This is a genomic window from Methylobacterium sp. WL119 (assembly GCF_008039875.1).
Classification (GTDB): domain Bacteria; phylum Pseudomonadota; class Alphaproteobacteria; order Rhizobiales; family Beijerinckiaceae; genus Methylobacterium.
Genome location: NZ_VRUU01000044.1, coordinates 1 through 41747 on the forward strand (window position 1 = coordinate 1; position 41747 = coordinate 41747).

The 41747-nt window shown below is 66.8% G+C and carries 39 protein-coding genes and 5 pseudogenes; 28 read left to right on the forward strand and 16 right to left on the reverse strand.

Features of this window, described 5'->3' with window-relative positions; genetic code table 11:
- A pseudogene (locus FV227_RS29885) lies at positions 1-179 on the forward strand (chemotaxis protein); the annotation flags it as partial.
- A 594-nt stretch (positions 180-773) separates the two neighbouring features.
- Complete coding sequence (locus FV227_RS16055; protein WP_246688366.1) at positions 774-1520, forward strand: FAD-dependent oxidoreductase; 747 nt, start codon at positions 774-776, stop codon at positions 1518-1520.
- A gap of 453 nt (positions 1521-1973) precedes the next feature.
- Here FV227_RS16055 and FV227_RS16060 read toward each other — a convergent pair whose 3' ends face one another.
- Complete coding sequence (locus FV227_RS16060; RefSeq protein WP_147727619.1) at positions 1974-2717, reverse strand: SDR family oxidoreductase; 744 nt, start codon at positions 2715-2717, stop codon at positions 1974-1976.
- Positions 2718-2817: 100 nt separating this feature from the next.
- Between FV227_RS16060 and FV227_RS16065 the strand changes: the two genes are divergently transcribed.
- The 3 genes and pseudogenes from FV227_RS16065 to FV227_RS16075 all read left to right on the forward strand — a co-directional run.
- A complete protein-coding gene (locus FV227_RS16065; protein WP_147727623.1) occupies positions 2818-3798 on the forward strand; it encodes a LysR family transcriptional regulator in 981 nt (326 codons plus the stop codon).
- A gap of 105 nt (positions 3799-3903) precedes the next feature.
- Positions 3904-4206: a class II aldolase/adducin family protein gene (locus tag FV227_RS16070; protein ID WP_279603949.1), complete on the forward strand. Its 303-nt coding sequence runs from the start codon at positions 3904-3906 to the stop codon at positions 4204-4206.
- 66 nt (positions 4207-4272) lie between these two features.
- Positions 4273-5421 (forward strand): annotated as a pseudogene (locus FV227_RS16075) (M20 family metallopeptidase); the annotation flags it as partial.
- Between the two features lie 47 nt (positions 5422-5468).
- Here FV227_RS16075 and FV227_RS16080 read toward each other — a convergent pair.
- Positions 5469-5990: a MarR family transcriptional regulator gene (locus tag FV227_RS16080; RefSeq protein ID WP_147727621.1), complete on the reverse strand. Its 522-nt coding sequence runs from the start codon at positions 5988-5990 to the stop codon at positions 5469-5471.
- Between the two features lie 122 nt (positions 5991-6112).
- Here FV227_RS16080 and FV227_RS16085 point away from each other — a divergent pair, with 122 nt between their 5' ends.
- The 10 genes from FV227_RS16085 to FV227_RS16130 all read left to right on the forward strand — a co-directional run bounded on the left by FV227_RS16085 (position 6113) and on the right by FV227_RS16130 (position 16857).
- Complete coding sequence (locus FV227_RS16085) at positions 6113-7387, forward strand: amidohydrolase/deacetylase family metallohydrolase (protein ID WP_147727622.1); 1275 nt, start codon at positions 6113-6115, stop codon at positions 7385-7387.
- 65 nt (positions 7388-7452) lie between these two features.
- On the forward strand, positions 7453-9756 hold the full coding sequence (locus FV227_RS16090) for a xanthine dehydrogenase family protein molybdopterin-binding subunit (RefSeq protein ID WP_147859443.1): 2304 nt from the start codon (positions 7453-7455) through the stop codon (positions 9754-9756).
- Positions 9753-10619 (forward strand): FAD binding domain-containing protein, encoded by an 867-nt coding sequence (locus FV227_RS16095; protein WP_147725169.1) that lies wholly within the window; start codon positions 9753-9755, stop codon positions 10617-10619. The genes FV227_RS16090 and FV227_RS16095 overlap by 4 nt, the downstream gene beginning before the upstream one ends.
- On the forward strand, positions 10616-11839 hold the full coding sequence (locus FV227_RS16100) for a 2Fe-2S iron-sulfur cluster-binding protein (protein ID WP_147859437.1): 1224 nt from the start codon (positions 10616-10618) through the stop codon (positions 11837-11839). Before FV227_RS16095 ends, FV227_RS16100 begins: the two co-directional genes overlap by 4 nt.
- A gap of 37 nt (positions 11840-11876) precedes the next feature.
- Positions 11877-13040: an ABC transporter substrate-binding protein gene (locus FV227_RS16105; protein ID WP_147725166.1), complete on the forward strand. Its 1164-nt coding sequence runs from the start codon at positions 11877-11879 to the stop codon at positions 13038-13040.
- Between the two features lie 73 nt (positions 13041-13113).
- The gene (locus FV227_RS16110; protein WP_147725164.1) at positions 13114-13986 is read left to right on the forward strand and encodes a branched-chain amino acid ABC transporter permease; all 873 of its coding nucleotides are present in this window, start codon (positions 13114-13116) and stop codon (positions 13984-13986) included.
- Positions 13983-15011: a branched-chain amino acid ABC transporter permease gene (locus FV227_RS16115; RefSeq protein WP_147859438.1), complete on the forward strand. Its 1029-nt coding sequence runs from the start codon at positions 13983-13985 to the stop codon at positions 15009-15011. The genes FV227_RS16110 and FV227_RS16115 overlap by 4 nt, the downstream gene beginning before the upstream one ends.
- Positions 15008-15835 carry an ABC transporter ATP-binding protein gene (locus FV227_RS16120; RefSeq protein WP_147725160.1) on the forward strand — a complete coding sequence of 276 codons (828 nt, stop codon included), beginning with the start codon at positions 15008-15010 and terminating at the stop codon, positions 15833-15835. Before FV227_RS16115 ends, FV227_RS16120 begins: the two co-directional genes overlap by 4 nt.
- On the forward strand, positions 15828-16532 hold the full coding sequence (locus FV227_RS16125; protein WP_147725158.1) for an ABC transporter ATP-binding protein: 705 nt from the start codon (positions 15828-15830) through the stop codon (positions 16530-16532). The genes FV227_RS16120 and FV227_RS16125 overlap by 8 nt, the downstream gene beginning before the upstream one ends.
- A gap of 13 nt (positions 16533-16545) precedes the next feature.
- Positions 16546-16857, forward strand: coding sequence for a Rieske (2Fe-2S) protein (locus FV227_RS16130; RefSeq protein ID WP_281406246.1), 312 nt, complete (start codon positions 16546-16548; stop codon positions 16855-16857).
- A 68-nt stretch (positions 16858-16925) separates the two neighbouring features.
- On the opposite strand, the gene FV227_RS16135 is transcribed toward FV227_RS16130, so the two are convergent.
- Positions 16926-17237, reverse strand: a complete 312-nt coding sequence (locus FV227_RS16135; RefSeq protein ID WP_147725154.1) for a hypothetical protein — start codon at positions 17235-17237, stop codon at positions 16926-16928.
- A gap of 37 nt (positions 17238-17274) precedes the next feature.
- Between FV227_RS16135 and FV227_RS16140 the strand changes: the two genes are divergently transcribed.
- Together FV227_RS16140 and FV227_RS16145 are read left to right on the forward strand one after the other, a co-directional pair.
- Entirely contained in the window at positions 17275-18297 is a 1023-nt protein-coding gene (locus tag FV227_RS16140; protein ID WP_147725152.1) for a zinc-binding alcohol dehydrogenase family protein, read from the forward strand.
- A gap of 52 nt (positions 18298-18349) precedes the next feature.
- Positions 18350-18472: pseudogene (locus FV227_RS16145) on the forward strand (IS3 family transposase); the annotation flags it as partial.
- A gap of 490 nt (positions 18473-18962) precedes the next feature.
- Here FV227_RS16145 and FV227_RS16150 read toward each other — a convergent pair.
- The 3 genes from FV227_RS16150 to ligD all read right to left on the reverse strand — a co-directional run bounded on the left by FV227_RS16150 (position 18963) and on the right by ligD (position 24925).
- Complete coding sequence (locus FV227_RS16150; protein ID WP_187274839.1) at positions 18963-21599, reverse strand: EAL domain-containing protein; 2637 nt, start codon at positions 21597-21599, stop codon at positions 18963-18965.
- A 464-nt stretch (positions 21600-22063) separates the two neighbouring features.
- Positions 22064-22237, reverse strand: a complete 174-nt coding sequence (locus FV227_RS29085; RefSeq protein WP_187274840.1) for a hypothetical protein — start codon at positions 22235-22237, stop codon at positions 22064-22066.
- Positions 22238-22417: 180 nt separating this feature from the next.
- Positions 22418-24925, reverse strand: coding sequence for a DNA ligase D (ligD, locus tag FV227_RS16155; protein WP_147725148.1), 2508 nt, complete (start codon positions 24923-24925; stop codon positions 22418-22420).
- A 205-nt stretch (positions 24926-25130) separates the two neighbouring features.
- On the opposite strand from ligD, the gene FV227_RS16160 reads away from it, so the two are divergent.
- From FV227_RS16160 to uvsE, 3 genes are all read left to right on the forward strand, one after another.
- Positions 25131-26039 (forward strand): Ku protein, encoded by a 909-nt coding sequence (locus FV227_RS16160; RefSeq protein ID WP_147725147.1) that lies wholly within the window; start codon positions 25131-25133, stop codon positions 26037-26039.
- A 650-nt stretch (positions 26040-26689) separates the two neighbouring features.
- The gene (locus tag FV227_RS16165; protein ID WP_210246725.1) at positions 26690-27706 is read left to right on the forward strand and encodes a DHH family phosphoesterase; all 1017 of its coding nucleotides are present in this window, start codon (positions 26690-26692) and stop codon (positions 27704-27706) included.
- Entirely contained in the window at positions 27703-28857 is a 1155-nt protein-coding gene (uvsE, locus tag FV227_RS16170; protein WP_187274841.1) for a UV DNA damage repair endonuclease UvsE, read from the forward strand. The genes FV227_RS16165 and uvsE overlap by 4 nt, the downstream gene beginning before the upstream one ends.
- A gap of 86 nt (positions 28858-28943) precedes the next feature.
- Here uvsE and FV227_RS16175 read toward each other — a convergent pair.
- A pseudogene (locus tag FV227_RS16175) lies at positions 28944-29135 on the reverse strand (DUF4113 domain-containing protein); the annotation flags it as partial.
- Between the two features lie 245 nt (positions 29136-29380).
- Here FV227_RS16175 and FV227_RS16180 point away from each other — a divergent pair.
- Positions 29381-29869: a hypothetical protein gene (locus tag FV227_RS16180; RefSeq protein ID WP_147725145.1), complete on the forward strand. Its 489-nt coding sequence runs from the start codon at positions 29381-29383 to the stop codon at positions 29867-29869.
- Between the two features lie 79 nt (positions 29870-29948).
- On the opposite strand, the gene FV227_RS16185 is transcribed toward FV227_RS16180, so the two are convergent.
- The 3 genes from FV227_RS16185 to FV227_RS16195 all read right to left on the reverse strand — a co-directional run bounded on the left by FV227_RS16185 (position 29949) and on the right by FV227_RS16195 (position 32540).
- Entirely contained in the window at positions 29949-30395 is a 447-nt protein-coding gene (locus tag FV227_RS16185) for a hypothetical protein (protein WP_147725144.1), read from the reverse strand.
- A gap of 72 nt (positions 30396-30467) precedes the next feature.
- Positions 30468-30962 (reverse strand): hypothetical protein, encoded by a 495-nt coding sequence (locus FV227_RS16190; RefSeq protein WP_147725143.1) that lies wholly within the window; start codon positions 30960-30962, stop codon positions 30468-30470.
- Positions 30963-30995: 33 nt separating this feature from the next.
- Positions 30996-32540 (reverse strand): chromosome partitioning protein ParA, encoded by a 1545-nt coding sequence (locus FV227_RS16195; RefSeq protein ID WP_147725142.1) that lies wholly within the window; start codon positions 32538-32540, stop codon positions 30996-30998.
- A gap of 809 nt (positions 32541-33349) precedes the next feature.
- Between FV227_RS16195 and FV227_RS16200 the strand changes: the two genes are divergently transcribed.
- From FV227_RS16200 to FV227_RS29090, 3 genes are all read left to right on the forward strand, one after another.
- Positions 33350-33838, forward strand: a complete 489-nt coding sequence (locus tag FV227_RS16200; protein WP_147859441.1) for a hypothetical protein — start codon at positions 33350-33352, stop codon at positions 33836-33838.
- On the forward strand, positions 33838-34377 hold the full coding sequence (locus tag FV227_RS16205; protein WP_147725139.1) for a hypothetical protein: 540 nt from the start codon (positions 33838-33840) through the stop codon (positions 34375-34377). Before FV227_RS16200 ends, FV227_RS16205 begins: the two co-directional genes overlap by 1 nt.
- 253 nt (positions 34378-34630) lie before the next feature.
- Positions 34631-35095 (forward strand): hypothetical protein, encoded by a 465-nt coding sequence (locus FV227_RS29090; RefSeq protein WP_187274842.1) that lies wholly within the window; start codon positions 34631-34633, stop codon positions 35093-35095.
- Here FV227_RS29090 and FV227_RS16220 read toward each other — a convergent pair.
- From FV227_RS16220 to FV227_RS16230, 3 genes are read right to left on the reverse strand one after another with little or no spacing between them, the layout of a single operon-like run.
- Entirely contained in the window at positions 35092-36423 is a 1332-nt protein-coding gene (locus tag FV227_RS16220; protein WP_147725134.1) for a Y-family DNA polymerase, read from the reverse strand. The genes FV227_RS29090 and FV227_RS16220 overlap by 4 nt on opposite strands.
- Positions 36420-36872, reverse strand: a complete 453-nt coding sequence (locus FV227_RS16225; protein WP_147725132.1) for a S24 family peptidase — start codon at positions 36870-36872, stop codon at positions 36420-36422. The genes FV227_RS16220 and FV227_RS16225 overlap by 4 nt, the downstream gene beginning before the upstream one ends.
- Positions 36869-37108, reverse strand: coding sequence for a hypothetical protein (locus FV227_RS16230; protein WP_147725130.1), 240 nt, complete (start codon positions 37106-37108; stop codon positions 36869-36871). Before FV227_RS16230 ends, FV227_RS16225 begins: the two co-directional genes overlap by 4 nt.
- Before the next feature lie 123 nt (positions 37109-37231).
- Between FV227_RS16230 and FV227_RS16235 the strand changes: the two genes are divergently transcribed.
- Together FV227_RS16235 and FV227_RS16240 are read left to right on the forward strand one after the other, a co-directional pair.
- Positions 37232-37483, forward strand: a complete 252-nt coding sequence (locus FV227_RS16235) for a hypothetical protein (RefSeq protein ID WP_147725128.1) — start codon at positions 37232-37234, stop codon at positions 37481-37483.
- Between the two features lie 11 nt (positions 37484-37494).
- Positions 37495-37737, forward strand: a complete 243-nt coding sequence (locus FV227_RS16240; protein WP_147859442.1) for a hypothetical protein — start codon at positions 37495-37497, stop codon at positions 37735-37737.
- Between the two features lie 423 nt (positions 37738-38160).
- Here FV227_RS16240 and FV227_RS16245 read toward each other — a convergent pair whose 3' ends face one another.
- Entirely contained in the window at positions 38161-38727 is a 567-nt protein-coding gene (locus tag FV227_RS16245) for a MucR family transcriptional regulator (RefSeq protein WP_147725124.1), read from the reverse strand.
- 413 nt (positions 38728-39140) lie between these two features.
- Between FV227_RS16245 and FV227_RS29095 the strand changes: the two genes are divergently transcribed.
- Both FV227_RS29095 and FV227_RS16255 read left to right on the forward strand, forming a co-directional pair.
- A complete protein-coding gene (locus FV227_RS29095; protein ID WP_187274843.1) occupies positions 39141-39557 on the forward strand; it encodes a hypothetical protein in 417 nt (138 codons plus the stop codon).
- A gap of 373 nt (positions 39558-39930) precedes the next feature.
- Entirely contained in the window at positions 39931-40326 is a 396-nt protein-coding gene (locus FV227_RS16255) for a MucR family transcriptional regulator (RefSeq protein ID WP_147840978.1), read from the forward strand.
- A gap of 48 nt (positions 40327-40374) precedes the next feature.
- Here FV227_RS16255 and FV227_RS16260 read toward each other — a convergent pair whose 3' ends face one another.
- On the reverse strand, positions 40375-40767 hold the full coding sequence (locus FV227_RS16260) for a response regulator (RefSeq protein ID WP_147725122.1): 393 nt from the start codon (positions 40765-40767) through the stop codon (positions 40375-40377).
- 813 nt (positions 40768-41580) lie between these two features.
- Positions 41581-41747, reverse strand: a pseudogene (locus FV227_RS29890) (amidase); the annotation flags it as partial.

Sequence of the window (41747 nt, forward strand, 5' to 3'; positions counted from 1 at the left end):
CCATCGCCGCTGCTGTGGAGGAACAGTCCGCCGTGACCCGGGAGATGTCGGGAAGCATGCATACGGCCGCCCACGGGGTGACGACGATCGCCGGAAGCATGGAGGACATCGCCCGGGCAAGCGAGCAGGTCGATCAAGCCACCCGAAAGGTTCGCCAGGCATCACGAGCGGCTGTCTAGAGACGTCGTCCCAGGCGCGGACGAGATGAGCGCTGAGTTCGCTTCTCTTGTCCGATGGTCCGAGCCGACGCGGTCGGTCGTCGGCTCAAGCGCACGGGATACGATCGTGGATGCCGATCAGGAAAACGGATCCACCAACGCAGTGCGGGTTCGCTTGCCGCTCCAAGGCCTACGCGCTCGACGAGAGACATTACGATCGGGCATCGAAAGATTTTGGACGTCTTCGTTGCAGATGCACCCGAGCTTTGGTCGCTCCACCGACGACCTGAAAGACATCTCCGTGCGAGCCCTAGCGGAAGTCGAGCTCCTGATCCGACACGGCAAAACTCTGCTCGGTCCACACCCAAAGGCGCAACCATAAAAAGGCGCGAGTAAAGCCATCGCAGCCAGGTGCGATGGCCACCTCTGATCACCGGACACTTCTGACTCTGATATCACCAGTGAAGTCGACATGCATTAGATCGTGACTTGCGTTCGAGACTTCCACGACGAGCAACTGTTGCTGTTGGCCGCAGTCGTATGCAGCGTCGGCATCTACGCCTCATCCGCCATCGCCGCTCATGCGGCGCGTTCGGAAGGCGTAGCTCGGCGCAAATGGGGCATCGTCAGTATCGTCGCCGCCGGCTGTCCGTAACCGTGCTGGCGCGCGAGGAGGTGCCCTTCGCCAAGCGCTTCGGCGAGGCGGTGGGCGCAGCGCTGAAGCAGTACCATGCCGACAACGGCGTCACGTTCGAGACCGGCTCCGTCGTCAGGATCACTGGCATCAGTCGTGTCGAAGCTGTCGAGACGAAGGACGGACGGCGCCTCCCGGCCGACATCGTTCTCGTCGGCGCAGGTGCAGATCCGGAAAGCAGCCTGATCGCGGACGTCGACCCCGGCGAGGGCGGCGGTCTCGAGGTCGGCGGGGACCTCAAGCTCGCGGACGGCGTCTGGATCGCAGGCGATATCTCCGCTTTCCCGGAGAGGGCGAGCGGCGAGACCGCACGGATCGAGCATTGGCGTCTCGCGCAGCAGCACGGCACCCATGTGGCCCATGCCATCCTCGACCGAAGCGGCGTGTTCGCAGGTGCTCCATTCTTCTGGAGCAACCAGGGCGACAAGCGGCTCGATTACGGTGGATACGCCAAAGGTTTCGACCGGATCATCGTTCAGGGCGACCCCTCCGCCCTCGACTTCATCGCCTATTACGTCACCGGCGACAGAGTGACCGCCGCCTGCAGCATCGGCCGCAACAGTGCCTTCACCGCCTTCCTGCACTTGCTCGGCCTCGGAAGTCTTCCCTCGGCGGCCGAGATCGAGGCCGGGGCGGACCTGCCCACCCTTGCGCGCGAGGCTGCCTAGCGGCTGTCCGGCAACCGATCGCGAACCGCGGCAAGGTCAGGCGCTAGGTTCAGGGATCAAGCCGCCGGGTCGGCGTGGCGCCGGCCCTCCGTTCTTTCGTGCCGCGCGGACCGCCGCGCCCCCAGGGCATCGGCGGTCGGATGCCCTCCGGCGTTCACGACCGATCGGAATGGGCGAATAGCCGACATGCGTTGCATTCCGCGCTCACGTCCAGTTTCTCGGGTCTGCGTTCCAAGAGTAGACTTGCGGAAACCTAGCCGCCTCGGACGTTCCGCTCTCGACCCTTCCGGACCCTGGGGAGGTCCGCTTCTCGGTAGCTTGGTGGAGGATGACCTACGTCCAGGTCGAAAGGATTGGGGGTTGATCCGCTTCGGGGAACCCAAGCCATGAAGCGGACCTTCGTTCGGGCAACGACTTTCGGCAGGTAGACTTCGGCGAGGTTTGGCCGGGCGGTCAGACCAGCCGTGCGCCGCCGTCGATGTGGAGGGTCTCGCCGTTCATGAAGCCGTTGCTCATGAGGAAGACGACCGCTGCACCAGCCTCCTCCGCCGTGCCGAGACGACGCTGGGGGAGCTTCTCGGTGAGGGCGGCGACGTAGGCGTCGCGATGCGTGCCCAGCGTACGGGAGAGAAGCGGCGTGTCCGTGGTGCCGGGTGAGAGCGTATTCACGCGTATCGGCGCGAGTTCCAGCGCCAGACCCCGGGCAAAAGCCTCCATCGCGGCCGAGGCGGCGGCGAGCACTGCCGTTCCCTGGGCGCTCGGGCGATCCGCCAGCGCTCCCGAGATGAAGGTCACGGAGCCATCGGAAGCGAGGCGTTCACCGAGCGTCCGTAGGGTATGGACGGCCGCCCAGATCCGCTCGTCGAAGGCGCGCTTCAGGTACTCGACCTCGGCATCCAGGACCTTGCCGGCGACGAAGGTGCCGGCGAGGAGGACGAGGTGGTCCACGTGCGGGATGTCCGCGAGGGCCTGTGCGATGGTCTCGGGCTTGGTCACGTCGGCCGCACGCCAGCCATTGAAGCCGTTCTCCGTCGCGACCCGCTCCGCGCCCTCAGGGTTGAACCCGACGACGATGACCTTGGCGCCCGCGGCCTTGGCCTGGATCGCGGAGGCCAAACCGATGCCGGAGGTGCCACCGAAGATGACGACGGTGCGATCTTGAAGGGTGGAAGCCGCAAGCGAGCTGATGTCGTTCATGGTCCTGATCCTCGTGCTCGGGGCGTCGATCGCCGGGGACCAAAACCTAGATCTTCGCTTTGGGCTTGATAATTCTGCCGCGTGGCGGTTCAGTTACGCCATGACGGCACAAATTGGGCTCGACCGGCTCACCGGCCTCATCGCATTCGCTCGTGCCGGCTCGCTGGGGAGCTATACCGCGGCAGCGCGCGCGCTCTCGATCTCGCCCTCCGCGGTGAGCAAAAGCGTCCAGCGCCTAGAGCAGCATCTTGGTCTGCGCCTCTTCCACCGAACCACCCGGTCGCTCACGCTCACTTCGGAAGGACGCGACCTGCACGAGCGGGCGCTTCGCCTGCTACGCGATGCCGAGGAGATCGAGCAGATGGCGGTGGCGGCCCGCTCGGAACCAGCCGGGACCCTGAAGGTCACGGCGCCGTTGCCGGTAGGCCTGCACCTGATTGCTCCGGCACTGCCCCGTTTCCGTGAGCGCTACCCGAAGCTGATGGTGGACCTGCGCCTCGGCGATGGCTTTGCCGACCTGATCGCGGACGGCATCGACGTCGCCATCCGCGTCGGGGATCTCGGAGACAGCCGACTGATCGCTCGAACGCTGGCGCCACACCGTGTCTGCGCATTCGCATCCCCGGCCTATCTGGTCCGGCGCGGAACCCCACGGCATCCGGACGAACTCGTGGACCACGACTGCGTGAACTTCCGCTTTCAAAGCACTGGCCAAGCGCTACGCTGGCCTTTTCGAGTCGGGGATCGCATCCTGGAGATCGTACCCAACGCCGGCATCGTCACCGACAACAGCGACGCCGTTGCATCCGCTCTCGTCGCGGGTGGCGGCATCGGCATCTCGCCGACCTATCTGGCGGCTCCCTTGGTCGAACGCGGCGAACTCATCCCGATCCTGCATGAGTATTCCGTGGACCGCCACGCAATGATCGCCCTGTGGCCGGAGAGCCGCCGGGGCAATCCAAACGTGAAGGCGTTCCTGACCTTCCTCGGCGAAATCTTTCGAACCCCGGCGCCCTGGGACGTGACAGTGGCGGCTCATGTGGGCCGCATGTCCCAGGATCATGTTGGTAAGCCCGTCTAAGCTCGATGGCGACCGAGCTCGAAGGCTGACGGCAAGGCCATCGCGCTCGATAGCGATCCACTTGCGGGGAGCCTTCGCCGGACACGAAGCGACCGGCTCGAATCGCTGACGGAACGTCTTCTTCCGGAAGCAAGATCAAGGTTCGGTTGCCTCTTCATGAAGCATCACGGGGTGATGGTCCTGGGGCCGACCATCGCGGAAGCCTGGGACGACCTCTACGATCTCGAGCGGGCTGCCGAGGTGCAGACCCTGGCGCTCTCGACCGGGCGCCAGGTCATCCCCGTGGATCCCGCGATCGCCGAAGCCACGGCCCGCCAGATGCGCGCCGGCGATCCCGAATCCGCCCGCCTGCCCCTGTCCGCGATCCGGAGAATCCTGGATCGCGAGGAGCCGGCGTACCGGGACTGACGCGGCGGAAGGAACGAAGGCGCGGCCGGCGGCGGATCCATCCGTCCCAAGTGCCGGGGCAGCCCGATGGGAGTTGCGCTGTCCGACAGAGGCGCCGACACGGTCCGCTGGCTCGAAGCACGGGAGGCCGCGATGCTGGCCCTGCTCGCGGTTCTCGTGAACATCGATTCCAATTCCTACGAGGAGGCCGGCGTCGATGCCGTCGCTGCCCGGATCGGTGGGTTCTCGCCGAGCATGGTGTGTCCGTCGCCACGATCCCGATCGCAGGATACGGCGATGCGCTGAAGGCCCACGTGGCCGGGCGCGGAGCCGCCTATCGGCCGGCGGTGCTGATGGGGCACCGCGACACGGTGTTCTCGACCGGCGAGGCCGCGCGGCGGCCGTTCCGGGTCTCGGATGGTCGCGCCTACGGCCCGGGCGTCGCCGACATGAAGGCCTGGCTCGTGATGAACGCCTTCCGCCTCGCCGCCTTCCAACGGGTGGGCGGGGCACCGTCCCCGCTCGTCGGCCTGTTCACCAGCGACGAGGAGACCGCGTCGCCGGCCTGCCGCCCGATCATCGAGGAGACGACGCGCGGCGCGCGCGGTGCTGAATTCGGAGCCGGGGCGCCCGTCGGGCGATGTGGTGACGGGCCGCAAGGGCGGCGTGTTCATGGCGTCGACGGTGCATGGCAAGGCTGCCCATTCCGGCGCCAACCCCGCGGACGGGACCAGCGCCATCGGCGAACTCGCCCACAAGACGATCGCGCTGCATGCGATCACCGACCTCGAACGCGGCACCACCGTGAACGTCGGCCTCGTCTCGGGCGGCCAGTCGGTCAACACGGTCGCGCCGCTCGCCACCTGCGCGATCGACCTGCGCTACGTCCGCCCGGAGGATCGCGAAGCAGCCATGGCACGCATCGCGGCGATCGTAACCGAGGCCATGCTTCCCGGCACCTCGGCCGCTTTGACGATCCGGGGGGAATTCCTGCCGCTGCAGGATGCGGCCTCGCGCGCCCTGTTCGAGGCCTATGCCGGAGCGAGCGCGCGCTACGGCGCGACGGTCTCGGGCGCGTTCACGGGCGGCTGCGCCGATTCCGATTTCACCGCCAGCGTCGGCTGCCCGAGTCACTGTGCGGTCGGCCCCGTCGGCGGCCGGGCCCATTCCCCGGAGGAGTACCGGGAGGTGGAGAGCCTCGTCCCGCGTGCCCGCGCGCTGGCCGTGACGATCATGGGAGTTTACCGGCCGCGCCTGTCGGGCCGGCGATCGGCCGGCCTGGACTACCCAAGATCGAGGTGGCCGCGCCGATGATCGTGGCCCGCCACGGCGCGCCTCAGGAGTCCGACCAGAAGGTCCTGATCCTTAGGGGCGAGCGCCGAGATCGTCAGGGCATGGGCCTCGTGGGCGGCGTGCTCCATCGCCGCGTGGAGCGCTTTGCCCTCCGCGGTGATGCGACAGACCTGCGCCCGGCGATCCGCCAAGGAGGTCGACCGGCTGACCAGCCCGCGGGTGGCGAGCCGCTTCAACGCGCCCGTCGTGGTCGTGCGGTCAAGCGCAACGGCGTTGGCCAGCGTCGTCTGGTCGGCCTCCTCGAGGTCCCGCAGAAGCGACAGCAGGCTGTATTGCAGCGGTGTGATCCGAAACGCAGCGCAGCGCTCGGAAAACAGGCTTACGTGGATCTGGTGGAGGCGCCGCGCGAGGAAGCCGGGGCGCTCGGTCAGCGGCCAGGTGCGTGCGGCGGCCGCCGCGGCATCCGTCTCCTCGCGGTCGCCGGCCCTGTCGTCGGCAATCCTGTCGTCCATCGCAATCCATCCTCCGAACCAGTCTGGCACGCGGACTGCATACCGACAATTACGAAGCACACTTCGCTTTTCGATACACCAGAGCGTCGGCCTGACCGGCGCTCCGACGATAAGGCAGTCCCATGGACGATCCCCGTTTCGATCTGCTCCTGCGCGGCGGACGCGTGATCTGCCCGGTCTCCGGCATCGACGGCATCCGAGACGTGGCGATCCGAGACGGGCGCATCGCGGCGGTCGCCGAGTCCGTCGTCCCGTCGGCAGCGACCGAGGTGATCGACGTCTCCGGCAAGTTGGTGCTGCCGGGCATGATCGACACCCACGGCCACGTCTACCAGTACGTCACCGGCCGCTTCGGTTTGCCGCCCGACATGGTCGGCGTGCGCTCCGGCGTGACCACGGTGATCGATCAGGGCGGCCCCTCCTGCATGACACTGCCGGGCTTCCGCCACTTCGTCGCGGAGAAAGCCGAGACGCGGGTCTACGCCTTCCTCTCCGCCTACCTCGTGGGCGGCCTCGAAGGGCACTTCTACCCGAACCTCTACAGCCCCGACGGCGTCGACATCGAGGCGACGGTCAAGTCGGCCACCGAGAACCGCGACCTCGTGCGCGGCATCAAGGGCCATGCGGAGATCGGGGGGTTCGCCCGCTGGGGCATCAAGGTCATGGAGATGGCCGCCGAGATCAGCCGCCGCTCCGACCTGCCGCTCTACGTGCATTTCGGTCAGCTCTGGGGCCTGCCCGAGAGCGGCTCCAATGGCGAGGATGCCAATACCATCATGGAGCGGGTGATCCCGCTGCTGCGCCCCGGCGACTTTCTCGCCCACCCCTTCACCCGGCATCCGGGCGGCTTCATCAACGAGGACGGCGTCGTCCACCCGATCATCCGTGCGGCAATGGATGCGGGCCTGCGGGTCGACGTCGGCCACGGCAGCCACTTCTCCTACCGGGTCGCCCGCGCCTCCCTGCCGGCGGGCGTGATGCCCTACACCCTCGGTGCCGACATGCACGGCTACAACACCGAGGTGCCGAAGCCCGCCGGCACCCCCGACGAGCACCACGACGACGAGAACCATCCCTTCCTCGGTCAGGCGCGCTTCAGCCTGACCCAAGCGATGAGCTCAATGATGGCGCTCGGCCTCTCCCTGGAGCAGGTCGTGCCGATGGTGACCTCGCACCCGGCGGAGATGCTGGGCCTGTCCGACCGGATCGGCGCGCTGACACCGGGATTCGCCGCCGACGTGTCGGTGCTCCACGACCATCGCGGCCGCTTTCTCCTGCGCGACAACGAGGACACGCAGGTCATCGCACAGCGCTTGCTCCAGCCGGCCTTCTGCCTGCGCGCGGGCAAGCGCTTCGAGGCGGATTCACCGATCCTGCCGCAGGCAATCGCGGCGTGACGGCGCGCCCGATCCTCGGTGAGGGCGTCGGCGCCCGCCTGCCGCGCAAGGAGGACGACCGCCTGATGCGCGGGCGTGGCCAGTATGTCGGCGACATCCGCATGCCGAAGATGCAGGACGTGGCCTTCGTACGAAGCCCCCTGGCGCATGCCCGCATCCGGGCGATCCACGTGCCGGAGGGCTATCGCGACCGGGTGTTCACCGCGGCCGATCTCGACGGCGTGCAGCCGATCCGCGCGGTCTCGGGGCTGCCGGGCTTCAAGGTCTCGGAGCAGCCGGTGCTGGCCACGGGCAAGGTGCGGCAAGTCGGCGAGCTGCTGGCGTTCTGCGTCGCGCCGACGCGGGCCGAGGCCGAGGACATCGCCGCCTCGGTCGTCCTCGACCTGGAGGAGCTTCCGGCCGTCCATGACATGCTCGCCGCCCGCGAACCGGCTTCGGCGCTCGTCCACGAGCACTGGGGCGACAACGTCTTCCTGGAGACGCAGGTCGACGTGAACTTCGCCGCTGCGCTCGATGCGCCGATCCAAGTCTCGCGCACGATCTCCACCGCCCGCCAGTGCATGGCTCCGCTCGAGGGGCGCGGCGCCGTGGTGCATCTCGATCATCGCATGGACCAGCTCGTCGTCCACTCCGCCAGCCAGATGCCGCACATCGTGCGCAACGGCCTCAGCGAGTGCCTCGGGATCGAGCAGGGCCGCATCCGCATCGTCGCGCCCGATGTCGGCGGCGGCTTCGGCTACAAGGGCATTCTACTCGCGGAGGAGATCTGCCTCGCATGGCTCGCCTTGCGCTGCGGCCATCCTGTGCGCTGGCTGGAGGACCGGCGCGAGCACCTCACCGCCAACGCCAATTGCCGCGAGCACCATTACCGCATCACCGCCTATGCCGACCGCGACGGAACGCTTCGCGGCATCGACTGCGAGGCCACCGTCGATTCCGGCGCGTACTCCGCCTATCCGTTCTCGGCCTGCCTGGAGGCGGCGCAGGTCGCGAGCATCCTGCCCGGCCCCTACGACTTCCCGAGCTACCGCTGCCGCACGTGGTCGGTGGCGACGAACAAGTGCCCGATCCTGCCCTATCGCGGGGTGGCGCGCACCGGCGTCTGCTTCGCGCTGGAACTCGTGCTTGACGCGGTGGCCCGCGAAGCCGGCATCGAGCCGTGGGTGGTGCGCGCGAAGAACCTCGTGCGGCCCGAGCAGATGCCTTTCGACAACATCACGAACAAGCACTTCGACAGCGGCGACTATCCGCAGGCGCTCGCCCGCGCGCTCGACGCCGTCGATCTGCCGGCCCTGCGCGCCCGGCAGGCCGCGGGCGAGGCGGACGGGCGCCGGGTCGGCCTCGGCCTGTCGATCTACTGCGAGCAGGCGGCGCACGGCACCTCGGTCTATTCGGGCTGGGGCATTCCGATGGTGCCGGGCCACGAGCAAGCCGGCGCCCGACTGACCCCGGACGGGGGCCTCGAACTGCGCATCGGCGCCCATTCCCACGGCCAGGGCCTCGAGACGACGCTAGCCCAGGTCGCCCACGAGATCCTGGGCGTGCCCGTCGCGAGAACCCGTCTCGTCCACGGCGACACCGCGATGACGCCCTATTCCACCGGCTCCTGGGGTTCGCGGGTGATGGTGATGGCTGGCGGCGCGGTGGCCACCGCCTGCCGTGAACTGGCCGACCGGGCGCTCGCCATCGGCGCGCACCTGCTCCAGGCCGAGCCTGTGAATTGTCGGTTCGCGGCCGGACGGGTGATCGGCCCGACGGGCGACGTGTCGCTCGAAGAGATCGCCCGCACCTGGTACCGGCGGCCGCAGGATCTCGCGCCCGACGTGAACCCGGGCGGCCTCGAGGTTACCGCCGGCTACAAGCCGCAGCGCGATTCCGGCACCTTCTCCTACGCCGCGCACGCGGTGGTGGTCGCCGTCGATCCAGACCTCGGCGCGGTCGAGATCTTGGACTATGTCATCGTCGAGGATGGCGGCGTGCTGGTGAACCCGCTGGTGGTCGACGGCCAGATCTGCGGCGGGCTCGCGCAAGGCATCGGCACGGCGCTCTACGAGGAGATGGCCTTCGACGACCGCGGTCAGCCCCTCGCCACGACCTTCGCGGACTATCTCCTGCCCGGCGCCGCCGAGGTGCCCGATCCCCGGATCGACCACATGGAGACGCCCTCCCCCTACACGCAGTTCGGCGTGAAAGGCATCGGCGAGGGCGGCGCCATCGCGCCGCCTGCGGCCCTCGCCAACGCGATCAACGATGCGCTCGGGCCGCTGGGCGTCGAGATGCTGCGGTCGCCGATGAGCCAGCGCCGCATCGTCGAAGCCGTGCTCGCCGCCCGCCATCGGACGGCCGTCGGCGCAAGGGCCGCCGCATGAAGGCCGCCCGCTTCGCCTACGAACGTCCCGCAGACCTCGCTGCGCTCCTCGAGCGGCTCGCCGAGGCCGACGGCTCGGTCAAGCTGATCGCCGGCGGCCAGTCTCTCGGGCCGATGCTGAACCTGCGGCTCGTCGAGCCCGACCGGGTCTTCGACGTGACCGGTGTTCCCGAGTTGCGGCGGGCGAACCTCGACGGCACGACCCTGGTGCTTGGCGCGTGCGTCACGCACGCCGACATCGAGGACGGACGGGTGCCGGACGTGACCGGCGGCGCCATGGCGCGCGTCGCCTCTGCCATCGCCTATCGTCCCGTGCGCAACCGCGGCACCGTCGGCGGCAGCCTCGTCCACGCCGACCCCGCCGCCGACTGGGTCACGGCGCTGATCGCGCTTCGGGCCGAGGTCGAGCTGGTCTCGCGGTCCGGGCGCAGGCGCCTCGCCCTCGACGCCTTCGTCCGCGGCGCCCTCGACGTGGCTCTGGAGCCCGGCGAGATGCTGGTCGCCGTGCGGATCCCCGCGATCCCGCAAGGCTCCGCCTGGGGCTACGTCAAGCACTGTTCGAAGATCGGCGAGTTCGCCCACGCCATCGGCGCCGTCCTGATCGACCGACAAGCCGGACATGGACGGGTGGTGATCGGCGCGATCGAGCGGGCGCCGCTCCTGCTGGCCGACGCCCGCCCGCTCTTCGGCGGCCGCATCGGCGCGGATTTCTCGGACCGCTTCGATGCGAGGGCGGCCGACGACGCCCTGCGAGAGGCGGGTATGTCCGAGGCGATCGACCGCCACGTCCACGTCACCGTGCTCGCCCGCGCCGTGGCGCAGGCGGCACGTCCCGCACCCCTACGCCTGACGGAGGCCGCATGAGCACGGCGGCACTTGCCCGCGACGACCGGATGCCGCTGGCGCTCACGGTGAACGGCCGTGCCGTTCGCACCGAGGCCGAGCCGCGCACGCACCTGGCCGATCTACTGCGCGACACCCTCGACCTCACCGGTACCCATCTCGGCTGCGAGCACGGCGTTTGCGGCGCCTGCACGGTGCTGCTCGACGGCGAGCCGGCCCGCGCTTGCCTGACCCTCGGCGGCGCCTGCGAAGGCAGCGTCGTCACCACCATCGAGGGCCTCGACGACGATCCGATCGCCGCCGAACTGCGCGCCGCGTTCAACCGCGAACACGCGCTTCAGTGCGGCTACTGCACCCCCGGGATGCTGGTCGCCGCCCGCGACCTCGTCATCCGCCTGCCCGAGCCCGACGAGCGGCGCATCCGCGCCGGGCTTTCGGGCAACCTCTGCCGCTGCACCGGCTACGCCGGCATCGTCCGGGCCGTGCGCGCGGTGATCGCTGAGCGCCGGGCGAGGGGCATTCCCGCCGCGGCGCATGGCGGGGCGGATGCCGTGCGCGCGCTCGGGCCTGTCGGCGCCAGGACCGGGACGACCGCCGCCGCAGGGTCGACGACCGCCGCCGCCCGCCCATCGGTCGCGGCACCCGCCGCGATCCTCGATGTCGCGGACGACTTCGAGCCCGCGCATGGCTTCGCGCAGACCTTCGCAGCCGCCCATGCCCCCGAGGCTGTGTTCGCCCTGTTCGGGGATGTGGAGGCCGTCGCCGCCTGCTTGCCGGGCGCCATACTGTTGGGCACGCCGCGGCCGGATGCGGTGGAGGGCGCGCTTCAAGTACGGATCGGGCCGATCACAGCGCGCTTCGCGGGTCGGGCGCGGATCTGGCGCGACGTGCCCGCCCGCACCGGCCGGATCCTGGGGGCGGGCAGCGACGCGGGCGGACGCTCCGCCACCGAGGGCGAGATCCGGTATCGGGTGGAACCCGGCGAGGCCCCCGGCACGGCGCGGGTGGTGCTCGCTGTCGGCTACACCCTGAAGGGGCCGCTGGCGCAGTTTGGCCGCCCCGGGCTCGTGCGCGACCTTGCGGGGCGGCTCACGGCCGACTTCGCGAATAACCTTGAGGCCCGGCTGTCCGGCGCGGCGCCCGCACCGCCGGCCGACCTCCATCCGATCCGCCTGATCCTCGGCCTGCTGCTCGATCCGCTGCGCCGTCGGTTCGCCGCGTGGCGCCGGCCGCGGCCCTGACCTTCGCCAATCGCCCCATGACGTCCCGGAGATCGACATGACCCGCAAGACCCTCGCGCCCGCCCTGACACACGCCCTGGCCCTGTCGCTGGTCCTCGCATCGAGCACGGCCTACGCGCAGGCGATCCGCATCGGTGTCAACGAGCCGCTCACCGGAGCGTTCGCGGCGTCCGGCACCTACGTGGTCAACGGCGCGAAGATCGCAGCAGATGAGATCAACGCCAAGGGCGGCGTGCTCGGGCGCAAGATCGAACTCGTGATCGAGGACAACAAGAGCAACCCCACCGAGGCCGCGGCAGTGGCCGAGAAGCTGATCACCAGCGACAAGACCCCGGTGCTGATGGGCGCTTGGGGCTCCAGCCTGACGCTGGCCGTGATGCCCAAGCTCGCCGACTACGAGACGGCGATGCTGGTGGAGACCTCTTCGTCCGGCAAGATCACCACGTCCGGCAACCCGTACGTCTTTCGCATCTCGCCGCCCTCGTCCCTGGAGGCCGAGACGTTCGCGCCGATGGTCGCCAAGCTCGGGCTGAAGAAGGTCGACTTCCTCATCCTGAACAACGATTTCGGCCGTGGGGCCGCAGCCGATTTCGGCACGATGCTCAAGGGCAAGGGCGTCGCCGTCGGACTCGTCGAGACCATGGACCAGGGGGCGCAGGACATGAGTGCCCAGCTGTCCAAGCTGAAGGCCTCCGACAGCGATACCATCATGATCACCAGCGCCGTCGACCAGTTGGTGCTGATCTTCAAGCAGATGGCTGCGCTCGGCCTCAAGAAGCGGGTCATCACCACCGGCGGATCGCAGAACCCGGACCAGATCATCGCACAGGCCGGCAGCGCCGCCGAAGGCACGATGCACCTGACGACCTTCCTGCCCTGGTTCCCCGAGAAGACCCCGAACCCGCAGGCCACCGCCTACTTCATCGGCGAATGGAACAATCGCGGCTTCCAGTTCGCCGGCGTCACCGAGAGTTTTCGCGGGTACGACGGCATCCGGGCGATCGCGCAGGCGATCGAGAAGGCGGGGTCCGCCGAGCCCGCCGCGATCACCAAGGCGTTCTGGTCGGTCGACTTCACCGGGCTCAACGGCCCGATCCGCTTCATCAAGGCCGGCCCCGCCGGCAAGGAGAGCGGGCAGAGCAAGCCCGACGTCTACCTGATCGAGATCCGGGACGGGAAGGTCGCGGTTCCGACCCTCTGACGCCGCCAGCCCGATCGATCCCGGCCGGCACCGAGCCCGGCCGGGACCGCCCGCGACGGACAGGGATTGCCCGATGGCAGAATTCTACCAGCACCTCCTCAACACCCTGGTCCTCGGGGGCACCTATGCGCTCCTCGGGATCGGGCTGACGCTGATCTTCGGGATCATGAACGTCGTGAACTTCACCCACGGGGCGCTCTACACGGTGGGGGCCTACCTCACCTACCTCGCGGTGGCCGCGCTCGGACTGAACTTCTTCCTGGCGCTGCCGGCGGCGATCCTCGGGGGCCTCGTCCTCGGGGCCGCGATCGAGCTCGTGCTGCTGCGGCCGTTGCGCGGCTCCGACATCGACACGACGATGCTAGTGATGATCGGGGCCGGCATCGTGCTGCAATCGGGAACGCTCTGGCTGTTCGGCGGCGTCGCCAAGGCGATCCCGACGCCGTTTCCAGAGGCACCGCTTCAGATCGGGCCGGTTTCCGTCTCGTGGCTCCGCCTGTTCGTCCTCGGCGCGGCGCTGACGCTGATCGTGCTCACCTACGTCCTGATCAACCGCACCCGGCTCGGCCTCGCCATGCGAGCGGCCTTCCAGGACCACGACACCGCCGCCCTGATGGGGGTCAACGTGCGGCTGATCTACACCGCAACCTTCGCCATAGGGTCGAGCCTCGCCGCCGCCGCGGGCGCGCTCCTCGGCCCCGTCTACGTGGTGTTTCCGCAGATGGGCGGGATGGCCGAGCTGAAGGCCTTCGCCATCGTCATCCTCGGCGGCCTCGGCAACATCACCGGCGCCGCGATCGGCGGCTTCATCCTGGCGCTCGCCGAGGAACTCGGCGCCGGCTACATCTCCTCGGGCTATCGCGACGCGATGGGCTTCCTGATCATCATCGCGGTGCTGGTGTTCAAGCCGACCGGGCTGTTCGCCAAGGCGGAGCGCATCGGATGACCCGGCTCGCCCCCCTCGCCGTTCTTGCGGGCCTCGGCCTGCTGCCGCTGGCGCTCGGCACCAACCCGTATCTCCTCAACGCGATGATCACGACCGGCATCCTGATCATCGCGGCCATGAGCCTGAACCTGCTGCTCGGCTTCACCGGGCAGCTCAGCCTCGGGCACATCGCGTTCTTCGGCATCGGCGCCTACGTCAGTGCCCTGACGAGCCTCGGGTTCGACGTCGACCTCGGCTTCGGCCTGCGCGTCGTGCACGCGCCCTGGCCGGCGGCGATCGGCTTTCCCCTGGCGATCCTGGCGGCGGGCGCGTGCGGCTGGCTCGTGGGGCGGCTGTCGTTCCGGGTGCGCGGCGCCTACTTCGTCATCGTCACGATCTCGTTCGCCGAAGTCGTGCGGCTCGTAGCGCTGAACTGGGTCGAGCTGACCCAGGGGCCGCTTGCGCTCACCGGCATCCCGGCCTTCACCCTCGGCCTCCCGGGGCTCGGCACCTGGACCCTGAAGACCAAGCTGCAGAACTACTATCTTGTCCTCTCGGTCGGTACGCTCTGCTACCTGATCGTCGCCCGCCTCGTCGGCTCGCGCTTCGGCCGGGCGATGCGCGGGCTCAAGGAGAACGAGTCGCTCGCGCTCTCGGTCGGCATCGACGCGACCCGCACGCTCACCATCGCCGCGGTGATCTCGGCGGGAATGGCGGGCGCCGCCGGCAGCCTCTACGCGCATTATCTGCGCATCATCGACCCGGACGTGTTCCAGTTCTCCACCACCGTCACGATGGTGATCATGGTGGTCGGCGGCGGCAAGGGCACCCTGCTCGGGCCGATCATTGGTGGGGTGATCTTCGGGATGCTGCCGGTGGCGCTCCGCCCCGTGATGGCGCCCGAAGCGCAGTGGATGGTCTACGGCCTCGTCCTCATCGCGATCCTGTTCGTGGTACCGAAGGGCATCGTGCCGGGACTGGCCGGTCTCGTCCGCCGGCGCGCCGGGCCGGCCCCCGCCCCGCTCGCCGCCGAGGTGCACCCATGAGCGCGCCGCTCCTGGCGATCGACCATGTCGGGGTGCGCTTCGGCGGCCTCGTGGCCATCGCCGACCTGCACTTCGACGTCCATCGGGGCGAGATCGTCAGCCTGATCGGCCCGAACGGGGCCGGGAAGACCACTGCCTTCAACGTGATGACCGGCTTCCTGAAGCCGAGCCGCGGGCAGGTGCGCTTCCGCGGCACCCCGCTCGGCGGCCTCCAGCCCCACGAGATCGTCCGGCTCGGGCTTGCGCGCACGTTCCAGCGCACCAGCGTGTTTCCCGACGACACCGTGTTCGACAACGTGATGATCGGCCTGCACCGACGTGGGGCGTCCGGGGACCATCCGAGGCTGCTCGACACCCTGCTCGGGCGAGACGGCGCCGCGGAGCGGGCCTCGCGGGGGCGGGCACTCGAACTGCTCGATCGGGTCGGCCTCGCCGCGCGCGCCGGCGAGAAGGCGGGCGCGCTCGCCTATGGCGAGCAGCGCCTCGTCGGCGTAGCGTTGGCGCTAGCCAGCAACCCGACGATGCTGCTCCTCGACGAGCCGGTCTCGGGCATGAACGCCTCCGAGACCCAGGTCTTCGTCCGCCTGATCCGCGGCATCCGCGACGACGGCATCACGATCCTGCTGGTGGAACACGACATGCCGATGGTCATGGCGGTTTCCGACCGCATCGCCGTGCTGAACCACGGACGCCTGATCGCGCAAGGGCCGCCGGCGGCGATCCGCACCGATCCGGCGGTGATCGAAGCCTATCTCGGCCAGGGCAGTGCGGCCCGCGAGGCCGCCCACCGAGCCGCCGCGGTACGGGAGACGAGCGATGCTTGAGATCCGCGACCTCGTCTGCGGCTACGGACACGTGACTGCGCTGAAAGGTCTCACGATCGAGGTCCGGGCTGGGCAGCTCGTGGCACTGGTCGGCGCCAACGGGGCCGGCAAGTCGACGACGTTGCGCGCCATCTCGGGCCTCGTCCCCGCCCGCTCGGGTTCGATCCGCCTGGAGGGCCGCGACATCACCGGAGCCGACCCGCGCCGTGTGCTCGGCCATGGGATCGCGCATTGCCCCGAGGGGCGCCGGGTCTTCCCGCAGATGAGCGTCGCCGAGAACCTCGCGATGGGTGCCTATCTCCGGCGAGACAAGGCCGGCATCGCCGCCGACCTCGCCCGGATCTACGGCGAGTTCCCGCGTCTCGCCGAGCGCCGGGCGCAGGCGGCCGGAACCCTTTCGGGGGGCGAGCAGCAGATGCTGGCGATCGGCCGGGCGCTGATGGCGCGGCCCAAGCTCGTCCTGTTCGACGAACCGTCCCTGGGGCTCGCCCCGAACATCGTCGAGCGGATGTTCTCGGTGATCCGCGCGATCTGCGATGCCGGGACGACGGTCCTGCTCGTCGAGCAGAACGCCTTCGCGGCCTTGGAACTCTGCGACTACGCCTACTTGTTGGAGACCGGCCGCATCGTGCTCGCGGGCAAGGGCGCCGACCTGATCGCCGATCCGCACGTTCGCGACGCCTACCTCGGTGGCTGACCCGGAGCGGCCCGTGCGGTTGCACCTCGGTCCTCTCGACATCCTCGACGGGCCGGCGCCGACGCCGATTCTCGTGCGGGGGCATCACCTGATCCTCATGCGGGACGGCGAAAGGCTCGTCGCGGCGGAGCGGGCCTGCCCTCACGAAGGCGCCGACTTGTCGCTCGGACGCTGCGCGGCGGGCCGGATCCATTGTCCGAGGCACCTAGCCTCCTTCGACCTCGCATCAGGAGCGGTCTCTCCGGGCTGGTCTTTCCGTGCGCTTCGCCTCTATCGCGTAGATCAGTCACTTGACGAACTCTGGATAACTATCGATCCGACCTGAAGCATGGAATGTACGACGCGGATCTCTAGTAATGGAAACGCGCCGGACAGTCAGGGCATCCTCGGCCTTCAATCGCCGGCGTTCCGCGAGATGCCGTCGTTGCCCCCGATGCTTTCGACACGCCCGCCGACGCCCAGGCTTGGAATGAAGCACCCTTCACGGCGGCGGGCCCGCGAGCGATCCGGCGTCATGATGGAGACGTGGGCCGCGACTGCCTCGTGGGGGTCGATCAATGTCGATATGCCGAGCCGTCGTCCGATGCCGGCGTGAACGACGCTTGAGCCGTTCGGTCCCACGGCGCCGTCAATGGCGGCGGCCCCCACCCGGCACTCATCCGATCCGTTTCCCGGCCTATATGAGCTGGCTTCAAGGCCCTTCATCCCTGGGCGACATCGAACCAAGCGTTAGGAGAGAGCCATGCGTGCCGTCACCTACACCGAAGGTTCACCAATCGCGGCGCCGGGCGCGCTTGTGGACACGACCTTCGCCGATCCCGTCCCCACCGGCCGCGACCTGCTCGTGCGCGTCCACGCCGTCTCCGTGAACCCGATCGACACCAAGGTGCGGCAGGGGGTCTATCAGCAGGCCTGCACGCCGAAGATTCTCGGCTGGGATGCGGCCGGAATCGTCACGGCCGTCGGTCCCGAGGCGCGCCTGTTCAAGCCCGGCGACGCGGTGTTCTATGCCGGTGCCCTCGATAGACCTGGCAGCAACGCTACCCTGCAATGCGTGGACGAGCGCCTGGTCGGGCGGAAGCCCGACACCCTGGGCTTCTCGGCCGCCGCCGCATTGCCGCTCACAGCGCTGACCGCCTGGGAGATGTTGTTCGACCGTCTCGACGTCTCCAAGCCAGTGCCCGGCGCCGCGACTGCGCTCCTGATCATAGGCGGCGCGGGTGGCGTTGGGTCGATCGCGATTCAGCTCGCCCGGCAGCTTACCGAACTGACGGTGATCGCTACCGCGTCGCGCCCCGAGACCGCACAATGGTGCCGGGATCTCGGCGCCCACCACATCGTCGACCATTCCAAGCCGCTCGCCGCCGAGGTAGCGGCCCTGGGTCTGGTCAGCGTACCGGGCTTCGTGTTTGCGACGACAGGGACCGATGCGCATCTGCCTCAGATCATTCAACTGCTTGCGCCGCAGGGGCGGCTCGGCCTGATCGACGATCCTGCAACCCTCGACGTGATGCCGCTCAAGCCAAAGAGCCTGTCGCTTCACTGGGAGCTGATGTTCACCCGCTCGCTGTTCGGAACGGCAGACATGGAGCGGCAGCACGAGATCCTCACCGAGGTCTCCCGCCTGATCGACGCGGGAAAACTCCACAGCACGCTCAATGAGTCGTTCGGACCTCTCAATGCCACCAACCTCGCGCGGGCTCATGCACTGATCGAGAGCGGTCGCGCGAAGGGCAAAGTCGTTCTGGAAGGCTTCGACGATTAAGCTGGCCTGCCCCTGAAAAGTGGTCCTCCCTGAGCGATGTAGGGGATTCATCATGGGTCGGAAGCAGCATACGGCTGGAGAAATCGTCGCGAAGTTGCGTCAGGTGGATGTCCTGGGGTTGCAAGGCCGCAAGGTTGCCGAAGCAATCCGGTCGATCGAGATAACGGAGGTCACGGACTGTCGACGCGCCGGTCGCTGGCGATCTCGGCGCTGTCGCTGGCCAACAGCGCCAACCAGGGCATCCTCCAGCTCCTGCGCTGAGCCGGGTCGGGCCAGCGCGGCCGTACCGCCGCGCTGGCTGCCACGTGGGAAGGCGCCCGAAGCGGTCGGGCGGCGCAACACACGCCGGTGCGCCGATAGTGTTGAATTCGTCTGTCAGGAGGTCGTCATCACCGTCAAGGCGCCACGCGAAGTCCCGACGCCTAACCACCGCCTAGCCACGTGCTCCCGCGAACCCGGCCGGAAGTCCGCGTGATGTCCCGGTTGGCGCAGCACAGCACCAGCATGTCCGAGCGTCTGCATCGGAAGCCGAGGCAAGCCGGGTATGTCAGCCGGGCCGAGTCGGATCCGGAATGACCGTTCGGGGTGGGAAACGTCTGGCTGCTTTCAGTCGCGTCCGGTCCTCAAGCAGACATTGATCTTGCGGTTGTAGCATGGCGGCTGCTTCACGCCGCCTTCCGCGGGGTTTGCTCTCTCATAAAAGCCAGGGCCTGCTCGGGCGTCATCGGCTTGCCGAACAGGAAACCCTGAACCTCCGTGCATCCCGTTTGGGTCACCAGGGCAAGTTGATCCTCAGTCTCGACACCCTCGGCGGTGATCGCGGTCCCAAGACGTTCGCCGATGCTGACCACGGCGCGGACGATGGCCTGCGCGTCGGGGTCGTCGATCTCGCGTACGAACGACCGGTCGATCTTGATCTTGTCGAACGGGAAGCGCCGAAGGTAGCTCAGGCTGGAGTACCCCGTCCCGAAATCGTCCAGGGCGATGCGGACGCCGAGGGACCGAAGCCTATGCAGGCAGGCGATGACCGCGTCGCCATCCTGGATCATCAGACTCTCTGTGATCTCCAGTTCGAGCCTGTTGGCCGCGAGACCGGAGACCGCAAGGGCGTTCGCAACGGCCGCTTCAAGGCCGGGCTGCTGGAACTGGACCGCCGAGACGTTGACGGCGATGCGCGCCTGGATCGGCCACGACGCGGCGAAGCGACAGGCCTCTTCCAGAGCCCAGGTCCCGAGGGGAACCACCAGGCCGGTCTCCTCTGCGATCGGGATGAATTCGGCCGGCGAGACCATCCCGCGGATCGGATGCGGCCAGCGCATCAAGGCCTCGAAGCCACGGACCTGCCCGTCCGTCAGTGCGACGACGGGTTGGTAATACAGCCGAAACTCCGCCTTGCGATGGGCGAGATGCATGTCGAACTCAAGCTTGTTCCTGTCCTCCAGGGCTTCGTCCATTCCCTTGGTGTAGACCTGGGAGCTGTTCCGTCCGGCCCCCTTGGCCCGGTAGAGGGCGAGGTCGGCATGGCGATGCAGGAGATCTACCTCCAGTCCATGTTCCGGTGCGAGCGCGATCCCGATGCTCGCGCCGATGGTCACCACCTGGCTGCCGAGATGGATCGGTTGGCCGATGGCGTCGATGACGGTCCGTGCGAGCGCCTGCGCGGTCTCAAGCCCGACCCCCGGCAGGATGATCGCGAACTCGTCCCCGCCGAGGCGCGCGATGACGCCCTCATTCCCGACGGAGTCCCTCAAACGGTCGGCGACGACGCGTAGGAGCCTGTCCCCGGCATGGTGTCCGAGCGTGTCGTTGACGGTCTTGAAGCGGTCGAGGTCGAGGCAGAGCAGCGCGGCTTGACCGTTTCCGAGATCCGCGAGGGATCTTTCGAGCGTCGCGTGGAAGACCACGCGATTGGGTAGGTCGGTGAGGTTGTCGTGACTCGCGACGTGGGCGATGCGCGCCTCGGAGACTTTTCGATCCGTGATGTCGATCTGGAGGCCGACGCAGCGGACGGGCTCGCCGGCCGCGTCGTCGAGCATGCGACCGAAAGACTGCATCCATCGCGGTTCGGCCGGGACCGCAGGATTGGCGATGCGGAACTCGCAGCTGTACGTGGTCCGATCGGCTATGGCGCGCTTTACCTCGTCCCAGACCTTAGGAAGGTCGTCGGGATGGACCTGCACCTTCCAATCGGCCAGCGGGATCTCCATCGCGTCCTGGCCGACCGGTACCGGAAGGTTGTGCATGCGGGCGCTCATCGATGAGAGCCGGACGACGTCGTCGCGCATGTCCCACTCCCAGATGCCCGCCTCGGCCGCCTCCTGGGCGAGACGCAGGAGGTCTCCGGTCGCCTTCAGCGCGGTCTGTGCCGCGATGATGTGGTCGATATCGAGCGCCGTACCGAGCCACTCGATCACCTCTCCGCTGCGCTTCAGCGGGATCATGACGATCCGGTGCCAGCGGTAGTCGCCGTCATGCCGCCTGAGGCGACCTTCGAGTTCGAAAGCCTGCTTGCTCGAGACCGCGGCCTCCCAGGCGCTCGACATGCGGTCGACGTCACCCGGATGGTTGCGGCTGTGGGCCCGGCCGCGCGAACCGTCGGCCTCGCCGTAGTAGGCACGGAAGCTCGCGTTCCGGTAGGCGGTGACGCGGTCCTCGGGCGAGACGGTCCACACCATCTGCGGCAGGGCATCGGCGAGTGAGGCGTAGCGGGATCGGGCGTCGCGCAACGCATCATCGGTATCCGCCAGCGTCGCCGCCACGCGGCGATGCTCGGTACGATCCTGGTAGACGCGCAGGTTCGCGGTCACGACCTCGGCCAGGTCGCGGAGCTGGCGGCCCTGCTCGCTCGAGAAGCGTCGCGGCTCGGTATCGATGATGCAGAGTGATCCGACGCGGATGCCGGACCTCAGGATCAGCGGTGCGCCGGCATAGAAGCGGATGCCCGGCTCCCCCGTGACCAGGGGGTTCGACTTGAACCGGGCATCGTCACGGGCATCCTCGACGATGAGGACCTCGTCGGCCTGGATGGTATGGTTGCAGAATGCGACGTCCCGGGACGTTGCGTCGTGGCTCAGCCCGCAGCGCGCCTTGAACCACTGGCGGTCTTCGTCGAGGAGCGAGACTAGGGCAATCGGCATTCCGAACAAGACCTGCGCCGTACGGCAGATCGCATCGAACTGGGTCTCCGGTGCGGTATCAAGGATGTTCAGGTCACGCAGGGCGGCAAGGCGCTCGGCCTCATTGGAAGATCGCAACAAGGGGGTGTTCATCAGCGTGAACTCCAGGATCGGGCGATCCACCATTTTTGAAACCAACATTTACGCGATGTCTCGCTCACGGCGGCTTAATCGATCCTTAATCCTGCCTGGATCGCTGCCGACAATTGTACGCCGAGAACAGACCTATCCCCGAGTCACAGCCCTCTTGAGCCCGCCTGCGAACGAAAGGTGCCAGCGGCGGCTTAACCCCTTCACGCTCAGGGACATTCGCGGGATCTTCGTCGGGCGAACAGGGCGTCGTTTCGATTGGGCCCGGCTTCGTCGGAGAGCCACATGTTTTCTTACCCGGCGTGAAGGGGATGATACTGGTCTCAGTATCCGCTAGGGGAAGAAGGAAGTTAGATCTCTTCTAAGACACCTTGCTCGTTCCTCCGCCGCATCCTCGTCGACGTCGCCATCGCTCACGAAATATCGCTTGCGGTACACCAGCTCCTTGATCGCTTCCTGACTGTGTCCAAGCTCTGGATCTGCCCATGCTGGTAGGGCTCCTAGACCAAATCGGCACTGATCCAGAGCGTGATGTCGCTCACACGCATCGTTACGCGATCCGGCAGGATGTCCCAGGCCTCCTGAGCGAAACGCCGATAGCGATCGAATGATCGCACACGGAAGAGGCACTTCTTTTCCGGTTCGAACGCGGCCGCGGACGGGCGAACGGTCATTGCTGGGTTCGCTGCTGCAAGGACGGCAGTTGGCCGAATGACCGCTTTCGGGCCCGGCGCGAGCAGCCTTGAGCGGCGAGTTTGGGTCGACGGTGGAACATCCGCTTCGGGACGAAGGACCAAAGTCTGGTCGCCAGCCCAAACGCCCCTCGTGAATGGGTACCAAGCGTCAGGTTTCGCCTACGAGGTCCGTCGACGGGGTCGGCGCCCAGCAACCTCGAGCGGACGAGCCGCGCGTTCGAACCCAGTCCAGGGATCGCGCTGTAATGCGGACAGGCGCCCCAGCAGGCTTGTAACGTCGAAGCGCGCCCCGGAGCCGAGCGACGGAAGTTCGCTCCAATCGATGGGAACGGATACGGGCGCCCCGGGGCGCGCCCGGGTGGAGAAGGCCGCGACGGCGGTCGCGCCTTGCTGGTTGCGCAGGTAGTCCACGTAAATCCGTCCCTCCCTGGCCTTCCTCGACACGGTCGCGACGAAGCTGTCGGGGACGTCCTTCGCCATCTCGGATGCGATGCGCTTCGCGAAGGCCTTGGCCTCGTCCCAGCCGACCTTCGGCTCGATCGGCACGATGACGTGCAGCCCCTTGCCGCCGGTGGTCTTCACGAAGCTGGCGAGGCCCGAGGCCGACATCCGCTCGCGCACCTCCAGCGCGCCGGCGACGAGATCGTCCCACGCGACGCCGTCGCCCGGATCCAGGTCGAACACCAGCCGGTCCGGCCGATTCGGGTCCGAGACCGTCGCCCCCCATGGATGGATCTCCAGCACGCTCGACTGGACGAGGGCGCGAAGGCCATCCCGATCCCGGATCACGACGGTGTTCTCCCCGTCCACGGACCGGATATGGCGGTCGTCGAGACCGGCCCAGGCGTGTTTCTGGTAGAAGCAGGATCCGAGGCCATCCGGGCACCGGAGAAGCGATAGCGGCCGGTCGACGACGTGCGGCAGGATTCGGTCGGCAACCTCTTCGTAATACTCGGCGAGACCCTCCTTGGTCAGGCCGACGTCGGGCCAGAGCACGCGATCCGGATGCGTCAGCGGCGTGGCCTTCACCGGCGGCTTCCGCATACGAGGCTTCGCGGCCGCGGCCCCCTTCTCCCGTACGACCTCCTCAGGCCGCACGTCGCTCCGGAGGGTCTTGAAGGACGCGTGCCGAAGCTGGCGGTCGCCCGTCCACCCGCGGAACGTGACCTCGCAGACGAGCCGGGTCTCGACCCAGCGGGCGTTGCGGCGCGCCGGCGGCGGCAGCTCGGCCGCGAAGGGCGCCGCCGGGATGCGCAGCGGTTCCAGCTGCGTCCAGAGATCCCGCGCAACCGCGTCGCGGAAGCCGGTGCCGACCCGCCCGACGTGGACGAGGGTGCCGTCCTCGTGCGTCCCGAGGATCAACGACCCGACGGACCTGGACGCGGTGGTCGACGGCATGTAGCCGGCGACGACGAACTCCTTCGACAAGCTGCATTTGATCTTGCGCCAGGCATCGGTCCGGCCCGAGCGGTGGGGCGCGTCAGCGCGCTTGGCGACGATGCCTTCCAGTCCGAGCCTGCAGGCGTGGCGCGCCATGGCCTCGCCATCGGCGATGAGATGCTCGCTGAACCGGATGGGGCCGCCCGGCGGGGCGTCGTCGAGGACCTGCAGCAGCAGGTCCTTGCGTTCGGTCAGGGGCAGGGCACGCAGATCCCTGCCGTCGAGGTAGAGCAGATCGAAGGCGTAGACGACCGCCGATCCCGTATCGCCGGCGGCGAGCGCCTGTTGCAGGGCGGAGAAGCTGGAGACCCCGCTCTCCGTCTCGACGACGATTTCGGCGTCGATCAGGGCCGAGGGCAGCTTCATACCCTTCAGGGCCTGGGCCGCGGCTTCGAACTTCGCGGTCCAGTCGAGGCCCGAGCGCGTCAGAAGCTTCACCGAGCCGCCGTCGATGCGGGCCTGCATGCGGTAGCCATCGTGCTTGATCTCGTACAGCCAGCCGTCGCCGGTGGGTACGTCGTCGACGAGGGTCGCGAGCGCGGGTTCGACGAAGGGCGGCAGGATCGCCTGGCGGGCCCCCTTGGAGCGGCTCGCGGGCGGCTTCGTCCTCCTCTCGGCGGCGACCTCGGCGCGGGCCGCATGATCGGCTCTGACGACCCCGCCCTCGGCGAGATCCCGGTTGGTCCGGCCCGACAGGACCGAGGCCTCGTGCTCGACGAGGATGTCGCCGTCGCGGCGGGCGTGCTCGTCGTCGGCCTTCACCAGCAACCAGGGCTGCTTCTTCTCGCCGCCGCGGCCCTTCATGCGCACGAGATGCCATCGGCCCACGAGCCTTTCGCCGTGCAGGGCGAATTCGAGGTGCCCCTTCGCCAGTCCAACGGACGGATCACCCATGGGCTCCCAGGAACCGGTGTCCCAGACGATCATGGTCCCACCGCCATACTGGCCCTTCGGGATCGCGCCCTCCCAGGCCAGATAGTCGACCGGGTGATCCTCCGTCTGGACCGCGAGCCGCTTCTCGGCGGGCGACAGGCTCGGTCCGCGCGTCACCGCCCAGCTCTTGAGCACCCCGTCCATCTCGAGCCGCAGGTCGTAGTGGAGGCGCCGCGCGTCGTGCTTCTGGACGACGAACCGCGCCTTCGCCGCCTTGCGGCCGCGCTTGCCCTTGGGCTCGGGCGAGGCCTCGAAATCCCGCTTGTCCCGATAGGATCTGAGCAGCTCGGTCATCGTCCTGTGAGAACCGGAACGGCCCGTTCGGGTTCCTGGGCCGACTCCTTCGACAGGGCCATCTACAATAATGGGCAGGTTATCCACAGCTGCGCCTGTGGAGGAACGAGTCGAGTTGGACCCTCGTTGAACCGTCAAGCTCCCGACCTTCGCGGCGCGAAGGCATCGGCGGCCGGAAATACTTCGACGGACACAGGAGACGGACGTGGCAGCCCGCGCCAACTGGAAAGGTCATCTTCGACTTTCACTCGTCTCCTGCGCGGTCGGACTGTATCCGGCAGTCAGCTCGTCGAGGGAGCTGAAGTGCCATACGATCAACCGCGAGACCGGCAACCGTCTCAAGCAGCTGATGGTCGACTCCGTGACCGGCGACACCGTGGATCGCGACGATCAGGTCAAGGGATGCGAGATCGCCAAGGACGACCTCGTGCCGATCGAGGACGACGAGCTCAGCGAGATCGCCCTGGAGAGCACGCACACGATCAACATCGAGGCGTTCTGCAGGCGCGCGGAGGTCGACGAGCGCTACCTGGACAAGCCGTACTACCTGGCGGCCGAGGACAAGGTCTCGCGCGAGGCCTTCGCCGTGATCCGGGATGCGATGAGGAAGAAAGGCATGGCCGGGCTCGGCCGCATCGTCATCTACAAGCGCGAGCGGGTGGTCCTGCTTGAACCGTACGGCAAGGGCCTGCTCGCGACGCTGCTGCGATACCAGGACGAGGTCCGCTCGCCGACGGCCTACTTCGAGGACATGCCCGACGGCGATCCCACGGCCGAGATGCGGGCGCTCGCCGAGGAGCTGATCGCGCGCTCCACCCGAAAGTTCGATCCGTCGAAGTTCGAGGACCGCTACGAGGAGGCGCTGATCGCCCTGGTGAAGGGCAAGGCACCGAAGCCCGCGAAGGGCAAGAGCAAGGGCAAGGCGAAGGCCGGTGCGCCGAACTCCGGTAACGTCGTGAACCTGATGGAGGCCCTTAAGCGCAGCATCAGGTGCGAGAATGGGGAGGGATCAGCGAAGGTGCAGCCGCGGAAGACCAAGGCGAAGACCTCGACGCCTTCGAGGAAGCGCATTTCGGGCAAGGCTTTGGCCGGCAAAACCCGGAAGGCCGCTTGACCCGGCGTGTGACCGACCTCGCCGGTCGACGCTCTTGACCGACAATCCGACTCTCCGGCGGCCGCTTTCGCTGCGGTTGCTAACCCGATGCGCGAACCATGAAGCGATCGATCTGGATTCGAGGGTTGTTCCGGTCGGTTGGCGTATGGCGGCCGTCCTTCCATTCGGTTCGCGGCGATGCGTTCACGGAGACTGGCGGCAAGTTGCGCAATCGCGGCCGCGATACAGTGGCGACAGGGCTTTCCCGGTCCAAGGGCATCGCAGCTGCCGGGAAACCGGCAGGCCGAACCAGGCATGGCTCCCAGAGCCCTTCGACGTGATTCCGACCAGATCCTAACATCGTCCGACCCCGGACATCAGGAGGCCGATGCCGTTTGGGAGGCCGTATGGTGCCGACGGCCGATCGCCTGTGCGCTTGCACCCCGGGCAATGGAATCTTTGAACAGAATTCTCTGATTTGCCTGCCATCGGTTCCGAAACTCGGACGTTGCCTCGCCGGGCGATGCGCATCTCTTGCTTGCATCAAAGGATTTCGGGGCCGGCCTTCGAACGGGGCCATGGGGTATGAAATGACGGGTGGGTCAGTGAGGTCTCGAATGGTCGGAAGCCTGTCATCGCATGGCGATACACGAGGGTCGGCACGGGACGCGATGAAGGCCGCCCTCGCCAAGTTCAACAAAAAGAAGCCCATCCTGATCGTCAGCCATTTCGATGCGGACGGTCTGACCGCGGCCGCCATACTGGTCCGAGCCCTCCGGCAAGCGGGATGGGAGGCGGTATCGCTCGTTGTCGGTAAGGGGGAGTCACCGTGGGACCCCCAGGTCGCCGACCGGCTGGGCGAGCACGAGCCCGGCGGACTGATCCTGGCCGACCTCGGCACCCGAGCCGACCCCGTGCTGTCGGGCTGCCCGACACTCGTCATCGACCACCACGTCCCGACCGGCGAACCGAGGGACGCGATCACGATCAGCGGGAACGGCCTCGCCCCTGAGCCGACCACCGCCCTGCTTGCCTGGTGGGCCGTTGGCGCCATGGGGGACCAGGCCGACCTGCTATGGCTGGCGGCGGTGGGCCTGATCGGCGACATGGCCGAGGGCCTCGACTTCCCGGAGATCGCCGAGGCCCAGGCTCGCTGGGGCAAGACAGCCCTTCGCGATGCCACGTCGCTCGTCAACGCCCCCCGCCGAACCGCGGCGGCCGACGCAGGGCCGGCGTTACGACTTCTGCTGGCATCGGATGGCCCAAAACGCATCACCAAGGGCGACGATGCCGATGCGTTAGCTTTGCACGCGGCCAAGACCGAGGTCCGGGCGGCCATGGACACGGCCAAGCGCGTGCCGCCCGCCATCGGCGGCGACGTCGCGCTGATATCGCTCGACTCCCCGTGCCAGATCCATCCCCTGATCGCCCAGCAATGGCGGGGGCGCCTGAAGAACAAGATCGTGATCGCCGCGAACGCGGGCTATCGCCCCGGCTGGGTGCATTTCGCCGCTCGGTCGGCCAGCGGGCGCGATCTCATCGCCTTCCTCGCCGAGCATCGTCCGGCCAACGCCGACGGGCGCTACGGCAACGGCCACGCCCAGGCGACAGGCGGGGCGCTGCGCAACGCCGACTGGAACGACTTCATCCAGGGACTCGGGTTTCCCCAGGCACAGGTGCAGGCATGACCGGCAATGATCGTCCTTTGCGGCTGGGCTTTCCCGTCAAGGTGATGGGGCGGCCAGACCTGAAGTCGCAGGACACCCGGCGCTGGCAGAAGGATCCGCACCTCAAGTGCTCCCTCGAACTGCTGGACCACGTCCTGGACTACCTCAAGTCTAAGAACCTCGACATGTACCGGATGTCGTCGGACATCGCGCCTTATGCGACCCACCCGGACATGCCCCGGTTTCACAACATGGTGGCGGAGAGCGATGCCGAGCTGCGGGCGTTCGGCGCAAAGGCCCGGGCCTACGACATCCGGCTGTCGTTCCATCCCTCGCAGTACGTGCTGCTGAACGCTCCGAACTCCGAGCTCACGAAGAAGAGCATCTGGGATCTCTCCAGCCAAGCCGAGATGCTGGACCGGATGGAGCTGGACGACGAGGCGGTGATGATCACCCATGTCGGTGGCGTCTACGACGACCACGAGGCGAGCCGGGCGCGTTGGGTCGACGGCTGGAACCTCTGCCCGGAGCACGTGAAGCGCCGTCTGGTGCTGGAGAATGATGACCTGCGCTTCTCGGCGGCGGACGTGCTCTGGATCCACGAGCGTACCGGTGTGCGGTTGATTTTCGACTACCAGCATTTCTGGTGCCTCAATCCCGAGCGGCTGGACATGCGCGAGACCTTCGAGCGCTTCCTTGCGACGTGGCCCGCTGGCGTCCGCCCGAAAATGCATTTCTCCTCGCCGCGCACCGAGTTGCGCGAGATCAAGCAAAAGATCACCCCCAAGCGACGAGAGGCGGCCAAGGCCGGAAAAGCCAGGGGTAAGTCGAAGGAGGTGTTGAAGGCGCCGATCAAGGCGACGGCACGGGTGAAGACGGTGTTGCGGCCCCCCGTCTGGACGGGTCACGCCGACTTCACCAACCCCTTCGAGTTCGCGACGTTCATGCGGATGGCCGAGGGATTGGTTTTCGACGTGATGCTGGAAGGGAAATCCAAGGACCTCAGCCTCCTGCGTCTTCGCCCCGATTTGCTGCGCTTCGCACCCGACGTCGCCGCCCGGTTTGGGATCACCCCGCAGGCGGCGACGGACGACGAGGAGCAGCTGGAGCAAGGTGTCGACGCCGACGATGAGGCGGATGTCGATGAGGGGCGCGCTGAAGCCGCGGAATGACCCCGGAAATCCCGGGACGCCACCTCAAAGGTGCGCACTTCACGACAAGACGACCCTGCTGCGACGGCCCGCCATACCGCCGGTCGCGCGTGCGCCATCGCCAACTTGCCGACCTGGCTCGTGTAGCGCGGCGTCCGCATCTCAAACTTCGTGCTCCATGTCCGTTTTCTCACGAGTCTAGCCCGGGCGGGGACGACGCTGCCGCGGCCGAAGCGGGCGTTGCAGGCGTCGATCGCCGCCATCAGCGGCCGGGAGCGCTCGCGGTCGAGTTGGCCGATCGATGGGCGGACAGGAGAGGGTCTTCCGCGCTATCGAGAACGCGTGGCGCTGGGGTCCCATGCTGAAGGTCAAGCTCCATCGGCAGCGGAAGGTCTTGGCACGGCGCAAGGCTGGGAGAGCTGTGTGGAGATCGGCCGGAGCTAGGACGCCGTGACTTGCAAACCGGACACTAGATAGTCTAAATTTACTATCATCAATAATCGCGGCCTATCTAAATGGCGCACGCGTCGCGCCAAGGAGCTCCATGAAACCGGTGAAGAGATTCCCTTTCGGATACCTCTCAGCTCTCGATGCGTCTAATCAAGGGGATGCTGTCGGCACTCATATCACGAAGGTGCTACCGCTTGTCGGTCACTTCGACAGCGTTGGAACGGAGATTACCTCCGACCCTCGTTCGCCACCTGAGGATTGGTCAAAACTAATCGATCGGGTTCGTCAGGCGGCCCAGCATGCTCGTGATATTGAGGCGCAGGCTCAGGAACAGGAATTGCGCGTTCAGGCATTGCTCGACCGTGTCCGGCAGGATGTCCGGGATGCCGCTGAGCGTGTCCGAGCTGCCGAGGCACGCTCTGCCGATATCCAGAGCCGTGCCGACGCCTTGCTAAAGGCTGCCGACGAAAAACTGCTGGCGGCCGAGGAGCGTGCGCGTATCTCCGAGGAGTGGCTGGCGCGGGTCCAGGAAACTATCGTGGCAGAATTTTCAGAGAAGCCAGCCTTAAAACACGTTATCTGATGCCGGCCTTCAAAATGACCACAGGCAAGATAGAGACGAATGATAGTTTTTGTATAAATCTCTTAATTTGATGAAGCGTTCATTCGCCGCCATGGCGCTCGCGCGGCTGATCTATTAATTCGAACGTAATGGCGGCCTGTACCTTCTCGAGCCAACCTTCGGCGCTTTCAGCGCGCCTCTCGGCAGCTTCTGCCCTTTCTTCAGCTTCTAGAATTCTTGCATTTGCCATCTCGCAGAGACGGAGTGCGCCGTCCAGCTCAACGAGCGCCATATAGGCGACACGCTCTGCCTCGGTGGATTTCTCCTGTAAAACCCTGACCTCATGGTCGAGGTTCCTGATTTGCGTGGCGTAGTCCAGGCGTTCCTGCTTGATGCGAGCGAGCAGCAGGCACGCATCGGAATGGATCTTGTTGCGCCAAAGCTCGAAACTGGTAATTTCTGTCTCGGCCTGCGCAATCAGTTCAAGGACGACACCCGGGTTGACCTTGGCAAAATGCAACGGTGTAGCAAGGCTCGACGAGCCCACCTGAGCATGATCGGCGGAAGTAGCCGTAAACGAGGACGTCGGGTCCGACCTGAACACTGCACCGAGTCCGTTTCAGTCAGAGGGTTCGCCATTGAGGGACGCGGCTTTCTGTGCGGCCCTCGATCCGAAAGCCGTGATTGCCGCGTCGTGAAGCCGGACGAGCCACGCCTCAGCTTCGTGGGCCCGGCTTTCGGCCAGACGCGCGCGCTCCTCGGCACGAGAAAGCTTCTGCTCCGTGAGCGAGATCTGCTGATTCAGACGGCGCATCTCCTCCGATGCCTGGGTGGTGACATGCGTAAGCTGGGCTTCCAATTCCGCAGCTCGCTGCTCACCGATGCGGATCGCTTCGCTCGCCTCTTCGATGAGATCGACGGCGGCCGACCACTCCCTCAGGGGCGGCCCTCCTGCATTCTCCGGGTTTGCCGACATTGCTCCAGACCCACCTTCCGATGAGGGGAGGAAGCTGACGACCTTTTCTCCAGGCTTCGTCGCGTTCGATTGCCATGCACGAAGCATCATCGACTGACCCGTAGAGAACGGCATGTCTTTGGAGGCGGGATCGCTCATCCTAAACCTTGTTCCGCAATAAATATTTGATCGTTAATTTTGAACGGCTGCGTTGAACGGCCGGACGTTGCTGACGGGCTCCGACGTTGGCTCGGCACCAACCGGAGACGCATCCTCTTCCCCGGCCCGCCATCCTCGGCCCGAGCGTTTGAGGACTTCGTACTGCTTCTGAAGCGATACACGCGTTTCCCGGGCGATGTCCAAGGCGCCTTGGACCAGAGCGCGCTCCGAGCGCTCGTTCTGCAAGTCCTCCGTCAACCGCCGGTTTGCCAACTCGAACTCGGCGCGCGCCGCTTCCTGACGATGGGTCATCTGCTCGATGCGCTCGACGAGGGCAGCGTTGCGAATGCCGGCTTGCTCGACCGCCGCCTCTCGGGCAGCCAGCGCCTTGCCGAGCATGTCGCAGCGCGATTCGAGTTCACCGCGCAACCGCTGCATGTCGAGGAACCGTTCGGTCTGACGCGCCAGATCGGTCTGAAGGGAGTCCAAGCGCCTCTCCGCAGTGGTACGCGCGATGCTAGCCTCTTTGAAATTGCGATCCGCGATCCTGTGCGCCTCATCCTTCTCACGGAGTTGGTTGCGTGCCTGGCCGAGCAGCTGCTCGTTCGATTCCGCTCGATTGGTCGCGGCTTCGAGCTTCATGGCCAATCCTGAGCGCTCGGTCCGCAAGAAGCTGAGGTCCGTCTCGTGTTGAGCCTCGTTCCTTTCTCGCGCGGCGACCTCGCTCGCGAGCTGGCTCTCGGCCGCCCGTAAGCGATGGCGCTCCACTTCAGCCAGAGCCTCCAAGCTTCGATGGCGGCTCTCCAGTTCCGAGAGCTGGACGGCCTGCTCCTCGTTGAGCGTCGTCATGCGGCGGTTGTCCGCATCGAGGACACCAAGGCTCTCGCGGGCGCCGAGCAGCTCATGCTCCGATCGTGCGAGCGCGCTGTCGGCGGCCTGTGCTTCCAGCCGCAGGGCTTTGTTCTCGCCGCTCAAAGCCTTCACCTGTTCGGCTTCAGCGAAGAGTTGCCGCTCCATGTTTTCGATGGAGAGCGCTTTGTCGCGGATCTCGACACGCTGGTCGGCGATCGTAGCGTCCGCGGCGCGCAACTGGTTCTCAGATCGATCGGCTCGCGCGAGGGCATCGGAGAGCTCGGTGGCCAGACCGGCCGACCGGGTGAGAAGCTCCGCGACTTCGAGCCTGATCGTTCGGCTCGATTGGAATTCCTGCGCAAGCGACGTCTCAAGTTCGGCGATGCGCATGCTTGCGCGAGGCAGTTCATCGCTAATACTGATGATCGGCTCGAGAATGGAGGAGAAATCTTCCTCCAATGTCCTCAAGTCCTCCAGGCGATCCATCATCGCATTGATGCGCTGCCTTACGACCTCATCGCGCTGGCCGATCGAGTCGAGAGACAATGGCTTCTCCGCGCGCGCGGCGCTCGTCCGTTTCATTGCGCTATCGAACGCATCGAGGTTCGCTTTGGGCAGGGCGATGTCAGGCTTGGGCTGTCTCGATACCTCATCGACCGGCGCATCCTTCAGCGACGAGCCAGTCGACGGCGATGACAGCACGTTCCGAAAAGATGACCATGCCATCGCGAAGACGATCCTATACGCATTAAATGCCTATTATAGGCATAAGTAGATTTATATCACGCAAATCTATTAAAGGCGAATCCCAAATGCGGCGGGAACATTCGGATTGACATCGAGCGTTGTTTTTTGATTCAAGCTCGTTCAAGCGTCCAGTTTCGACGTCTAGTCGAATGCGCGCAGAAATTTTCGGATGAGATTGCGTCCTCTCATGGATGGGTTGTTCGTTTTTTTCTTATAAGGAACGTTGAATGCTTTCCGATGTACAGTGGGCGATCGCGCTGACATCTGCGGCGGCGGCGCCCACGTCGCGCGATGACGATCTCGGCCACAAGGGAGCTGCCGTTGATGGTGAGCAGGCGCCGGCTGTCAGCCGTCCCAAGCGACGCAGAGCCCCCGTCGAGGTCACCGGGGCGGCCGGTGGAACGGACGCCCGCAAGCGGATGCCACGGGCGCCGGCGGCGGCCCTCGAAACGGACCGATCCACTTAAGCCCGCCTTGTGGCAAACCCGACACAGCAAGGCGAAGGCTTCTGCCTCTATGTTTCGGTTCTGTGAATGCCTTCAAGGGGCGCTCAGTACCAAGCCATCCTAAACATAGCGACTTCACGCAGGCCGGCTGGAGCGAGCCGTCGAGAAAGCTTTGCTGCAGTGGATGGCGGTCGCCTTCGACTAAGTTGACAACGCCGACGACGCGAACGCCCGCGACATCAGCGATAGCCATTGCGTTAAGCTTCTGTTAACCATTGCGAACGATCTGTTAACTGAGCAGGCTGGCGTGGTCCGAGCCTAAGCAAATAGTGAGATAGTCCAATGGACCCGGCGAAGAAGTTCTCTTGGGAAAGCCTCTCGCCGCTGGACGTCCCGGTCGGCGAACCGGGTCCCGACGCTCAGCTCTCGAAGGTGTTGCGGCTGGTCGGCCCCCTCGATGACATCGGCGGCGGCCAGCCGCCGACGCGCCGGTCGTCGCCGCAGGACTGGTCGCTGCTGATCGACCGCGTTCGGCATGCGGCGACCCATGCGCGCGAGGTCGAGGCCCAGGTGCAGGAACAAGAGCAGCGGGTCCAGGAGCTGCTGGAACGCGCCCGCGAGGATCTCAAGCTGGCCGCTGAACGGGTTCGCGCCGCCGAAGCGCGAACCGCCGACATCCAGAGCCGCGCCGACGTGTTGCTCAATGCCGCCGACGAGCGTGTGAAGGCGGCGGAGGAGCGCGCGCGCATTGCGGAAGAGTGGCTGTCGCGGGTCTACGACACGATCGCGAACGAGTTCAGTGTCGAAGCGTCTGCGAAGCGGACCGCCTGATGTCGATCAACGCTCAGCGCCGGACCGTCGATGCGCGCCAGGACGGAGACGAGGCCGAACCCAGCGATGCTGCACGCAGCAGCACGAAATGGGCTGCCGACGTTACGTCGGGCAAGAAGGTCGTGCCCCTTTTCGCCGAGCCCAGCATGCCGGGTTCGCAGGAGACGTTCGCCGAGCCGACAGTCGTCGATTGGCCCGCCGCGCTCGACCTAATCCGAGATGTTGGAGCCCGTGTACGCCGGGCACGCGATTTTGCTCAGGAAGTCTCGCTTCGCTCCCAGTCGATCATCCGACGGAGCGTGAAGCAGACCGAGGATGCCGAGCGGCGTGCGCAAGCTGCGGAGGCGGCAGCCAAGGCTGCGACACTGCGAGCCGACAAGGCCGACGAACTCGCCCGTCTGTCGGAAGCCCGAGCCAAGCTCGCGGAGAAGCAAGCCGAGGAGGCCAGAGCCGGCGAAGCTGAAGCCCAGCTATGGCTGCGTCGCGTCCACGCCTGCCTCAAGGACGAACTGGGCGATATCGTCGTTGACCTTGCCTAGCAACGCTGTGGCTGCGACGTGATGATCCCGCCTCGGCCGGGCCCAGCGGGGCCTAGCCGGGGAAGAACGAGGCAAAGGGGTCTCATCCTTTGGAAGTTGAATCGCGCTGCACCCCGGCGTTGCGCAAGACCGCCGAGAGGACGATGCCGAGGCTCAGCCCGATCCTCCCCTTCGTGCGCTACGCTGCCTCAAGAGAACCTGAGACCACCGCGCCGCCGAGCTATGCCGTCGCGGCATCAAGCGTAGGAGAGGTGTGCTCGATCTCACGAAATGGGCTCGGGCGGCGATCAGGCGGCGGGTCGTCGAGCAGCTCCACGTGCCAGGCACGATGACCGCCATCGGCCGAGACCTCCCGGACCACATTGCCGACGACCACGCCGTCGAGGACGAGATCGTAGCTGTCAACCGCGAGGCGGTCGAGGTTGCACACTTCGGCATAGGGCGTTGCTCAGGTGCGCGACGGCAAGCCCGTGCGCCCGTCCCCGCCCTCGACGCCGAACGCGGCGCGGCACGTCCGGCCATACTGGTTCGGCTGCCGGGTGCCGACCGCCTGCTGATGACCGCACGTCTGGGTCAGGCGGAGATACACGTCGTAGAGGTCGGCGTGCTCGCCGAACCGCTGCCGGAGGCGAGCCAAGTCGTAGGTGCCGCGCCGCTTGCACGGCGGGCACTCGACCACGAGCCGGCGCCCGCGGAGGTCGCACAGGCGCTCCATTAGCCGGCCACCGCGATTGGCAGCTCGCCGACCTGCGTCGTGTAGCGCGGCGTGCGCATCTCGAACTTCGTGCTCCACGTCCGCCTCTCCACGAGGCCGGCGCGGGCTGGGACGACGCTGCCGCGGCCGAAGCGGGCGTTGCAGGCGTCGATCGCCGCCATCAGCGGGCCGGAGCGCGCGCGGTCGAGCTGCCCGATCAGAGCGCGTGGGCTGGCGTCGAGCAGCATCAGGTCGGTGGTCACGATCCCGGCCTTGCTGAACCGCCACGGCCGGTCGCCGGGCTCGCGCCAAGTCCTCGCCACGCCGAGGCGGGCGGCTTTGATGAGCGCCAGCGTGTCGTTCGTGGCCTCCGGCAACGTCACCGTGGTCGAGACCGAGCGCATCGGTGCGCCCCGGTCGTGCTCGCTCGTATGGTAGAACACCGAGACGTGGTTCGTGGCGAGCCCTTCGCGCCGGAGCTTCTCGCCGAGCCGCGTGGCGTGCGCCGAGACCGCCTGCTCCAGCGTGGCGCGGTCCTCGATCCGGGTCGAGAACGAGCGGGTCACCGCGCAACCCTTGCGCTGGGCCGGCAGCGCGCCGAGCGGCAGGCAGGACAGGCCGCGCAGCTCGTGGATGATGCGCTCGCCCACCACCGTCAGCGCCTTGCGCACCGGGCGGGGGTCGAGGTCGGCGAGATCGGCCACGCTGTCGACGCCCATGGCTTCGAGTTTGGCGAGCGAGGCGCGGCCGATGCCCCAGACCTCGCCGGCCGGGATGCGGCAGAGCCAGTGGTCGTACTCGGCCGGATCGGTGAGGTCGCAGACGCCGTCGAGCGGAGCGATGCGCTTGGCGATGTGGTTGGCGAGCTTGGCCAGGGTCTTGGTCGGGCCGATGCCGACGCAGGTCGGGATGCCGGTCCAGGCGCGCACCGTGGCGCGCAGATCGCGGGCCAGCGCGACGCGGCGATCGGCCCGCACGTCCGAGAGGTCGAGGAAGCTCTCGTCGATCGAGTAGATTTCCACCATGGAGGAGAAGTCGCGGTAGACCGCGTTCGCCCGGGCGCTCATGTCGCCATAGAGGGTGTAGTTCGACGAGAATACCCGCACGCCCTTCATCCGACACATCTCTCGGATCTTGAACCAGGGCTCGCCCATGCGGATGCCGAGCGCCTTGGCCTCGGCCGTCCTGGCGATGGCGCATCCGTCATTGTTGGACAGCACGATCACCGGAACGCCGGAAAGCTTCGGGTCGAACACGCGCTCACACGAGCAGTAGAAGCTGTTGCCGTCGATGAGCGCGATGGCGCGCCCTCCGCCGATCCGGTCGCGCAGCCGCGGCGCCGGACCACTCACGACAGTCGCCCGCGGGCGAGGTGCCAGCGGATCGAGAAGCGCAGCACGCCCCAGATCTCGACCTCGCCGTACTCGTCGACGGCAAACGCCGGCATCTCCGGGTTGTCGAAGTCGAGGCGGGCCCGGTTGCCGGCCATCCGGTAGCGCTTGCACGAGAGCTGCCCGTCGACCACCGCGACGACGACGCTGCCGTCCTCGGCCCGAAGGCTGCGGTCGATGCAGGCGAGGTCGCGGTCGTGGATGCCGGCGCCGCGCATGCTCTCGCCGCGGATCTGCATCAGGAAGGTCGCCGGCGGGTTCGGCACGAGCCAGCGCGGCAGCTCGAGCGCGCCTTCGAGGAAGTCGTCGGCGGGCGACGGGAAGCCGGCGCACAGCGCCTGCCCGATCACCGGCACGCGGACGGCATCCGTGCTGCCGAGGATCAGTTCATCGACCGCGTAGGGGCTCACGCGGCGTCGCTCGCCGGTGCCGCGGCCACGCCAGCTCGGACGTAGCCGTACGAGATCAGCCGGTCGCGTTGCTCGGTCCGGCGCTCGGCCTCCGAAAGGTCGGACAGCGCGTCCTCGATCGCCCGGATCAGCGCGGCCCAGGCGTCGCCGCATGCAACCAGCCGGTAGGCCCATGCGATCGCCTCGGCCTCGGTTGAACGGATCTCCACAGGCGGTTCGTAGGGCTGGGGGTGCATCGGTGCTCCGAGTTGTCCAAGAACATACAAGGAACAGACAGTAAGCGGATCGACGGTTCAACCATGGCGATCACAGCCGGGCGCGAAGCGGTGGGATGCTGTGGAGGGCGGGGTAGAAGGCCAATGCCGACACCGCTTTACCGCTTCCACTGCACGGACGGGCACGACCTCATCGCCGATCGGCTGGGCAAGCGGCTGCCGACCTGGGCGCTGATGCGCGCGCATGCCGAGCGCGTCGTCCTGGACGTGATGCTTGGCAGCACGCGACGCGATTGGTCGACTTGGACGGTTGAGGTCTACGATGGAACGGGCCGGCACGTTCTCTCGAAGCCGTTTAGGGACGTGCTCGACAATCGACCGCCGAGACAAGGCTGAGGGGACGCACCATCGGCGCGAAGACGACGTTCGTGGGGCAGACCTTCATCATCGAGCGGAAGCGCCTGGTGCCCGGCGACCGCGAGGTGGCGCCGACAGAGAACGGCGCGGTAAAGAAGGCCGAGGCGATGTCCGGCATCGCGGCACTGAAGATCGTCGCCGACGATGAGGCCGGGAAGTTGGAGAGCGCGACGATCCTTGGCCAGTTCGGCGAAGTGCCGGACGATTTTGCGGAAAGCTTGCAGGGCAGTTGAGGTGTGAGCCGACTCTGCCCGGCCGCCTGATCCCGAGCGGCGCAAGTGTGTCTTCAGTCCGTCAGGACGGCGATCAGGGAGAAGGAACTCGCGAGCACGAAGGTGCCGGCGACAAGGGACGCGATCAACAACATGGGATGCCTCAAGCGCACACAGCGCCATTACCAACGTGCAACGCTTCGCTCAGTTGCCTGCGCGCACGGGAGGGCTGCCTTGCAAGACAATGCTGTTGAAGACTTCGAGCCTTCACACGGGAGCAGACGGTTCAGCCCCGCCCCGATCGGTTCACGGGACGGGGGAACCCGGGATCTCACCAGCGAGGCCGATACGCAACGTGGCCCGGGTGTAGGATGGCAGGACTCGGTTAGAAGCACATCACCGCGACGGATGCCGCGGTGTGCCGGAACGGGGCGCTGAGCGGCCTCAGGCCGTCCCGGCGACCTTCTTATGCCCGCGTGCCTTCGGAGCCGCCCCGGACGCCCCTGCGGCCTTGGGCTTCCGACCACGGGTCTTGGGCGCCTCGGAGACTGTCTCGTCGGCCGCGGCAGCCTTGGGAGCTGCTTTACGCCTCTGCTGGCCAAGGCCAAGCGAGCGCGCCAGCTCGGACCGCTGAGCGGAATAGCTTGCAGCGGTCGACGGGTAGTCCGACGGCAGACCGTAGCGTGCACGGTACTGCTCCAACGTCAGGCCGGCCACGGTCAGGTGACGCTTCAGCGTCTTGTAGGGCTTGCCGTCGAGGAAGGAGATCAGCGCGTCCGGCGTGATCGACTTACGGATCTGTGCCGCGGTCGGCTTCTCGGGGCCGGCAGGTTCAGCAGTCGCCCCATTGCTGAGACCGGACAAAGCCGCATGCACGCTGGCGATCACATTGTGCAACTCCGACACCGGCACGTTGTTGTTCGACACGTAAGCCGCGACGAGGTCGGCGGCGAGTTCGATGAAGTTATAGGGTTGAGCTTCGAGTTTTTCGTCCACGACGATCCCTTCCATCAAGAGGATCCACCGCTCCACCCGATGAGGTAGATCGTCAAGGCATACGCATAGGAAACGCACCTCCGCTTTACGAAATTCCGGTCGAACTCACTGTCATATCCGAGCTGAGCGCATCGGCGGGGGGACTATGTCGTGCCAAAGGAACTCCCGTCGCTTGAGCGTTATGCATCTCCTCATTTGGGTGCCATCCCAACCCGATTACGGATCGCGCACCCGACGGTGGAGCCAACCGCGACACCATCAGGCTCTAAGACCAAGCTTTGAACGCCAAAGCCAAGCGAAGCCCTAAGAAACACTCCGATACATTTTCGTGTGTCGTAGGACACGCTGTCGCGAGAACTATCGCAAGGTCTAGCAGTTGCTCCTTTATAACAGGCCGATTCTGATGGGTCGGCTATGGAGTTCACGGAATGAAGAAAATTGCTTTTGCGTCAACGGCTCTGATTGCAGCCTTGGCTTTCACGCCGGTGACCGCTGATGCCCGCGGCTTCGGCGGTGGCGGTGGCGGTGGCGGCTTCCACGGCGGTGGCGGCGGTTTCCGTGGCGGCTTCGGCGGCGGCGGCGGCGGCTTTCGCGGCGGTATAGGCACACCCCGCGGCGGTTTTGTCGGACGTGGGTTTGCCGGCCGCGGCTTCGCGGGTGGCTACGGTCGCGGCGGATATGGTCGGGGACTTGGCTACGGTCTCGCGGGCGTCGGTCTTGGCCTGGGCGTCGGCTACGGCTTAGGCGGCTACTACGGAAACTGCGGTTACGGTGGCACGTACGGGTACGGCGCCTATGGGTATGGCCCAGGCTCGTGCGGCGGGTACTACGGCTACGGGTACTGAACAGCAGCCGCAGGCTTGCGCATGATAATGAGCCCCGGACCGCAGACGCGGCCGGGGCTTTTTTAATGCGCATCGGCCCCGGCTCACCGCATTTTCCGGATGAAGTCTTTCTCCACGGCTGCACCTGAGTGACGCCGCACTGCCGCGGAGCGTGGTGAAAGCAGCTGGGACCGCCCCGATGGGGCGCCGGGCTGCCTTCTCCTGGAAACCTTATCCGTCGATCATGCGTACAGGTCACGGCAGGATCGCACGATCTTGTGCGAGTCATGCCTTGATTTGGACGAGAGATCGGTAGATCTCACGCCAGTAGCGTACATACAGGATAATCGAAGTGACGCAAGAAAACCTGGGGTTAAACCCTGACATGCTCGCAATGGCGGGCGAACTGGTAGCGGCTTACGTGTCCAACAACCGCGTGCCGGCAACTGAACTTCCCGCTTTGATCCGCACCGTTCATGCGACCCTCAATGGCATCGCGAGCGTGACAGCGGCTGGTGGTGTCAGCACCCCGGACGAAGAAGTTGAGAAGCCCACCGCGGCACAGATCCGCAAGTCGATCCGGCCCGACGGGCTCGTCAGCTTCATCGACGGAAAATCATACAAGACGTTGAAGCGACACCTCACGAAGCATGGGCTCGACCCGCGCGGCTACCGGGCGAAGTTCGGACTGCCGGACGATTATCCGACGACGGCCGCCTCGTACTCGGAGGCCCGGTCTGCTCTCGCAAAAAATATTGGTTTGGGCCGGCCAGGTCGCGCAGCCGCCTGAGCAGCGTAGCTCGATGTCGCCTCGATCGGCGAACCGACGAGGCGACCTTCAAAGCTCCATGCCGCGCGCCGATATGATCCGTCGCGTGGCTTTGACCAACATTTCGTCTGAGAACGGCTTGCGCATAAACTGTGCAGCCATCGGCAGCTGATCCTCGGTCGGCGACGCCAACCCGGATACGATGAGGATCGCGACCTCCGGCCATCGTGCCGCGACCGCTTTCGCTAACGTGAACCCGGTCAACGGCTCGCCGGCCAGATCCACGTCCGCAATCATCGCGACAATCTCGGGTCGAGCGTCGAGATGAGCAACCGCAGCATCTACGCCTGTTGCCCCGGCCACCTCGAAGCCGGCATCACCCAGTGCCGCGACCATCGCCATGAGCTGGACTGGCTCGTCCTCTACGACCAACACGGCTGCTCGCGCCTTAGACTCTACCATGGGCTGCGTTCCCGTGCTCCAATTCTCAGGAACGCAACTGACGCGGATCTCGCCTCACCTGCCAGGTTCACGACTTTGAGTCGCGAACCTACTCCGTGCCTCAACCTGCCCCATAGCCGCCCTTCGAGTTGCTCGAGCTAGTGGACGGCGGCTTGCCGTCGTAACCGCCGCTCTCAGGCGTGCGGTCTGGCTTTGGATCGGGCAACCCGGGCGAGGTTGGTCCCGCGCTCTCAGCCAGGGGCGGCGGCGCCTTTGAGGGATCGAACGGATGACCGGGCGGCTGAGCGCCGATGGCCTCCGTCTTGGTCGCTGTGTCGTCACTCATAATGCCCTCGCTCGTGTCCTGTCTGAAGGCGCGCAGGCCACAGGAGTTCCGGCGGTGTGGCAGATCTCTGCGACCAATCGCACCTCTACTTCCACAGCTCCCCCTCTTCACCTCTGAAAAGGACGGCGAACGGTGGGACGCTCGCGTCGGGTGTCGGGCGCCCGGCGCTGCGACCTCGGTCGGCAGCTCGCGGCGCAGCCGGCAGCCGCGAAGATCGCGAGCGCGGGACGTCGGACCCGCATCTACCTCGCGACCGCACACGGGAACCTCCGGAGAACGCCCGCCTCCCACCGTCGGCGCGATCCGGCCGACGCGGCACGGTCCCCGCGTTTCGAGGTTCTCGACCCCGATCGGTCGCGAGCGGACCCGGCCTGTGATCGGCGATCAACCTGCGCGGAAGATCTCCACGCAAGACCTGCGCGGACGACCTGCGCGGACGACCCGCACCGTGACGGTCGCCCGCGCGGGTCGCGCGGTGATGGCCCCGTTCAGGCCTTGGTCGTCAGGGCGGTCTTGGGCATGAGCATATGGACGCCCTTGTTGCCGTCGACCGTCTGGGTGATGCGCAGGTTTCCGGCGAGCGAGCACAGCATGTAGGCCTGGTTGCGGGTCAGCCCGGTGCGGGCGCAGACGTGGCGCACCATCTCGCGCACCG

What these genes read in the sequence shown, in the direction of transcription:
- FV227_RS16095 (WP_147725169.1), top strand. Translation starts at nt 9,753, where the DNA reads ATGAAGGCCGCCCGCTTCGCCTACGAACGTCCCGCAGACCTCGCTGCG.
- FV227_RS29095 (WP_187274843.1), top strand. Translation starts at nt 39,141, where the DNA reads ATGAAGAAAATTGCTTTTGCGTCAACGGCTCTGATTGCAGCCTTGGCT.
- FV227_RS16260 (WP_147725122.1), bottom strand. Translation starts at nt 40,767, where the DNA reads ATGGTAGAGTCTAAGGCGCGAGCAGCCGTGTTGGTCGTAGAGGACGAG.
- FV227_RS16150 (WP_187274839.1), bottom strand. Translation starts at nt 21,599, where the DNA reads ATGGTGGATCGCCCGATCCTGGAGTTCACGCTGATGAACACCCCCTTG.
- FV227_RS16165 (WP_210246725.1), top strand. Translation starts at nt 26,690, where the DNA reads ATGAAGGCCGCCCTCGCCAAGTTCAACAAAAAGAAGCCCATCCTGATC.
- ligD (WP_147725148.1), bottom strand. Translation starts at nt 24,925, where the DNA reads ATGACCGAGCTGCTCAGATCCTATCGGGACAAGCGGGATTTCGAGGCC.
- FV227_RS16120 (WP_147725160.1), top strand. Translation starts at nt 15,008, where the DNA reads ATGAGCGCGCCGCTCCTGGCGATCGACCATGTCGGGGTGCGCTTCGGC.
- FV227_RS16065 (WP_147727623.1), top strand. Translation starts at nt 2,818, where the DNA reads ATGACGGCACAAATTGGGCTCGACCGGCTCACCGGCCTCATCGCATTC.
- FV227_RS16180 (WP_147725145.1), top strand. Translation starts at nt 29,381, where the DNA reads ATGAAACCGGTGAAGAGATTCCCTTTCGGATACCTCTCAGCTCTCGAT.
- FV227_RS16055 (WP_246688366.1), top strand. Translation starts at nt 774, where the DNA reads ATGGGGCATCGTCAGTATCGTCGCCGCCGGCTGTCCGTAACCGTGCTG.
- FV227_RS16205 (WP_147725139.1), top strand. Translation starts at nt 33,838, where the DNA reads ATGTCGATCAACGCTCAGCGCCGGACCGTCGATGCGCGCCAGGACGGA.
- FV227_RS16110 (WP_147725164.1), top strand. Translation starts at nt 13,114, where the DNA reads ATGGCAGAATTCTACCAGCACCTCCTCAACACCCTGGTCCTCGGGGGC.
- uvsE (WP_187274841.1), top strand. Translation starts at nt 27,703, where the DNA reads ATGACCGGCAATGATCGTCCTTTGCGGCTGGGCTTTCCCGTCAAGGTG.
- FV227_RS29085 (WP_187274840.1), bottom strand. Translation starts at nt 22,237, where the DNA reads ATGACCGTTCGCCCGTCCGCGGCCGCGTTCGAACCGGAAAAGAAGTGC.
- FV227_RS16235 (WP_147725128.1), top strand. Translation starts at nt 37,232, where the DNA reads ATGCCGACACCGCTTTACCGCTTCCACTGCACGGACGGGCACGACCTC.
- FV227_RS16200 (WP_147859441.1), top strand. Translation starts at nt 33,350, where the DNA reads ATGGACCCGGCGAAGAAGTTCTCTTGGGAAAGCCTCTCGCCGCTGGAC.
- FV227_RS16135 (WP_147725154.1), bottom strand. Translation starts at nt 17,237, where the DNA reads ATGAAGGGCCTTGAAGCCAGCTCATATAGGCCGGGAAACGGATCGGAT.
- FV227_RS16100 (WP_147859437.1), top strand. Translation starts at nt 10,616, where the DNA reads ATGAGCACGGCGGCACTTGCCCGCGACGACCGGATGCCGCTGGCGCTC.
- FV227_RS16195 (WP_147725142.1), bottom strand. Translation starts at nt 32,540, where the DNA reads ATGGCATGGTCATCTTTTCGGAACGTGCTGTCATCGCCGTCGACTGGC.
- FV227_RS16140 (WP_147725152.1), top strand. Translation starts at nt 17,275, where the DNA reads ATGCGTGCCGTCACCTACACCGAAGGTTCACCAATCGCGGCGCCGGGC.
- FV227_RS16105 (WP_147725166.1), top strand. Translation starts at nt 11,877, where the DNA reads ATGACCCGCAAGACCCTCGCGCCCGCCCTGACACACGCCCTGGCCCTG.
- FV227_RS16245 (WP_147725124.1), bottom strand. Translation starts at nt 38,727, where the DNA reads ATGGAAGGGATCGTCGTGGACGAAAAACTCGAAGCTCAACCCTATAAC.
- FV227_RS16190 (WP_147725143.1), bottom strand. Translation starts at nt 30,962, where the DNA reads ATGAGCGATCCCGCCTCCAAAGACATGCCGTTCTCTACGGGTCAGTCG.
- FV227_RS16085 (WP_147727622.1), top strand. Translation starts at nt 6,113, where the DNA reads ATGGACGATCCCCGTTTCGATCTGCTCCTGCGCGGCGGACGCGTGATC.
- FV227_RS16125 (WP_147725158.1), top strand. Translation starts at nt 15,828, where the DNA reads ATGCTTGAGATCCGCGACCTCGTCTGCGGCTACGGACACGTGACTGCG.
- FV227_RS16090 (WP_147859443.1), top strand. Translation starts at nt 7,453, where the DNA reads ATGCGCGGGCGTGGCCAGTATGTCGGCGACATCCGCATGCCGAAGATG.
- FV227_RS16115 (WP_147859438.1), top strand. Translation starts at nt 13,983, where the DNA reads ATGACCCGGCTCGCCCCCCTCGCCGTTCTTGCGGGCCTCGGCCTGCTG.
- FV227_RS16080 (WP_147727621.1), bottom strand. Translation starts at nt 5,990, where the DNA reads ATGGACGACAGGATTGCCGACGACAGGGCCGGCGACCGCGAGGAGACG.
- FV227_RS16255 (WP_147840978.1), top strand. Translation starts at nt 39,931, where the DNA reads ATGGCGGGCGAACTGGTAGCGGCTTACGTGTCCAACAACCGCGTGCCG.
- FV227_RS16060 (WP_147727619.1), bottom strand. Translation starts at nt 2,717, where the DNA reads ATGAACGACATCAGCTCGCTTGCGGCTTCCACCCTTCAAGATCGCACC.
- FV227_RS16230 (WP_147725130.1), bottom strand. Translation starts at nt 37,108, where the DNA reads ATGCACCCCCAGCCCTACGAACCGCCTGTGGAGATCCGTTCAACCGAG.